At 70.9% G+C, this 57,671-nt stretch carries 50 protein-coding genes (1 of these 50 running past the window's edge); 34 read left to right on the top strand and 16 right to left on the bottom strand.

The features are described 5' to 3' along the window. From EPD65_RS00245 to EPD65_RS00230, 4 genes are all read right to left on the bottom strand, one after another. Positions 1–1,511: the 5' portion of an MFS transporter gene (locus EPD65_RS00245; protein WP_131580753.1), read on the bottom strand. It extends 25 nt beyond the left edge of the window; 1,511 of the gene's 1,536 nt are visible here — the first part of the coding sequence; the start codon lies at positions 1,509–1,511; the stop codon falls past the left edge of the window. 96 nt (positions 1,512–1,607) lie between these two features. Further along, complete coding sequence (locus tag EPD65_RS00240) at positions 1,608–1,844, bottom strand: hypothetical protein (RefSeq protein ID WP_131580750.1); 237 nt, start codon at positions 1,842–1,844, stop codon at positions 1,608–1,610. Positions 1,845–2,009: 165 nt separating this feature from the next. Continuing rightward, a complete protein-coding gene (locus EPD65_RS00235; protein WP_131580748.1) occupies positions 2,010–2,249 on the bottom strand; it encodes a hypothetical protein in 240 nt (79 codons plus the stop codon). A gap of 105 nt (positions 2,250–2,354) precedes the next feature. Next, positions 2,355–3,287: a LysR family transcriptional regulator gene (locus tag EPD65_RS00230; protein WP_131580746.1), complete on the bottom strand. Its 933-nt coding sequence runs from the start codon at positions 3,285–3,287 to the stop codon at positions 2,355–2,357. Positions 3,288–3,443: 156 nt separating this feature from the next. Here EPD65_RS00230 and EPD65_RS00225 point away from each other — a divergent pair, with 156 nt between their 5' ends. From EPD65_RS00225 to EPD65_RS16465, 10 genes are all read left to right on the top strand, one after another. Next, positions 3,444–4,715 (top strand): D-arabinono-1,4-lactone oxidase, encoded by a 1,272-nt coding sequence (locus EPD65_RS00225; protein WP_165872824.1) that lies wholly within the window; start codon positions 3,444–3,446, stop codon positions 4,713–4,715. Continuing rightward, the gene (locus tag EPD65_RS00220; protein ID WP_131580742.1) at positions 4,712–5,923 is read left to right on the top strand and encodes an amino acid deaminase/aldolase; all 1,212 of its coding nucleotides are present in this window, start codon (positions 4,712–4,714) and stop codon (positions 5,921–5,923) included. The genes EPD65_RS00225 and EPD65_RS00220 overlap by 4 nt, the downstream gene beginning before the upstream one ends. Positions 5,924–5,972: 49 nt before the next feature. Further along, the gene (locus tag EPD65_RS00215; RefSeq protein WP_131580740.1) at positions 5,973–7,349 is read left to right on the top strand and encodes a YncE family protein; all 1,377 of its coding nucleotides are present in this window, start codon (positions 5,973–5,975) and stop codon (positions 7,347–7,349) included. 41 nt (positions 7,350–7,390) lie between these two features. Continuing rightward, entirely contained in the window at positions 7,391–7,909 is a 519-nt protein-coding gene (locus tag EPD65_RS00210; RefSeq protein ID WP_131580738.1) for an RNA polymerase sigma factor, read from the top strand. Then, the gene (locus EPD65_RS00205; protein WP_131580736.1) at positions 7,909–8,853 is read left to right on the top strand and encodes a CU044_5270 family protein; all 945 of its coding nucleotides are present in this window, start codon (positions 7,909–7,911) and stop codon (positions 8,851–8,853) included. Before EPD65_RS00210 ends, EPD65_RS00205 begins: the two co-directional genes overlap by 1 nt. Before the next feature lie 183 nt (positions 8,854–9,036). Then, on the top strand, positions 9,037–9,327 hold the full coding sequence (locus EPD65_RS00200; RefSeq protein WP_131580734.1) for a hypothetical protein: 291 nt from the start codon (positions 9,037–9,039) through the stop codon (positions 9,325–9,327). A 134-nt stretch (positions 9,328–9,461) separates the two neighbouring features. Continuing rightward, positions 9,462–10,877, top strand: a complete 1,416-nt coding sequence (locus EPD65_RS16625) for a fatty acid desaturase (protein ID WP_131580732.1) — start codon at positions 9,462–9,464, stop codon at positions 10,875–10,877. 4 nt (positions 10,878–10,881) lie between these two features. Then, entirely contained in the window at positions 10,882–11,073 is a 192-nt protein-coding gene (locus EPD65_RS00190; protein WP_131580730.1) for a ferredoxin, read from the top strand. Between the two features lies 1 nt (position 11,074). Further along, positions 11,075–11,941: an NAD(P)/FAD-dependent oxidoreductase gene (locus EPD65_RS00185; RefSeq protein ID WP_243640355.1), complete on the top strand. Its 867-nt coding sequence runs from the start codon at positions 11,075–11,077 to the stop codon at positions 11,939–11,941. After that, on the top strand, positions 11,941–12,294 hold the full coding sequence (locus EPD65_RS16465) for an oxidoreductase C-terminal domain-containing protein (protein WP_243640354.1): 354 nt from the start codon (positions 11,941–11,943) through the stop codon (positions 12,292–12,294). Before EPD65_RS00185 ends, EPD65_RS16465 begins: the two co-directional genes overlap by 1 nt. A 16-nt stretch (positions 12,295–12,310) precedes the next feature. Here the strand turns inward: EPD65_RS16465 and EPD65_RS00180 are convergent, their stop codons facing one another. After that, positions 12,311–13,543 (bottom strand): PucR family transcriptional regulator, encoded by a 1,233-nt coding sequence (locus EPD65_RS00180; RefSeq protein ID WP_131580728.1) that lies wholly within the window; start codon positions 13,541–13,543, stop codon positions 12,311–12,313. A 147-nt stretch (positions 13,544–13,690) separates the two neighbouring features. On the opposite strand from EPD65_RS00180, the gene EPD65_RS00175 reads away from it, so the two are divergent. The 12 genes from EPD65_RS00175 to EPD65_RS00120 are packed head-to-tail and all read left to right on the top strand — an operon-like array spanning position 13,691 to position 25,328. After that, positions 13,691–15,445, top strand: coding sequence for an FAD-dependent oxidoreductase (locus EPD65_RS00175; protein WP_131580726.1), 1,755 nt, complete (start codon positions 13,691–13,693; stop codon positions 15,443–15,445). Further along, on the top strand, positions 15,442–16,281 hold the full coding sequence (locus EPD65_RS00170) for an MlaE family ABC transporter permease (RefSeq protein WP_243640353.1): 840 nt from the start codon (positions 15,442–15,444) through the stop codon (positions 16,279–16,281). The genes EPD65_RS00175 and EPD65_RS00170 overlap by 4 nt, the downstream gene beginning before the upstream one ends. Further along, positions 16,282–17,127, top strand: coding sequence for an MlaE family ABC transporter permease (locus EPD65_RS00165; RefSeq protein WP_131580724.1), 846 nt, complete (start codon positions 16,282–16,284; stop codon positions 17,125–17,127). Between the two features lie 38 nt (positions 17,128–17,165). Beyond that, positions 17,166–18,299 carry an MCE family protein gene (locus EPD65_RS00160; RefSeq protein WP_207891354.1) on the top strand — a complete coding sequence of 378 codons (1,134 nt, stop codon included), beginning with the start codon at positions 17,166–17,168 and terminating at the stop codon, positions 18,297–18,299. Beyond that, a complete protein-coding gene (locus EPD65_RS00155; RefSeq protein WP_131580720.1) occupies positions 18,296–19,324 on the top strand; it encodes an MCE family protein in 1,029 nt (342 codons plus the stop codon). Before EPD65_RS00160 ends, EPD65_RS00155 begins: the two co-directional genes overlap by 4 nt. After that, positions 19,321–20,292 (top strand): MCE family protein, encoded by a 972-nt coding sequence (locus EPD65_RS00150; protein ID WP_131580718.1) that lies wholly within the window; start codon positions 19,321–19,323, stop codon positions 20,290–20,292. The genes EPD65_RS00155 and EPD65_RS00150 overlap by 4 nt, the downstream gene beginning before the upstream one ends. Next, positions 20,292–21,467, top strand: a complete 1,176-nt coding sequence (locus EPD65_RS00145) for an MCE family protein (protein ID WP_131580716.1) — start codon at positions 20,292–20,294, stop codon at positions 21,465–21,467. Before EPD65_RS00150 ends, EPD65_RS00145 begins: the two co-directional genes overlap by 1 nt. Next, positions 21,464–22,678, top strand: a complete 1,215-nt coding sequence (locus tag EPD65_RS00140) for an MCE family protein (RefSeq protein ID WP_131580714.1) — start codon at positions 21,464–21,466, stop codon at positions 22,676–22,678. Before EPD65_RS00145 ends, EPD65_RS00140 begins: the two co-directional genes overlap by 4 nt. Continuing rightward, positions 22,675–24,009, top strand: coding sequence for an MCE family protein (locus tag EPD65_RS00135; RefSeq protein ID WP_131580712.1), 1,335 nt, complete (start codon positions 22,675–22,677; stop codon positions 24,007–24,009). Before EPD65_RS00140 ends, EPD65_RS00135 begins: the two co-directional genes overlap by 4 nt. Next, positions 24,006–24,509 (top strand): hypothetical protein, encoded by a 504-nt coding sequence (locus tag EPD65_RS00130; RefSeq protein ID WP_131580710.1) that lies wholly within the window; start codon positions 24,006–24,008, stop codon positions 24,507–24,509. Before EPD65_RS00135 ends, EPD65_RS00130 begins: the two co-directional genes overlap by 4 nt. Then, positions 24,506–25,057, top strand: a complete 552-nt coding sequence (locus EPD65_RS00125) for a hypothetical protein (protein WP_131580708.1) — start codon at positions 24,506–24,508, stop codon at positions 25,055–25,057. Before EPD65_RS00130 ends, EPD65_RS00125 begins: the two co-directional genes overlap by 4 nt. A gap of 10 nt (positions 25,058–25,067) precedes the next feature. Next, positions 25,068–25,328 carry a hypothetical protein gene (locus tag EPD65_RS00120; protein WP_131580706.1) on the top strand — a complete coding sequence of 87 codons (261 nt, stop codon included), beginning with the start codon at positions 25,068–25,070 and terminating at the stop codon, positions 25,326–25,328. Here the strand turns inward: EPD65_RS00120 and fdhD are convergent. Next, the gene (gene fdhD / locus EPD65_RS00115; RefSeq protein ID WP_131580704.1) at positions 25,318–26,142 is read right to left on the bottom strand and encodes a formate dehydrogenase accessory sulfurtransferase FdhD; all 825 of its coding nucleotides are present in this window, start codon (positions 26,140–26,142) and stop codon (positions 25,318–25,320) included. The genes EPD65_RS00120 and fdhD overlap by 11 nt on opposite strands. Before the next feature lie 202 nt (positions 26,143–26,344). Here fdhD and EPD65_RS00110 point away from each other — a divergent pair, with 202 nt between their 5' ends. The 3 genes from EPD65_RS00110 (at position 26,345) to EPD65_RS00100 (ending at position 31,069) form a co-directional block, all read left to right on the top strand. Further along, the gene (locus EPD65_RS00110; RefSeq protein ID WP_207891353.1) at positions 26,345–28,714 is read left to right on the top strand and encodes an FdhF/YdeP family oxidoreductase; all 2,370 of its coding nucleotides are present in this window, start codon (positions 26,345–26,347) and stop codon (positions 28,712–28,714) included. Between the two features lie 98 nt (positions 28,715–28,812). Further along, positions 28,813–30,021, top strand: a complete 1,209-nt coding sequence (locus tag EPD65_RS00105; protein ID WP_207891352.1) for a PucR family transcriptional regulator — start codon at positions 28,813–28,815, stop codon at positions 30,019–30,021. A 1-nt stretch (position 30,022) separates the two neighbouring features. Continuing rightward, positions 30,023–31,069, top strand: coding sequence for an FUSC family protein (locus EPD65_RS00100; protein ID WP_131580702.1), 1,047 nt, complete (start codon positions 30,023–30,025; stop codon positions 31,067–31,069). A 9-nt stretch (positions 31,070–31,078) separates the two neighbouring features. Here the strand turns inward: EPD65_RS00100 and EPD65_RS00095 are convergent, their stop codons facing one another. Both EPD65_RS00095 and EPD65_RS00090 read right to left on the bottom strand, forming a co-directional pair. Next, positions 31,079–31,741 (bottom strand): response regulator transcription factor, encoded by a 663-nt coding sequence (locus EPD65_RS00095; protein WP_131580700.1) that lies wholly within the window; start codon positions 31,739–31,741, stop codon positions 31,079–31,081. Next, positions 31,731–32,786, bottom strand: a complete 1,056-nt coding sequence (locus EPD65_RS00090) for a sensor histidine kinase (RefSeq protein ID WP_131580698.1) — start codon at positions 32,784–32,786, stop codon at positions 31,731–31,733. Before EPD65_RS00090 ends, EPD65_RS00095 begins: the two co-directional genes overlap by 11 nt. A 298-nt stretch (positions 32,787–33,084) precedes the next feature. On the opposite strand from EPD65_RS00090, the gene EPD65_RS00085 reads away from it, so the two are divergent. The 6 genes from EPD65_RS00085 (at position 33,085) to EPD65_RS00060 (ending at position 41,058) form a co-directional block, all read left to right on the top strand. Then, complete coding sequence (locus EPD65_RS00085) at positions 33,085–33,375, top strand: hypothetical protein (RefSeq protein ID WP_131580696.1); 291 nt, start codon at positions 33,085–33,087, stop codon at positions 33,373–33,375. Between the two features lie 58 nt (positions 33,376–33,433). Next, positions 33,434–34,726: a COG4705 family protein gene (locus tag EPD65_RS00080; RefSeq protein ID WP_243640352.1), complete on the top strand. Its 1,293-nt coding sequence runs from the start codon at positions 33,434–33,436 to the stop codon at positions 34,724–34,726. A 136-nt stretch (positions 34,727–34,862) separates the two neighbouring features. Continuing rightward, on the top strand, positions 34,863–35,903 hold the full coding sequence (locus EPD65_RS00075) for an MCE family protein (RefSeq protein ID WP_131580694.1): 1,041 nt from the start codon (positions 34,863–34,865) through the stop codon (positions 35,901–35,903). 53 nt (positions 35,904–35,956) lie between these two features. After that, positions 35,957–37,909, top strand: coding sequence for an acetoacetate--CoA ligase (locus EPD65_RS00070; RefSeq protein WP_131580692.1), 1,953 nt, complete (start codon positions 35,957–35,959; stop codon positions 37,907–37,909). Positions 37,910–38,060: 151 nt separating this feature from the next. Continuing rightward, a complete protein-coding gene (locus tag EPD65_RS00065) occupies positions 38,061–39,968 on the top strand; it encodes an ABC transporter permease (protein ID WP_131580690.1) in 1,908 nt (635 codons plus the stop codon). Between the two features lie 25 nt (positions 39,969–39,993). Further along, entirely contained in the window at positions 39,994–41,058 is a 1,065-nt protein-coding gene (locus EPD65_RS00060; protein ID WP_131580688.1) for a hypothetical protein, read from the top strand. A 3-nt stretch (positions 41,059–41,061) separates the two neighbouring features. On the opposite strand, the gene EPD65_RS00055 is transcribed toward EPD65_RS00060, so the two are convergent. Further along, the gene (locus EPD65_RS00055) at positions 41,062–42,444 is read right to left on the bottom strand and encodes a sensor histidine kinase (RefSeq protein ID WP_131580686.1); all 1,383 of its coding nucleotides are present in this window, start codon (positions 42,442–42,444) and stop codon (positions 41,062–41,064) included. Beyond that, complete coding sequence (locus EPD65_RS00050) at positions 42,441–43,121, bottom strand: response regulator transcription factor (protein WP_131580684.1); 681 nt, start codon at positions 43,119–43,121, stop codon at positions 42,441–42,443. The genes EPD65_RS00055 and EPD65_RS00050 overlap by 4 nt, the downstream gene beginning before the upstream one ends. 68 nt (positions 43,122–43,189) lie before the next feature. Here EPD65_RS00050 and EPD65_RS00045 point away from each other — a divergent pair, with 68 nt between their 5' ends. Further along, on the top strand, positions 43,190–45,442 hold the full coding sequence (locus EPD65_RS00045) for a polyprenol monophosphomannose synthase (protein WP_131580682.1): 2,253 nt from the start codon (positions 43,190–43,192) through the stop codon (positions 45,440–45,442). A gap of 1 nt (position 45,443) precedes the next feature. Here the strand turns inward: EPD65_RS00045 and EPD65_RS00040 are convergent, their stop codons facing one another. From EPD65_RS00040 to EPD65_RS00020, 5 genes are read right to left on the bottom strand one after another with little or no spacing between them, the layout of a single operon-like run. Continuing rightward, positions 45,444–45,833, bottom strand: coding sequence for an OsmC family protein (locus EPD65_RS00040; RefSeq protein WP_131580680.1), 390 nt, complete (start codon positions 45,831–45,833; stop codon positions 45,444–45,446). A gap of 16 nt (positions 45,834–45,849) precedes the next feature. Beyond that, positions 45,850–48,072, bottom strand: a complete 2,223-nt coding sequence (locus EPD65_RS00035; protein ID WP_165872822.1) for a fibronectin type III domain-containing protein — start codon at positions 48,070–48,072, stop codon at positions 45,850–45,852. Between the two features lie 56 nt (positions 48,073–48,128). Further along, positions 48,129–51,515, bottom strand: coding sequence for an error-prone DNA polymerase (locus tag EPD65_RS00030; RefSeq protein ID WP_131580676.1), 3,387 nt, complete (start codon positions 51,513–51,515; stop codon positions 48,129–48,131). Between the two features lie 14 nt (positions 51,516–51,529). Beyond that, complete coding sequence (locus tag EPD65_RS00025; protein ID WP_131580674.1) at positions 51,530–53,167, bottom strand: DNA polymerase Y family protein; 1,638 nt, start codon at positions 53,165–53,167, stop codon at positions 51,530–51,532. Beyond that, on the bottom strand, positions 53,164–53,811 hold the full coding sequence (locus tag EPD65_RS00020) for a hypothetical protein (RefSeq protein WP_131580672.1): 648 nt from the start codon (positions 53,809–53,811) through the stop codon (positions 53,164–53,166). The genes EPD65_RS00025 and EPD65_RS00020 overlap by 4 nt, the downstream gene beginning before the upstream one ends. A 148-nt stretch (positions 53,812–53,959) precedes the next feature. Here EPD65_RS00020 and EPD65_RS00015 point away from each other — a divergent pair, with 148 nt between their 5' ends. Together EPD65_RS00015 and EPD65_RS00010 are read left to right on the top strand one after the other, a co-directional pair. Next, positions 53,960–54,547: a TetR/AcrR family transcriptional regulator gene (locus tag EPD65_RS00015; RefSeq protein WP_165872821.1), complete on the top strand. Its 588-nt coding sequence runs from the start codon at positions 53,960–53,962 to the stop codon at positions 54,545–54,547. 43 nt (positions 54,548–54,590) lie between these two features. After that, positions 54,591–55,424 (top strand): SDR family oxidoreductase, encoded by an 834-nt coding sequence (locus tag EPD65_RS00010; RefSeq protein ID WP_131580668.1) that lies wholly within the window; start codon positions 54,591–54,593, stop codon positions 55,422–55,424. A gap of 68 nt (positions 55,425–55,492) precedes the next feature. Here EPD65_RS00010 and EPD65_RS00005 read toward each other — a convergent pair. Continuing rightward, positions 55,493–57,671: choice-of-anchor G family protein (locus EPD65_RS00005; protein ID WP_131580666.1), on the bottom strand; the 2,179-nt coding region annotated here is incomplete at its 5' end.

Below are 57,671 nucleotides of genomic sequence, written 5' to 3'. Positions count from 1 at the left end.
TCATGGGCCTGCGCGGTTTCGTCCGCGAGCGGGTCGTAGCGGTCGGCCGGCAGGGCGAACCATGCCGCAGCGGCACCGACGAGGCAGATCACGCCGACGGTTACGCAGGCGAGGTTGAAGCCGTCGAGGAAGGCGGTGTCGACCAGGTCCCGCAGCGCCGGGGCCTGTGCGGCAACGGCATGGGCGTAGCCGACGGACTCGGACGCCTTGGCTGCGGTCGCCGGGTACAGGTGCTGGCCGATCAGTTCGATCAGCCGGTCGGCGTACTGAGAGGAGAAGAGCGCGCCGACGACGGCGACGCCCAGGGTCCCGCCGAGCTCCCGGGTCGCGTCGTTGACCGCGGACCCGACGCCGGCGCGGGCCGGCGGCAGGACCCGCATGATCGACTCGGTGGCCGGCGCCGTGACGAGGCCGATGCCCGTGCCGAGCAGGATCATCTGCGGAATGACGACCGTGGCGTAGGTGACGCCGACAGGGACGGTCGAGATCCAGAGGAACGCCGCACCCATGAGGGCCATGCCGGGAGCGACGATCGCCCGGGTGCCGAGGCGCGGCGCGAGCTGGCTCCCGATGACCGACGACGCGGCGATGGAGAAGGCGACGGGCAGGAAGCGCAGGCCGGTCTCGAGCGGGGTGTACTCCCGGACGAACTGGAAGAACTGCGTGATCAGGAAGATGAAGCCGAAGAGCGCGAAGAACGCGATGGTGACGGCCGCGCAGGCAGCGCTGAAGCGACGGTCGAGGAAGAGCGTCACGTCGATCATCGGGTTGCGCACGGCGCGCTCGATCTGGATGAAGACCAGGATCAGGACCGCAGCGACGCCGAAGCCGGTCAGCGTCTCGGCGCTGCCCCAGCCGCGGCCGGGGGCCTCGATGATCGTCCAGGTCAGGACGGCGAGCGCGGCGACGGACACCACGAAGCCCGGACGGTCGATGCGCGGGACGTCGGGGTCGCGCGACTCGGGGACGAACGCGAGGGTCAGGCCCAGCGCGACCACGGCGATCGGGACGAGCGCCCAGAAGATGCTGTGCCAGCTGTAGTGCGCGAGCAGGAAGCCGCCCATGACGGGGCCGACCGCGACCCCCACGCCCGACGACGCGCCCCACAGGCCGATGGCCGAGGCGCGCTCGCGACGTCCGGTGAAGGTGTTCGAGATGATCGACAGCGTCGTGGGGAAGATGAGCGCGGCGAAGACACCCATGACGACGCGTGCTGCGATGAGTGCCGCGCTCCCGTCCGCGAGTGCCGCTGCGGCGCTGCTTGCAGCAAACCCGGCAAGGCCGATCACCAGCGCGGGGCGCCGGCCGAAGCGGTCCGACAGGCTGCCCATCGCGAGCACGAGGGCGGCGAACGCCAGGTTGTAGCCGTCGACGATCCACAGCAGGTCCTTGGTGCTGGCGTCGAGCTGGTCGGCCATCGAGGGGAGGGCGACGTTGACGACCATCGTGCCGATGTTGATGGTCAGCGTGGCCAGACAGACGGTGAGGAGTACGAGCGGTTTGCGGACCATGGGAGTCCCTTCGAAATGGACAGTGTCAAGATGATGGTCAGCGATTAAATTGACACTGTCAAGATGGCGAGTCGGACGAGCGCCGAGGGCGCCTGGTCACGGCGTCGGCTCGGCCCCTTCGAGACCACGCGTCTCGAGCGACCGCACGAGGTCGGTCTCGCGGTCACGCACGGCACAGACGATGTCGACGAAGCTCGCGACGACGCGCGAACGCTCGCCCGCGTGCCAGGCGAGCGCTACGCGGGAGCCCGGCCAGTCGGTGAGGGACAGGTGGCGGACGCCAGGCATGGGCGGGGAGTAGTCGGCCAGGCCCGGCGTCGCCCCAGCGGTCACGGCCGGCGCCCATCACCGTCGGTCGAGGCGCCGTCACGATCTCCGGGGCTGCCCCGAAGTCTCACCGCCCTGCCTGGTTGCGGTCGTCAGTAGTCACGGTCGGCGTCGCATCTCAAGGCCCGTGGGTGGCAGCACGGAGTGGCAGCAACACTGTCGTTGTGCGGGTCAGTCCGCCGAGGGCTGCCGCTGGGCCGGTACGGCGATGGCGCCGGTGTGGCGCTGGACGTAGGCCACGAAGCCTTCGCCGAACGCGGTGTCCGACCAGACCGACGAACCGCTGGCGATCTCGTGCGCCAGGCGACGCAGCTGCTCGCGGCGGTCGGCTGCTGTGCCGGTCGCGTCGCACACCAGTTGTCGCGCTGCGCGAGCGCCGGCGCGGTAGTCACTGACAGTCGGTGACTGCATGACGATCCTCCTCCGAGAGTCTCGACCCCTCCAGATCGATCCGCTGCCAGTGTGCCTCGGCGGTGTGGCCCGTGTCACGCATGCACCATGCACGCGTTGCTGCAGTCAGGCCTCGGGAAGGCCTCGGCGTTCGAGGGTCTGCACCAGCTCGGTCTCCCGGTCGCGGACGGCGCAGACGGTGTCGACGAAGTGGGCGACGATGCGGGACCGCTCGCCGGCGTGCCAGCCGAGAGCGACCCGGGAGCCCGGCCAGTCCTCGATCGGGAGGTAGCGCACACCGGGCATCGGGGTGAAGGACTGGACGGCGGAGCTGGTCACCGAGATCGCCATGCCGGTCGCGACCAGGGCGACCTCCTCGGTCACGGAGCTGACCGGGTGCAGCTTCGGCGGGGGAGAGGTGCGTGCGTCGCGCAGGCTCCAGAACGCCTTGTAGACCTCGTCGGCCGTGTCGCTCAGCGTCAGCGGCTCGTCGAGGAGGTCGGCCACGGTCACCGTCGTGCGGTCAGCGAGCGGGTGGCCTGCGGAGACAGCGGCGATGCACGGGTCGATGAAGAGGTCCTCGGTCTCGATCGCCGCGGTGCCCTGCGGCAGCCGGATGAACGCCACGTCGCTGACGCCGGTCGCGAGCCCGGCGGACGGGTCGTTCGCCGGGAACTCCCGCAGGTCGAGCTCGACGTCGGGGAACGCCGACCGGAAGTCGCCCAGGATCGGCGTGGTCAGCTCGAGGGCGGCGCCGGGGCAGAAGCCGATCCGGAGCCGCCCGGACATCGCCCGGTCGGTGCGGCGTGCGGCCTCGACTGCGTCGTCGAGGCCGGTCAGCAGCTGTGCCGTCGCCTCACGAAAGGCCTCACCGGCCGGGGTCAGCGCGACCCGTCGGGTGGTCCGCTCGAAGAGCGCGACACCGAGCTCCTCCTCGAGCTCACGGATCTGTCGGCTCAGCGCCTGCTGGGTGAGGAAGACCCGCGCTGCGGCGCGGCTGAAGTGCAGCTCCTCGGCGACGACGAGGAAGCAGCGCAGCTTGCGGGTGTGGACGTCCATGAGGCCCCCACTATGCACCGTCGCGGCCCCGCCGTGGGCCGGACTGACAACGCGATCGTGTGAATGGGGAGGTCAATTGGCGCTTCCCCCGCAGGTCCCGCGAGCGGCAGGCTGGAGCCTCCGGCCGGAGTGGCCGGACATGGAGAGGGAGCTTTGATGTGGCGCAACTGGACCGGTGACCAGAGCTGCGCGCCGCAGCACCGGGCGACGCCGACGTCCGTCGACGAGGTCGCCACGACCGTTGTCGCAGCAGCCGCACGCGGTGACGTGGTCCGCGTGGTCGGTGGAGGCCACGCCTTCGGCGACAACGTCCTCACCAACGGCACCCTGATCTCGCTCGACGGCCTGACCGGCCTGCAGCACGTCGATCCGGCGACCGGCCTGGTCCGGATCGCTGCCGGCACGCGTCTGTACGAGGTCAACGAGCTGCTCGACGCCCACGGCCTGGCCCTTGCCAACCTCGGTGACATCAACGTCCAGAGCGCCGCGGGCGCCATCTCGACGGCCACCCACGGCACGGGGGCGGCGTTCGGCAACCTCGCGACGTTCGTGGAGTCGATGGAGGTCGTCACGGCCGCGGGCGACGTGCTGGAGCTGGCCGGTGATGACCTGCGGGCAGGGCGGGTCAGTGTCGGTGCGCTCGGCGTCGTGACCGCGTACACGCTGCGGACCGTGCCGGCGTTCCGCCTGAGGGAGAAGCGCGACCGCATGCCGCTCGCGACGGTGCTGCGCGACTTCGACGCGCTGGCCGACGGCAGCGACCACTTCGAGTTCTTCGTCTTTCCGTACGCCGACCGCGCGCTCACCAAGCAGCTCGAGCGCACGCAGGACCCGGCGCAGCCCGGCAGCGAACGACGTGCCTACTTCGACGAGGTGATCCTCGAGAACAAGGTGCTCGACCTGATCTGCCGGACCGGACGCCGGTTCCCCAGCCAGATCCCGCGGCTCAACCGGCTGGTCACGACGGTCGCCGGCCCGTCGGAGAAGGTCAACGTCGGACACCGCGTCTTCTCGAGCCCGCGCGAGGTGCGGTTCACCGAGTCCGAGCTGGCCTTCCCGCGCGAGGTGCTGCCCGAGGTGCTGCCGCGGATCCTGCGGGTCGCCGAGCAGCACACCGTCAACTTCCCGATCGAGGTGCGCGTCGTCGCAGCCGACACCGAGTCGATGCTCAGCCCGTCCTACGGCCGCCCGACGGCGTACGTCGCGGTGCATGCCTACCAGGGCATGGCCTGGCAGGAGTACTTCGCCGCGGTCCAGGCGATCGGTGCGGAGTACGCGGCCCGTCCGCACTGGGGCAAGCGGCACACGCTCGATGCCGCAGCGCTGAGCGAGCGCTACCCGGAATGGGACGCCTTCCAGGACGTGCGCCGCCGCCTCGATCCAGACGGCGTCTTCGCCAACGCACACATCCGGAGGATCTTCGGATGATCGACCTCGCCCGGCTGGCACCGGAGCCGACCGGCTTCGCTGCACTCGAGGAGGCCACGGCACACCTCGACGCTCCGTATGCGGTCGTCGACCTGGGGGCCTTCGCTGCCAACGCGCGCTCGCTCGTGACCCGCGCTGCGGGCAAGCCCGTGCGACTCGCCTCGAAGTCCGTGCGCTGCCGGGCCCTCACCTCGGCCGTCCTGGCCACGGACGGCTTCGCCGGCATCCTCGCGCTGACCCTGGCCGAGGCGCTCTGGCTGGCCGAGGACCACGAGGACGTCGTCGTCGGCTACCCGACGGCCGACCGCGAAGCGCTGTGCCGCCTCGCCTCCAGCCCGCAGCTCCTCGAACGGGTGACGCTGATGGTCGACGACGTCGCCCAGCTCGACCTCGTGTCGCAGTGCGCGCCGGAGGGACCGGCCCCGATCAGGGTGTGCCTCGACCTCGACGCGTCCCTGAGGCTGCTCGACGGCCGCGTCCACCTCGGCGTACGACGCTCGCCGGTGCACTCGGTCGACCAGGCCGTCGCGCTCGCTCGCGCGGTGACCGCCCGGCCGCGCTTCCGCCTGGTCGGGCTGATGGCCTACGAGGGGCAGGTCGCCGGGCTGGGGGACAGGACCGGATCGCTCGCCCGCCGGCTGCAGATCCGCGCCATCCAGTCCGCGTCGATCGCGGAGCTCGCCCGGCGACGCGGTGCCGTCGTGGACGCGGTGCGGGAGGTCGCCGACCTCGAGTTCGTCAACGGCGGCGGCACGGGGAGCATCGAGTCCACCGTCGCGGAGGACGCCGTCACGGAGGTGGCGGCCGGCTCCGGGCTCTACGTGCCGACGCTCTTCGACGGCTACCAGCGCTTCCGGCCGCTGCCGTCGGCGTACTTCGTGACCACGGTCGTACGCCGTCCCGTCGCGGGCATCGCGACCGTCTCCGGCGGCGGGTGGGTCGCGAGCGGAGTCCCGGCCGCCGATCGCCTGCCGCGGCCGGTCTGGCCGGAGGGGCTCCGGCTCACGTCGCTCGAGGGCGCCGGCGAGGCCCAGACGCCGCTGGCCGGTGCGGGCGCCGATGCGCTCGGCGTCGGCGACCGGGTCTGGTTCCGCCATGCCAAGGCCGGCGAGCTCTGCGAGCGCGTCAACGAGCTGCACCTGGTCCACGACGGGCAGCTCGTCGCGACCGTCCCCACCTACCGCGGCGAGGGTCGCGCGTTCCTGTGACGCCTCCGCGTCGTTGAACCAGAAGCACCACCACCCCCGAGGAGTACCCATGCGTCGTTCGTTCCGTGTCGCCACTGCCGTGGCCGTGGCCGGCCTCTCGCTCGCGCCGCTGTCGGCCTCGGGGCCAGCTGCCGGCGCGACCGCCAAGCGCAGCGTCATGTTCGTCGGCAACAACTGGGCAGGCACGGCGTCCATGGTCGACGCGAGCACGCTGAAGACCCTGAAGTCCGGCATCAACCTCGTGCCGGACAAGGCGCAGGAGCTTGCCGCCATCTACGCGAACCCCGCGAAGCTCGCCGAGTTCCTGCTGATCCGCTACGGCCCGGGTGAGGGGCACGACCAGTTCGTCGACGACATGTTCACCACGCCCGACGGCAAGTACCTCGCGGTCTCGCGCCCGAGCTTTGCGGACGTGGTCTGGATCGACATCGCGAAGGCGATCGCGAAGGCGCCGGGAGCGATCGTGCACGAGGAGCAGATGGACGGCTTCCGCACCGACCACATGGGCCTCTCGCCCAACGGCCAGCGCCTCCTGGTCTCCGACTCGACCTCGCGCACGGTCCACGAGTACTCGATGGTGAACCAGACCCTCGCCAACGGCACGAAGATCACGATGGGCCAGCGGCTGCGGACCTTCGAGTCGGGGGAGACGCCGCACGAGAGCAACTACTCCAAGGACGGGTCGCGGATCTTCCACGCCTCGATCGGCCGGGTCTACACCCCGGGTGACGACGTCTACGCGGGCCCGGTGAAGATCGGCCCGGTCAACGACGCGATCAAGGGCGACCGCTGGTTCGAGATCGTGCGCAACGCCGACTTCTCGATCCTGAAGCGCTGGGACATGGGCAAGGAGCTCGCCGAGGCCGGGTACCCGGGGATGAGTTCGGCGGTGCGGCCGATGGCGATCGCACCGGGGGAGCGGTTCATCTACTTCCAGGTCTCCTACTTCCACGGCATCGTCGAGTTCGACACCCAGGCTCCGGACATCGACGGCAAGGTCGGCTACAAGGCCGGCACGGTCGCCGAGCCGCGCACCGGTGCGGTGACCCGTCTGATCACCCTGCCCAACAAGGTGCCGACCATGCCGCTGGAGAACTACGTCAACGACTCTGCGCACCACGGCCTGTCGATCGACACCACGGGCAAGACGCTCTGCGCGGCCGGCACGATGGACGACTACGTCGCGATGGTCAACCGGGCCACCGGCTCCTACAAGCTGTACGACACGAGCACCACCGGCCACTCGTACGAGAAGCCGTACTGGACCACCGAGGGCCCGGGCAACCGTTGCTGGGTCTCGCTCAGTGGCGCGGACTCGGTGGCCGTCATCGACTTCGCCACGGGCAAGGAGCTCGCCTACTTCCCGGTCGGCGACCACCCGCAGCGGATCCGCCACGGGTGGGTACTGGAGTCGATCCTCGGCTGACAACGGCCGCGGTCGGGGCCCGGCGTCGCTAGGCTCCGGCCGTGGAGAGGGACGAGTTCGCAGCACTCATGCGTGAGCTCCAGTCGCTCGTCTTCAACGTCGCACTCGCCAAGCTCCCGCCCGAGGACGCGCGGGACGTCGTCTCCGAGACGTTCCTCGTGGTGTGGCAGAAGCGGGCAAGCGCGCCCGCCGATCCGTCCGAACGCCGCCGCTGGGTCTGGGGCGTCGCGCACCGGAAGATCCAGCACGCGCAGCAGCAGCGGCGGCGCAAGCACCACGACGCCCGCTTCGCGCACGACCACGCGGCGCCCGACCCGGTGGCGTACGACGACCCGGCGGCCGTCGTGACCGAGGCGGAGTCCGCGCGCCGGGCGTTCGATGCGCTGCCCGCCGGGGAACGCGAAGCGGTCATTGCCGCACTCGCGAGTGATCTCTCCGGTGCGGAGATCGCGGCACTGCTCGGGGTCACGCCCTCGGCGTTCGCCTCGCGTCTCTCCCGGGGCCGGGAGAAGATTGCCAGGTTCCTGTACGACAGCGCGCCGCTCGGAGAGGGGGAGTGATGGCCGACGACCGCATGCCCGACGTCGAGGTCCAGCGCCTCCGCGACGAGCTCGCTCCCGCACGTGCCGGTCTCGTGGCGGCTCCCGAGGACTTCGGACTCACCTTCGCCAGCCCGGACGAGCTGATCGCCCGTGCCGGCCTCGACGAGGTCGCGAAGCGCCGGCGGCGCCGCACGCGGCTGGCGGCATTCGGAGCGGGACTTGCGGCTGCTGCGACCGTGACGACTGCCGTCGTTCTGCCGCGCCTCGACGACGGTGCCCGGCCGGCCGCCGCGCTCCCGGTGCCGACGGCCACCCATTCGACGACGGACGTCACCTATGGCACAGCGCGTGACGTGCTGCTCGCCGCGGCCAGGGTCGCCGGGCCGCAGACCAAGGACATCCGCTACTGGCACGTGAAGTCGTTCCAGACCTTCGGTCACCGGCGGGAGCCGCGCGAGCTGTGGATCGGCAACGGCCGTCCGGGCGTCCTGCGCCAGGAGGGTGCCACGTGGCGGTTCCCGTCACGGTTCCCGTTCGGGGGTCGTCGAGGCGGCAACAGCTGGGCGGAGATGCTCAAGCTGCCCACGGACACCGCGAAGTTGCGTGAGCTTCTCGTGGCAGGCGGCGGGCCGGACTGGCTCGACGACCGGTGGAAGATCTTCAGCGACGCTGGCTTCCTCCTGGGTGAGGCGCCTCTTCCGCCCCGGGTGCGCAGCGCTATGTGGCGCGTCCTGGCGTCCGTCCCCGGCACACGACTGGCGAAGGCGACGGACTCGGTCGGGCGGAAGGGCTGGTCGGTCTCGCTGCGCATTCCGGTCGAGGGACTCATGACCTACATCGTGGACCCCGCGACGGGACAACTGCTCGAGCAACGAGAGAAACGCGACGGCTTCAAGCAGTGGCGGATCACCTACGTCGAGAGAGGACCGGCCGACACCGCGCCGGCACTCGGCCGCACCTGACGCATCCGCCTGGACCGCCGCGGAAGTTTTTCTGTCCGCCGACGTGAACATCGGCTCCCTCGTGTGATGAGGAGGTGAGCGCATGCGGTGTTGCCGGCCCGGGAACGGGGGTTCCGGGCGGGCACTCCGCAGCTCCGCCCGGGCAGGTCTTGCCCGGGCGCACGGACGCTGACGAGGACGGTCATGGGTGCACCATTCGAACTGACAGCACGGGAGACCCGCGCGGTCCGCGTCGCGGTGACGGTGGCGCGTTCCGCCGGTGTGGTCGGGGTGTCCGACGTGATCGCCGTCCCGGTGCAGGGGCGCTTCGTCGTCGACACGCAGGCGCTCGCGCCGATCTGTCGTTCCCTCACTCACGTGGCCCGCGAGATCCCGCCGCAGGAGACGCGGGCGCGCCTGGGCATCGCGCGCCCCGAGCTCGACGCGTTGTTCGCGCGGGTCGTCGCGCGCTGGGCGTACGTCGCGGGGCTCTGACGTGCTGTCACAGGCAATTGGTCGATAGTCCAATGGCGCCCCGCTGATTCGGTGCGCTCTTCCCTAGAGCGACGGAAAATCGTTGTGCGATCGTCTCAACATCGCCAGATTTTCCGATCACCTTGGAGGACGACATGTCCACTGCCTCGTACGACGCAGGTGCGGTCTCCGCACCTGTCTGGAAGGACAAGAAGCGCTACCTGTGGGTGCTGGGTCTCGTCATCCCGGTGATGCCGCTGATCGGGCTGGCGCTGCAGCACGAGACCGGCTGGTCGGGGTGGCTGTGGCTCACGCCGCTCATGTTCTTCGCGGTCATCCCGTCGCTGGACCTGATCGCCGGCTACGACGACACCAACCCGCCCGAGGAGATCATCGAGGCCCTCGAGAACGACCGCTACTACCGCTGGGTGACCTACCTCTACCTCCCCGTGCAGTACGCCGGCTTCGTGCTGGCCATCTGGTACCTCGCCACCGCCGACCTGAGCGTCGCCGACAAGATCGGTCTCGCCATCTCCATCGGCGTCGTGGCCGGCGTCGCGATCAACACCGCGCACGAGCTGGGGCACAAGAAGGAAAGCCACGAGCGCTGGTTCTCCAAGATCGCGCTGGCGCAGTCGTTCTACGGCCACTTCTACATCGAGCACAACCGCGGTCACCACGTCCGCGTCGCCACGCCCGACGACCCGGCCTCGAGCCGCCTCGGCGAGAGCGTCTACCGGTTCTGGCCGCGCACCGTGCTCGGGTCGCTGCGCAGCTCGTGGCACCTCGAGGCCAAGCGCTACCAGCGCAAGGGCACGCACCCGTTCCACCTCGGCAACGACGTCCTCAACGCCTGGCTGATGACCGTCGTCCTCTGGGGCGCGCTGACGCTCTGGCTCGGCGTCGGGATCCTGCCGTACCTCGCCCTGCAGGCGGTCGTCGGCTTCTCCCTGCTGGAGGTCGTCAACTACATGGAGCACTACGGCATGCTCCGCCAGATGGTCGGTACGCCGGAGCGTCAGCGCTATGAGCGGGTCGACCCGAGCCACAGCTGGAACTCCAACAACATCGCGACGAACGTGCTGCTCTACCACCTGCAGCGGCACAGCGACCACCACGCCAACCCGACCCGTCGCTACCAGACGCTGCGCGACTTCCGGGAGGCTCCGGTCCTCCCGACGGGCTACACCGGCATGATCGTCGTGGCCCTCTTCCCGCCGCTCTTCCGCCGGCTGATGGACAAGCGCGTGGTGGCGCACTACGACGGCGACATCCGTCTCGCCAACGTGCACCCGGCCAAGCGGGAGAAGCTGCTCCGCCGCTACCCGGCTCCCGCCGCGGTCAGCGTCGACGTCCTGCACGAGGACACCTCCGCGCACACGTTCGCCAACGAGGTCCTCGCGGCGCGCTGCCCTGGTTGCAGCTACACCTACGAGGTCTCCGCAGGCAACGAGCTCGAGGGCTTCGCGGCCGGTACGGCGTGGGCGGACATCCCCGACACGTGGTGCTGCCCCGACTGCGGCGTACGCGAGAAGGTCGACTTCGTTCCCGTCGAGACGGCGGGGGTGTGAGGTCATGCGCATTGACGTCGACCGCGGTCGCTGCGAGGGCCTGGGCATGTGCGAGGCGATGGCCCACGAGTTCTTCGAGGTGGGTGACGACGGGTTCGTCGTCGTCCTCGACGATGCACCGGACGAGGGTCAGCGGGCCTTCATCCGGGCGGCCATCGACTCCTGCCCGGTGTCGGCCCTCTCGCTGAGGGACTGACATGAGCCTCGTCATCGTCGGTGCCTCGCTGGCCGGCCTGCTTGCGGCGGAGTCCGCCCGCAGGACCGGCTGGGGCGGCCAGATCACGCTCATCGGCGCGGAGGAGCACCTGCCCTACGACCGGCCGCCGCTGTCGAAGGCGCAGCTCGACCAGGGCACGGCGGACGACCTGGTCCCGCTCCGCACGCAGGCCGAGCTGGACGAGCTCGGCGTGACGACGCTCCTCGGGACGCCGGCCACCGGCCTCGACACGGCCGGTCGACGGGTGATCGTCGGTGACACGTCGGTCGCGTACGACGCGCTCGTGATCGCCACCGGAGCCACGCCGTACCGGCTTCCCGGTACGGACAACATCGCCGGCGTGACGGGTCTGCGGACCCACGCCGAGGCTGTCGCCGTACGACGGGCGCTGGATGCCGGTGCGCGCACCGTCGTGATCGGTGCCGGGTTCATCGGCTCCGAGATCGCCTCGGCGGCCCGCAAGCGGGGACTGCCGGCGACGATCGTCGAGCGCCTCGACGTACCGCTGAGCAGGTCGCTCGGCCCGGAGCCCGGCGCGATCTGCGCCGACCTGCACCGCGCCGCCGGCACCGACCTGCGGCTCGGCGTCGGCGTCTCCGGTCTGGAGAGTACGGGCGGCCGGGTCACCGGCGTCGTGCTGGACGACGGCACGACCGTGCCGGCGGACCTGGTCGTCGTCGGCATCGGTGTCCGACCTGCGACGGCGTGGCTCGAGGAGAGCGCGATCGCCTCCACGACGGCGACCGCGGCGTCCTCTGTGACGCCTCGCTGGCCACCTCGGCACCGGGTGTCTGGGCAGCCGGCGACGTCGCCCACTTCCCGAACAGCCGCTTCGACGGTGACCTGATGCGCCTCGAGCACTGGACCAACGCCGCCGAGCAGGGCGCGCTGGCCGCGCGCAACGCCCTCGCCGCACCCGGCACGGAGCTCGCAGAGCTCGACACCATTCCGTACTTCTGGTCGGACTGGTACGGCCACCGGCTCCAGTTCGTCGGCACCCCGCGCGCCGACGAGGAGGTCACGGTCGGTCCGCGTGGGCCGGGCGCGATCGTCCTCTACCGTCGCGGCACCCAGCTTGCTGGCGTCCTCACGATCGACAGGCCGCGCGACATCATGAAGTTCCGCCGCCTGGTGATGGAGCCGGGCAGCTGGGACGAGGCTCTGTTCCAGGCGAACGAGCGGGTCGAGGCGACCGTCTGAACCCCCGGGCTGGCCGTCAGCGGGCCGTGCCGAAAGCCTCCAGGTAGCGCAGCGCCAGCTCGACCTCGGTCCGCCCGGATGCGAGCGGAGCCCCGAGGAGCGCTTCGGCCTGGGCCACGCGGTACCTGACCGTGTTCTTGTGCACGGTCAGGTGCCGCGCTGCTGCATCGACACTTCCCGTCGTCAGCAGCGCGTGCAACGTCTCGCGCAGGCGGGCGTTGGCTTCGGTGTCCTGGGCCAGCTCGCCGAGCGTGCGCTGCACGAACCGGTCGGCGGCGGCGCCTGCGCTCGAGATGATCGACAGCACCTCGACGTCGGCGAACAGCGTGATCGGCCGGACGGCGGGGGAGCGCAGCGAGATCCGGAGAGCCTCCTGGGCCTCGATGTGGCTGAGCCGGAAGCCGTCGGTGCCGGGCAGGGCCGTGCCCGCGGCAGCACGGATGCCGCGTTCGCCGAGCCAGGTCGAGCTGGCCAGCAGCGCCTCGCGGTGGGGAGCTGCGTTCGTGGCGAGCCAGCACCACAGGTCGCGCCCACCGGGGCTGACCAGCAGCGGGTTGCGGCTGCCGACGCTGCGGGCCAGCTGCATGGCGGCGTCTCGCAGGTCGCTCACGCGCTCGGGCGAATCCGCGCGGAGCAGCAGCGCCGTGTGGCGTGAGGACAGCGGATAGCCGCCGAGGGCGGCGGACAGCTCGCGCGGATCGGCCGTCGTGCCGGTCGCGGCGTCGAGGATGCCCCGCACCGTCACCAGCGCCTGGGCCGCTGCGCCCTGACGGAGGCGGTCCTGCTCGTCCTGGAAGATCTCGACCGACGCCACGATGGAGGCGTTGAGCCAGTCGCTGGCGCGGTTCCAGATGAAGATGATGAACCCTGCCTCGTCCCCGGTGTTGCCGGGGAAGGCGCGGGCGGCGGTGGTCAGGTAGTCCCAGACCGCCTTCTGGGCGACGCGATAGGTCTGGAAGAGCTCCGTCAGCGGACGCCCGCGCAGCGCCATGTCGGCCGCGAAGTCGGCAGCCGCCTGCACAAGCTGGACCTCGCGCGCCGGCTCCCGGAGGCTGGCCAGGAACGACAGCCAGTGGGCGCGCACGGACGTCTGCAGACTGTCGGCCAGGACCGCGTCGCCGGCGATCGCGGGGATCTCGCTGAGGGTCGGCCCGGCGATCCGCTCGACCCAGGTGTCGAGGGCAGCCGGCTCGCTCTCGGCCGTGACGAAGGCCGCGACGAGCGACTCCAGGGCGACGTCCTTGCTCATGCTCAGACCGTATCGCGCAGCGATTGGTCAGATGTACAAGACCGGGGGCGGATCTTGGCGATCGGGGCCGAGAAGGCACTCCCGGGATTGTGAAAACGTCCTGTTCTGGTTGTGGCGACCGCCACAGAGAGCAGGGAGAAGGTCACCGTGGGTGCAGCGCCCGTCGACTACGACGTCCTCGTGGTGGGATCCGGTTTCGGTGGGTCGGTGACCGCGCTGCGGCTGACCGAGAAGGGCTACCGCGTCGGCGTACTCGAGGCCGGTCGCCGGTTCGCCGACGACGACTTCGCGAAGACCAACTGGGACGTGAAGCGCTTCTACTGGGCGCCGCGCCTGGGCTGCTACGGCATCCAGCGGATCCGGGTTCTCAAGAACGTCGTCGTGCTCGCCGGTGCGGGCGTCGGCGGTGGATCGCTGGTCTACGCCAACACCCTCTACGAGCCGCAGACCGACGCGTTCTTCCAGGACCAGCAGTGGGCCGGCATCGCGGACTGGAAGCAGGAGCTGGCGCCGCACTACGACCAGGCGAAGCGGATGCTCGGCGTCACCCTCAACCCGACCGTGACCGCCGCCGACGAGGTGCTGCAGAAGGTCGCCACGAAGATGGGCGTGGGGGAGAGCTACCACGCCGCTCCGGTGGGCGTCTTCTTCGGCCGCGACGGTGCGAAGGAGCCCGGCGCCCTCGTCCCGGACCCGTTCTTCGGTGGTGAAGGGCCGGACCGCAACGGCTGCCTGGAGTGCGGCGAGTGCATGGTCGGCTGCCGCCACAACGCCAAGAACACCCTGGTGAAGAACTACCTCCACCTCGCCGAGAAGGCCGGCGCCGAGGTGCTGCCGCTGACCACGGTCACCCGGGTCGCGCCTCGACCCGAGGGTGGGTACGCCGTCGAGGTCCGCCCGACCGGACGTCGCGGACAGCGCCACCACCGCACCCTCACCGCCCAGCACGTCGTGATGGCAGCCGGCACCTGGGGCACCCAGGAGCTGCTGCACCAGATGAAGGCCTCGGGGGCGCTCCCTCACCTCTCCGACCGCCTCGGCCACCTCACGCGCACCAACTCGGAGTCGATCTGCAGCGCCAGCCTGAAGCTGAGCAAGCGCAAGGACGCCGACTTCCACCACGGCGTCGCGATCACCTCCTCGATCCACCCGGACGAGCGGACCCACATCGAGCCGGTCCGCTACGGCCAGGGCTCGAACTCGATGTCCTTCCTGCAGACGGTCATGACCAACGGCGGCGGCCGGCTGCCGCGACCGCTGCGCTGGCTGCTCGCGGTGCTGCGCCACCCGCTGAACTTCCTGGCGCTCTACCTCGGCATCAAGGACTGGTCGAACCGCACGATCATCGCGCTGGTCATGCAGACCCACGACAACTCGATCACGGTCTTCGGCAAGAAGACCTGGCGGGGTCGGCTCAAGCTCTCCTCCCGCCAGGGCCACGGCGAGCCCAACCCCACCTGGATCCCGGCCGCCAACGAGGCGACCCGGCTGATGGCCGAGGAGATCGGGGGAGCGGCGTACGGCAGCACGGGGGAGATCTTCGACATCCCGATGACGGCGCACTTCCTCGGCGGCGCGGTCATCGGCGCGACGCCGGAGGACGGCGTCATCGACGCCTACCACCGGGTCTTCGGCCACCCCGACCTGTACGTCGTCGACGGTGCCGCCATCTCGGCGAACCTCGGCGTGAACCCGTCGCTGACCATCACCGCCCAGGCCGAGCGCGCCGCATCGATGTGGCCCAACAAGGGCGAGGTCGACCAGCGCCCGGCGCCCGGCACGACGTACGTCCGCGTGCCCGCCGTGGCGCCGCGCGCTCCCGTCGTACCTCCCACGGCGCCGGCGGCGCTGCGCCTGCCGATCGTCGAGATCCGCAGCACCGACCGCGAGGTCCGTGCGTGAAGACCGACGCGAAGCCCGGGCTGACCGGGATGTCGCCGGCGAGCCAGAAGGTCGCCCGGGAAGCGCTCGAGAGCAGCGTGCCCTTCGTGGCGCTCAGCGCCATCGGCAGCTTCTACGCCTTCGTGGTCGACACGTTCCGGAAGATGTTCACGACGCGCTTCCGGTTCCGCGAGTTCGTCTCGCAGGCGTGGTTCGTGATCACGGTGTCGTTCGGGCCGGCGCTGCTGGTCTCGATCCCGTTCTGCGTGATCATCATCTTCCAGGTCAACCAGCTGCTCATCCAGATCGGCGCGGTCGACCTCGCCGGCGCCGGCGCAGCGGTCGCCGTCGTGCGTGAGATCGGCCCGATCGTCAGCGTGCTGGTCGTCGCGGGCGCGGGCGCCACGGCGATCTGTGCCGACCTCGGCTCGCGGACGATCCGCGAGGAGATCGACGCGATGAAGACCCTCGGCATCGACCCGATTCAGCGCCTCGTCGTGCCCCGCGTGGTGGCCTCGACGCTCGTTGGAGTCGCCCTCAACGGCGTGGTCACCGTGGTCGGCCTGGTCGGTGGCTACTTCTTCTCGGTCGTGCTCCAGCACGCGACGCCGGGGCTCTACGTCTCCAATCTGACGCTCCTTGTCGGCCTGCCCGACTTCCTCGCCTCCGAGCTCAAGGCCGGCGTCTTCGGCATGCTCGCCGGGCTCACCGCCTGCTACCTCGGCCTCAACGCCAAGGGCGGCCCGAAGGGCGTCGGCGACGCGGTGAACCAGACCGTCGTCTTCGCCTTCATGTTGCTCTTCGCGGCCAACAGCGTCATCTCCACCGTCTTCCTCACGATCAAGCTGGGAGCCTGAGTGAGCACCACCGAACGCACGCCGTCGGCGCTGGCCCGCGCCGCCGCTGTGCCCGGCACCCGGCTGCGTGAGCTGGGCCGGCAGCTGGCCTTCCACCTCGAGGCGTTCAGCCACTTCCCGCGGACGCTGCACCGCTACCGGGGAGAGATCGTGCGCCTGCTCGCCGAGGTCAGCCTCGGCTCGGGTGCTCTGGCGCTGATCGGCGGCACCGTCCTGGTCATCGGCTTCCTCACCGCGGCCTCCGGGATCGAGGTCGGGCTGCAGGCGTACACGTCCTTCGACAACATCGGTGTCGGCGCGTTGTCGGGCTTCTTCTCGGCGTACTTCAACACCCGTGAGGTGGCCCCGATCATCGCCGGCATCGCGCTCACCGCGACGGTCGGTGCGGGCTTCACCGCGCAGATCGGTGCGATGCGCGTCAGCGAGGAGATCGACGCCCTCGAGGTCATGGCCGTGCACCCGGTGCCGTTCCTGGTGACCACGCGGATCATCGCCGGCCTGATCGCCGTCGTCCCGCTCTTCTGCATCGCGGTGATCATGTGCTGGCTAGCGACCCGGCTCGTCGTGACCGTCGGCTACGGCCAGCCGAGCGGCAACTACCAGCACTACTTCGACACCTTCCTGATCCCCGGAGACCTCTTCCTGGCGATGGTGAAGGTGCTCGTGATGGCGCTCGTCGTCGTCTCGGTCTGCTGCTTCCACGGCTTCCACGCGAGCGGTGGTCCGGCCGGTGTCGGCAGGGCCGTCGGCGCGGCCGTGCGTACGGCGCTGATCGCCACCATGTTCGTCGACCTGATCTTCGGCATCGCCATCTGGGGCGGTCCGTCGGTCCACATCTCGGGGTGACCTCAGTGCGTCTCATCGACCGTCAGCTCCGTCTCGGAGTGACCTTCATCCTCCTGCTCGGCCTCGTGATCACGGCTGCCGTGCTCCAGTACCGCGGCGCCTTCCGCGACACCATCCCGGTCACGGTGGCGGCCGACCGCGCCGGCCTGACGATGGACACCGGTGCTCCGGTGAAGTACCGCGGCGTCCAGGTGGGCACCGTCCGCTCCATCACGGCCCGCGACGGCGACGTCGAGATCGGACTCGCCATCGACAAGGACGCCGTCGCCAAGGTGCCGCGCGGCCTGACCGCCCAGCTCGTCCCGCCGACGGCGTTCGGTGCGCGCTACGTGCAGCTCACCCCCACGGGTCACGGCACGGGCACGATCGCGCCGTCGCAGCAGATCGCCGCCGACCACGTGACCGTCGAGGTCGACGAGGCGTTCACCCACCTGACCGACGTCCTCGATGCGGCCCAGCCCGACCAGGTCAACAACGCGCTGACCGCGGTCGCGGGTGCGGTCGACCAGCGCGGCCAGCGGATCGGCATGCTCATCGACCAGTCCGACCGCTACCTGTCCTCGCTGCGGCCCTCGCTCGACACCCTGGCCTCCGACGTACGCCGCGGCGACGACGTGATCGCCGGCTACGACAAGGCGACACCCGACTTCCTGCGGGTCTTCCGCAACCTGACGCGGACGAGCGACACCCTCGTCGCGAAGCAGGGCGCCCTCCATGCCTCGACCCGCGAGCTGCGCGCCTTCAGTGACGCCACGCGACTGCTGGTCCGCGGGGCGGAGTCCGGACTGCGCTCCAGCCTGATGCTGCTCGCGCCGGTGACTGCGCTGCTCGACCGCTACTCACCCGAGCTGCCCTGCCTCGTCGGCGGCCTCGCCGGCGCCAACAAGCTCGCCGAGAACGCTGTCGGCGGCACCAACCCGGGCGTCACCACGATCACCCGGATCCAGCCCGGCGCCGAGCCGTACCGCTACCCGCGGAACCTCCCGGTCGTCGGCGATCACCGCGGCCCCGGCTGCTACGGCCTGCCGTGGGTCGACGGCGACGAAGCCCGTCAGCCGAGCCCGACGTTCGTCTCGGGTGCCAACCCGCACGCCGGACCGGCGACCACGCCGCAGCAGGACGTCTCGACCACGCTCTTCGGAGCCCTTGCAGGACTGGTGACCGGACGATGAGTGTGCGCAAGCAGGAGGCCCGCGACCTCACCAAGCTCGCGGTGTTCATGGCGTTCGCCGTGTTCGTCACCGTCTGGCTCGCGGCTGTCACCGGTGACATGCAGGCGGGGGAGAAGGCGGACTACCAGGCGCGCTTTGCTGACGTGTCCGGGCTGCAGGTCGGGGACCAGGTCCGCGTCGCCGGCGTCTCGGTCGGCCGGGTCACGGCGATCGACGTCCAGAAGGACGCGACCGTCCTGGTGGGATTCGACGTCGACCACGCGCTGCGGCTCAGCATGGCGACCTCGGCCGTCGTGCGCTACCGCAACCTGATCGGTGACCGGCTGCTCGAGCTCGACCGCGGTGCGGCGTCCGCGCCACCGCTCGCCCCCGGCGGCACGATCGCTCTCGCCCGGACCGCCCCCGCGGTCGACCTGGACGCACTGCTCAACGGCTTCAAGCCACTCTTCGCCGGGCTCGACCCGGCACAGATCAACCAGCTCTCCGGCCAGCTCGTCGACGTCCTCCAGGGGCAGCAGAGCGCGGTCGACCACCTCGTCTCGTCGGTCGGCTCCTTCACCTCGACGCTCGGCGACCGGTCGGTCCTGATCACCCAGGTGGTCACCAACCTGAACTCCGTGCTCGGCGAGGTCGCTGACCGCAAGGACGGCCTGGGCCAGCTCGTGACCCAGCTGAGCGACCTCGTCGGGGGACTGGAGAAGCAGGACAGCCAGGTCCTCGACGCCGCCGGCCAGATCAGCACGATGGCCCGCTCGGGCGCCGATCTGCTGGCCCGGTCACGCGGCGACCTCACGCCGACGCTCGACGGTCTGCGGGCCTCCGCCCACGGTCTCAACCAGCACGCCAACGCGCTCCAGGCGCTGCTCACCCAGTGGCCGAAGCACTACGCGAAGATCCAGGACACCGCCTCCTACGGCGCGTTCTTCAACTTCTTCCTGTGCGGGATCCGGCTGCAGTTCACCCGTGACGGCGGCGCGTCGTCCGGGCCGTACATCCGTAGCCAGGCGGCGAGGTGCCAGCGATGAAGAACGCCCTGCGCGGCGTGGTGGGCACGCTGCTGATCGCCGGCGTCGTCCTCTCGACGCTGACCTACCGGAACTGGCCGCTGGTGCGGAACACCGACACCCTCCGGATCGAGTTCGCCGAGGCCGGCGGCCTCAAGGAGAACGACGAGGTCGTCCTGTCCGGTGCCAGCGTCGGCAAGGTCTCCGACATCCGCCTCGACGGGGCCAGGGTCGTCGTCACCGTCAAGCTCTCCGACCACGACCTGGTGCTCGGCGACGACACCCGCGCCGACATCGTGACGGTCACGCTCCTGGGCCGTGCCGCCGTGCGGCTCGAGCCGCGGGGCCGCGGCGATCTCGCCGAGGGCTCGACCATTCCGATCAGCCGCACCGGCTCGCCGTACGACGTCACGCAGGCGCTCAGCCAGCTCACCGGCGAGGCGCAGCAGATCGACACCGACCAGCTGTCGACGGCGCTTCGTCAGGTCTCCACGACGTTCGCGGGCACGCCCACGGAGCTCGGCCCGGCGCTGAGCGGCATCCGCAAGGTCTCCTCGACGATTGCCTCCAACGACCAGGCACTCCAGGACCTGCTCGCCCACGCCAGCGACGTCACCGGGGTGCTCGCCTCGCGCGACCGCGACATCGCCCGTCTGCTCACCTCGGGCAACGACCTGCTCTCCGAGCTCGACGCCCGCCAGCAGGTGATCACCGGGCTGCTCTCGAGTGCCCGGTCGCTGTCACAGCAGCTGACCGCCGTCGCTCGCGAGAACGGCGCCGTCCTGCCGGCGACGCTGACCGAGGTCAACCGGGTCGTCGCCCTCCTCAACCGCAACAAGCAGAACCTCCAGATGACCATCACCGGCCTGCGCAACTACGCGACGGCGTTCGGTGAGGCGATCTCCAGTGGACCGTTCTTCGACGCCTACATCCAGAACCTCACCTCGCCCGGGACGCTCGCTCCCGTCATCTCAGGACTGAACAAGTGATGGCCTCCCTCTCTGCTGCCCAGCGTCGCCCGCGGCTCCTGGTCGGCATCGTGCTCGCCCTCGTCGTCGGCACGGTCCTGGTGCTCCGCTCGACCGGCGACAGCACCGTCCTCGCCCGCTTCGACACCGCACCCGGCCTGTACGCCGGCGACGACGTCCGCGTCCTCGGCGTCAAGGTCGGCACCGTGAAATCGGTGAAGTCGCGCGACGGTGGTGTCGACGTGCGGTTCACGCTCGACGGCTCCGAGAAGGTGCCCGCCTCTGCGCATGCCGCGATCGTGGCCCCGAGCCTGGTCAGTGGGCGGTTCGTCCAGCTCGCGCCGGCCTGGACCGGAGGCCCGGAGCTCGGGGACGGGGCAACGATCCCGGCTGACCGCACCGCGGTGCCGATCTCGTTCGACGAGGTCAAGAAGGAGCTCACCGACCTGAGCACCGCTCTGGGACCGCAGGCCGGGAAGCGCGGGTCGCTCAACGCGGCGATCTCGACGATCGAGGCCAACCTCGCCGACGGCAACAGCACGCAGCTGCGCGCCTCCGTGGCCGCGCTGCACGACGCGGCGGCCTCGCTGGCGTCGGGTCGATCCGACCTCTTCGCCACGATCCACGACCTCGACGTGTTCACCAAGAACCTCGCGGTCCACGACGCCGCCGTCGGTGGGTTCACCACCGAGCTCGACCATGTCTCGACGGTGCTGAGCGACAACCGCACCCAGGTCACCGGCGCCGTCCGCGACCTGCGCACCGCGCTCCATGCGTCTGCTGGCGTCCTCGGGTCCAACCAGGCCGAGCTGACGCGGGCGCTCCGGTCGACGACGACCCTCACGGGCACGGTCGCCTCCCGTGCTGACGAACTTGCCGGGGTGCTCCACGTGGCGCCGCACTCGCTGATGGGGCTCTACAACATCGTGGACCGGCAGGCGATCACCGGCCGCGCCGTCCTCGCGAACGTCGACAGCGTCGCCGCGCTGCTCTGTTCGGCCGTCCTCGGTGCCGGCGGTACGGCGGAGGCCTGCCGCACCGCCCTGCTTCCGCTCGTCAACCTGCTCGGCCTCGACCGGGCAGGCACCGCGATCCCGGGTGGCGCAGGTGCCCTGACCGGCGGGACGTCGCCCGTCTCGCCCGACACCACGAAGGCCGTCACCGGCCTCCTCGAGCAGCTCGGCGGTGGCCTGTGAGGCGCCGGGCCGCTGTCGTCGCAGCAGGCGCCATCCTGCTGGCCGGCGCGACGACGGGCTGCGACCTGCAGCCCAACTCCTACACGTTCCCCGGGCAGAAGGCAGTCGGCGACGACGGCTACACGCTCACGGTGACCTTCGACAAGGTGGAGAACCTCGTCCCCAACTCCAACGTCCAGCGGGACAACGTCACCATCGGCACGGTCACGAAGATCGCGGTCGACGACGACTGGCACGCCCGCGTGACGCTGCGGCTGGCCGACGACCAGCAGCTGCCCAAGGACTCGCGGTTCGCGATCGGGCAGAAGACGCTGCTCGGCGCGCAGTACGTCGAGGTCTCGGCGCCCGCCGCCCGCAGCGGTGCCCGGACGGCGTACCTCGCGGAGGGGGCGTCGGTGCCGCTCGCCCAGACCGGCACCTACCCCTCGACCGAGCACGTCCTCGGTGCGGCCTCGCTGCTGCTCAACAACGGCGGCCTGTCGCAGATCAGCACGATCACCGGTCAGCTGAGCACCGCACTCGACGGCCGGGTCCAGCAGACCCGTGACCTCGTCGACCAGCTCGACCAGCTCCTGGAGGTGCTCGACTCCAACCGGGGCGACATCGTCCACGCGCTCGACGCGCTGGCCTCGCTCTCGCAGGACCTGCGTGCCGACCAGGCGACGATCGGACGCGCGATCGACCGGATCACTCCCGGCCTGCGTGCCCTCAACGCCGAACGCGGCCAGCTCGTCGACGCGATCCGCGCGACCGGCCGCCTCGGTGTCGACGCCGGCCGCGTGATCGAGGTCAACGAGCGGGCGCTCCTAGCCAACCTGGCGTCGCTGCGTCCGGTGCTCGGCCGCGTCGGCGCCTCCTCCGACCAGCTCGTCGATGCGCTGAAGATCGGCTTCACCATCCCGTTCCCGGCGATGACGACGACCAACGCCATCCGGGGCGACTACGCCAACCTCTTCGCCACACTCGACCTGAGCACCTCCTCGCTCGCGCAGATGTGGCTCGGCGGGGGAGCGGCGTTCCAGTCCGGTGATCCCGTCACCGCACCGCTCGCGACGCCGCGGACCGCACCCTCCCCGACAGGTACGCCGACCGGTGTCCCGGCCCCGTCGGCCGGCGGCACCACGGCGCCTGACCCGGGCACGACATCGCCGTCGCCCAGCCCGTCGCACAGCTCGTGCCCGCTCCTGAAGATCCTGGTGGGTTGCTCATGATCCTCACGCCCCTGGTCCGGCGACAGCTGCGGATCTTCGTGGTCCTCACCGTCGCCTGCGTCGGTCTCACCACCGTCGTCTACGCACGCGTCCCGCAGATGCTCGGCATCGGTGTCTACGACGTCTCTGCGGACTTCACCGACGCGAGCGGCCTCTATCCCCGGGCGATGGTCACCTATCGCGGGGTCGAGGTCGGCACCGTGTCGGCGCTGAAGCTCGACGGCGACCGGGCCCGCGCGGTCCTGCAGCTGACGTCCGGCACGGCCATCCCCGCGGACGCCGTCGCCGAGCTGCACAGCACGTCCGCGATCGGCGAGCAGTTCGTCGACCTGGTCCCGGGCACGTCCTCGGCGGACCTCCACGACGGATCGGTGATCCCGGCCGAACGGACCCGCTCGATGCCGCAGATCACCCCGGTCCTCGACAAGCTCAACGGCCTGTTGAAGTCCGTGCCGACGGAGAAGACGCGTCGCGTCCTGAAGGAGCTCGACGAGGGCCTCGGCGGCTCCGGCGACGACCTCGGCGGCACGATCGACAGCACCAGCGAGATCGTGGCGGCCGCGAGCAAGGAGCTCGACTCGACCCGCTCGCTGATCTCGACGCTCCAGCCGGTGCTGGCCACGCAAGAGCAGCAGATGGGCCACACCCAGGCGTACGCCGCGTCGCTCGCCCGCTTCACCAGCGAGCTCGCCGCGCGCGACGGCGACCTGCGCGCCCTCCTGACCAGCAGTCCTCGCGACCTGCGCACCCTCCGCGGCGTCGTCGACGACGTCCGCCCGACGCTGCCGAAGCTGCTCCGGAACACCACGGCAGACGCCCGCCCGCTCAACACCTACCTGGCCAACCTCGAGCAGATCCTGGTCGTCTACCCGGCGACGGTCGCGCGCCTGCAGTCGACGGTGAACCCGCGCGCCCGCCAGGGCGACGTCCAGCTCGACCTGCGCGCCAACCTCGACACGCCCCGCCACTGCACGACCGGGTACGTCGGCACGGCCGCCCGCCGCTCGCCCTCCGACGGATCGGTGCGTGCGGTCGACGGCACCGCGCACTGCGCCGTGGCCCCCGCGGATCCCTCGAGCGTGCGCGGCGCCCGCAACCTGCCGTGCCCCAACAACCCGTCGCTGCGCGCCCCACTGCCCGCGGGCTGCGGACTCTTCTTCGGCAGCACCGACATCACGGGCACGGGACAGCCGGTGATGTCCGACCTGGCTGCGCTGATGCTCGGTGCCCGCGGACTCGACGGGGCACACGGCGTACCGCTGGCGGGGTCGCCGCCGGCTGACGGACAGGGCTGGCAGTCGCTGGTCCTCGGACCTCTGGGAGTGTCATGACGACCGCACTGCTCACGCGCCTGCGCCCATCCGCGTGGAGCGTCCTGATCGGGCTGGTTGCCGCTGCGGCCGTCGCCTCGGGTGTCCACAGCGGGCTGGTCCTGCGCGACCAGCACCGTGAGACGTCCGGCCGGGCTGCCGCCGTCGCCGCCGCCTCGACCGAGGTGGCCGGGCTGATCTCGGTCAGCCAGAAGACGACGGCCGCAGAGATCAACCAGCTCAAGGCCGGTGCGACCGCTGACTTCGCCTCCGAGCTGGGGGAGCAGTCGGTGGCGCTGCGCCGTGCGTTGCAGGCCCAGAAGGTCACCTCGACCGGGTCCGTCGCCTCTGCCGGCGTGGTCGCATGGGAGCCGTCCCGGGCCCGCGTCCTCGTCGCAGCGGTCGGCGAGGTCGCCAACCGGCGCTCGACGACCACCACCCCGCGTGCATACCGGCTGCGGGTCGACCTGCGCCACGTCGACGGACGCTGGCTCGTGAGCGACATGGAGTTCGTGGCATGACCGTCCTCGACGAAGAGACCCCGGCGGCGCGCTCGCTCACCCTGCCCGCACTGCGCCCGACGTTCCTGCGTCGCGGTCCTGCCGGCTCGCGGCGCGCGTGGCTCGTGGCGGCAGCGGTCCTCGTGGTCGCTGCCGTGGTCCTCGCCGTCCTGGTCCATCGGGGCCAGGCGCTCGACACGGCGCGGGCGGAGGCCGCCTCCAGTGCCCGGACCCGGATCCCCGCCCTGCTGAGCTACCGGCACGACGACCTCGGCCACGACCTGGCCCATGCCGTCGACCAGACGACCGGGTCCTTCCGATCGGACTACGAGGCCCTGGTCGCGAAGACCGTCCGTCCGACCGCGGAACGCCGCAAGGTGGACACGACCGCCACGGTGAGTGGACTCGGCGTGGTCCGGGCGAGTGCTTCGCGGGTCGTCGTCCTCGCCTTCCTGACCCAGTCCACCGCGCGGGCCGGTGGCGCACCGGTCGTCAGCGGCAGTCGCGTCGAGGTGACGATGGTCCGGGTCGGCGACCGCTGGCTCATCGGCGACCTGAAGCCGGTGTGACGTGGTGAGCGTGAAGCCCTTCGTCGTCCCCGAGCAGTCCCGCCGTGCGTGGGTCGTGACCGCACCGCACCAGCAGCCCCGCTTCGTCGGGGGAGAGCGCGCTCCCTGGGGGACGCGTCACGTCCGCGAGGACGGCGCGGCCACGACGGCGTGCGGGCTCCCGACGACGTCATGGTTCTCGTTCTGGACCCTCGGTTTCGTCGCGTACGACAAGGAGTCGTGCCCGGCCTGCGCCCAGGCGTACGCGCGGCGAACGCCGGTCAGCCGGTGATGCGCTCGGGGTGCGCGTAGACGTTCATCGACGTCCCGCGGACGAAGCCGGCGATGGTCAGCCCGACCTCCTCGGCCAGCGACACCGCGAGCGACGACGGCGCCGACACCGCGACGAGGAGCGGCACACCGGCCATCGTCGCCTTCTGAGCGAGCTCGAACGACGCCCGTCCGCTCACGCACAGCGCCACGCCGCCGAGCGGGAGCCGGTCGTGCTCGAGGGCCCAGCCGAGCACCTTGTCGACCGCGTTGTGCCGGCCGACGTCCTCGCGGATTACGAGCGGCTCGCCATCGGCCGTGAACAGGCCCGCCGCGTGCAGGCCGCCGGTGAGGTCGAAGACCTTCTGGGCGGTGCGCAGCCGATCGGGGAGCGAGGCGACCACAGACCGGTCGAACGCCGTGGCGTCGGCAGCCGGGCTGTGGCTCGTCGTCGTGACGACCGCCTCCAGCGAGGCCTTGCCACAGATGCCGCACGACGAGGTCGTGTAGGTCTGCCGCTTCATCGCGTCCAGCGCTGCGAGGTTGCCGCCGCGCACGGCGACGTCGAGGACGTTGTAGGTGTTCTCGTCGTCGTCGTTCTTGCCGGCGCAGTAGCGGATCGCGCCGATCTGGTCGCGCCGGGAGATCACGCCCTCGCTGAGCAGGAAGCCCTGGGCCAGCTCGAAGTCCGAACCCGGCGTGCGCATGGTCACCGAGAACTGCTGGCCGTTGACGCGGAGCTCCATCGGTTCCTCGACGGCCAGGCTGTCGTGGCGCTGGCTGCGCGTGTCGGCGTCGTAGCGGACGACGGAACGGCGGGCGGTCACACGTCCCACGTGGCTCTCCTGGTGAACTGTCGCGAGGGGCTCCCGCGAGGTCTCCATCGAACCGTAGTCCGGCCGCGAAGGACATCGCGGGGTCCCGGTTTTGTGTCGGCTGACGCTGGTCGTTGTCGGGCTGGACAAAGATCCAGAGGACACGGCCCCGGATGTCCTGCCACCCATGGTCGGGGTCACTGATCCGTGCCATTCTCGAAGCGTGACCAGCGAAGTGAACGACGACGCGACCCGCACCCACGACGCCCCGGCTCCGGTCCCCGGCCTGATGGCCGTGACGCCCCGCCAGGGCGGCTACGGACCGCTGACGACCAAGAAGTGGTCCCAGAAGGACTACCACCACCCGGCGGCAGGCTGGGGTGCCTCGATGTCGGTGATGAACGTGCTCACCCGCGAGCGCGAGATGATCCGCGGCACCCGCGCCATCTTCAAGATGAACCAGGAAGAGGTCGGCTACGACTGTCCTGGCTGCGCGTGGCCCGACGACCAGCACGGCCTCAAGCTGGACGTCTGCGAGAACGGCATCAAGCACACCACCTGGGAGATGACGCCCAAGCGGGTCGACGCGAACTTCTTCGCCCGTCACACCGTCACCGAGCTCGCCGCGTGGACCGACTTCGACCTCGAGGACCAGGGCCGCCTCACCCAGCCCCTGTCGTACGACGCGTCGACCGACCGCTACGTGCCGATCAGCTGGCAGGACGCCTTCGCCCTCGTCGGCGAGGAGCTGCGCAAGCTGGAGAGCGCGGACCAGGCGTCGTTCTACACCTCGGGTCGGCTGAGCAACGAGGCGACGTTCCTCTACCAGCTCTTCGCCCGCGAGCTCGGCACCAACAACCTGCCCGACTGCTCCAACATGTGCCACGAGGCGTCCGGTCGCGCGCTCACCGCGTCGATCGGCACCGGCAAGGGCACCGCGGACCTCGAGGACTGGGAGCACGCCGACGCGCTCTTCGTCCTCGGCGTCAACGTCGCCTCCAACGCGCCTCGCATGCTGACCACGCTGTCGGAGGCCTTCAAGCGCGGCGCGCAGATCGTGCACGTCAACCCGCTCCACGAGGTCGGCGCGACCCGCACGATCGTCCCGCACGACTTCGTCGACATGGCGATCTTCCGGACGACGGAGACGAGCACGCTCAACGTCCAGGTCCGCCCCGGTGGCGACCTGGCCCTGATGCGCGGCATCGCCAAGGCCGTCTTCGAGGCCGAGGCCGCGACCGGTGGCGTCATCGACCACGCCTTCCTCGCCGAGTTCACCCACGGCTTCGCGGAGTACCAGGCGCTCGTCGAGGGCACCTCGTGGGAGGAGCTGGCGCGGCAGTCCCAGCTCACCGAGGCCCAGATCCGCGAGGTCGCGGACATCTACCTCAAGGCCGACAACTCGATCATCAGCTGGTGCCTCGGCGTGACCCAGCACGAGCACGGCGTCGACACGCCGCGCGAGTTCGTCAACCTTCTCGCGCTCAAGGGCAACCTCGGTCGCCCCGGTGCTGGTCCGTCGCCCGTGCGTGGCCACAGCAATGTGCAGGGCAACCGCACCTGCGGCATCGACCACCGTCCGTCCGATGCCTTCCTCGACCGCCTCGGCGAGGTCTGCGGGATCACGCCGCCGCGCCATCACGGTCTCGACACGATCGCGACCATCGAGGGCATGCACGACGGCTCGGTCAAGGTCTTCGTCGGCATGGGCGGCAACTTCGTCATGGCGGCCCCCGACACGCCGTACACCGCGGCTGGTCTGGCCAAGACCGAGCTGACCGTCCAGGTGAGCACGAAGCTCAACCGCAGCCACCTGGTGCACGGCAAGAAGGCGCTGATCCTTCCCTGCCTGGGCCGCACGGAGCGCGACGAGCAGAAGGCCGGTCTCCAGTCGGTCTCCGTCGAGGACGCGATGAGCATGGTGCACCTCTCGAAGGGCTCGCGGAAGCCGGCGTCGCCCCACCTGCTCTCCGAGCCGGCGATCATCGCCGGCATCGCCAAGGCAGCGCTGCCCGACACGACGTCCCCGTGGGACGCCTGGGTCGAGGACTACGACCGGATCCGCGACACGATGGCCGACGTCTTCCCGGGCTTCGAGGACTTCAACACGGTGGTCCGCCAGACCAACGGCTTCCGGATCGCCCAGCCGGCCCGTGAGCGCACGTTCCTCACGCCGTCGGGGAAGATGGAGTTCTCCCACGCGCCGCTGCCGGACGTCATCCCGGCCGACGCCGAGACGCTGGTCCTGCAGACGATGCGCTCGCACGACCAGTGGAACACCACCATCTACTCCAACAACGACCGCTACCGCGGGGTGAAGAACCTCCGCGAGCTGATCTTCATGAACGCTGCGGACATGAAGGCGCGCGGCCTCAAGCAGGGCGACTTCGTCGACATCACCTCGACCTCGCGTGACGGCTCGCAGCGCCACCTGAAGCGCTACCTGGCGCTGGAGTACAACCTCCCGCAGGGGAGTGCCGCGGGCTACATGCCCGAGATGAACGTTCTCATCGGCATCGCTGACTACAGCACCCAGAGCGACCAGCCGTTGATGAAGAACGTCCAGGTCACGGTTACCCCGGCAGCGGGCTGAACCGGCCTGCAGCCAGGCCGTGGCTGGCCAGGCAGGTCGCCGCCGGGCGTGTGAAACTGACCCGGTGGTCCCTCGACCGCCGACCCGAGAGGAATGCGTTGCCGACCGACCCGTCACTCCAGCGACTCATGGACTGGGCGTTCTCCCGTATCCCTGCGCTGACGGTGAAGGCACACGACGCGATCCTCGAGCGGGTCGACGCGTACGCCCGAGAGGACCCGGTGCCGGCAGCCGAGCTGCGGCGGTCAGTGGAGGAGAACCTGCGGTTCCTCATCACCGCGATGGGCAGCGGCGACGGCGCGGAGCTCGACATGCGTACGCCCGCCGACACCGGACGTCGGCGGGCCCGCGCGGCGATGCCCCTGCCGGAGGTGCTCCGTGCCTACCGCCTCGTGTTCAGCACGCTGTGGGACGCGCTCCTCGCACACGCACGGACCTCTGCCGACCCGGCTCTGGCCGAGGCCCTCTTCTCGGCCGCAAGCCGTCTCTGGTGGCTCGCCGACGAGCATGCCGTCGCGCTGACCGAGGCCTATCGCGCGACCACCTCGGAGATGCTCGTGCGCGACCAGCGGCGACGCTCCGCCCTGGTCGAGGCGCTCTTCCTCGGCACCGGGGGTACGAGCAGCTTCTGGGAGGCAGCGAGCCTGCTCGGCCTGCCGCCGGATGCCGGGTTCGTGGTCGTTGCCGCCGAGACGACCGGACTCGCGGAGGAGAGCCTCCCCGATATCGAGCGCCTGCTGGCCGACCACGGGTTCGCCTCCGCCTGGCGGCTCATGCCCGCGATGCAGGTGGGCATCGTCGCGGTCCCCGACGGTCGCGACGTCGCGCTCGTCGAGCTCGTCACCGGAGCGTGCCGCTCCCGCACGGGCATCAGCCCGCGCTACGGCCCGATCACGGATACGCCGCGGGCACTCCAGCTGGCCCGCGCCGCGATCGCCATCCAGCCCGCCGGCCGGGTCGGCGTACACGTGTTCAGCAGCAGCCCGCTGGCCGCGCTGATGGCCTGCGACGCCGCGGCCGCGGAGCGGCTGAGCGCCGACGTCCTGGGCGCGGTCCTCGCCATGGCCGCCGAGGACCGCGACGTCCTGCTCGAGACGCTGCACGCCTACCTCGACCACCAGGCGTCGGCCGAGCTGGCCGGGCGGGCGCTCCACTGCCACGCCAACACGGTCCGCTACCGGCTCCGGCGGATCACCGAGGTCACAGGTCGGTCGCTGCAGGATCCGTACGCCGTCGCGGAGCTCGCGGCTGCGTCGTACGCCGTGCGGATGCGGCCGGACCGCAGTCGTACGACGGGCGGCAGCTGACATGGCAGGGGCGACCGGCATGGTGGCCGCCGGTCAGCGGGCCGCCGCCGACTGGGGGCACGCCGCGCGCGTGAGCCTCGGCCTCGTGCTGCCGGGTGCGGCACTGGTCCTGGCCGATCGGCCCGAGCTGATCATCTACGCGGTCTTCGGTTCGTTCGCCGGCATGTACGGCCGCGCGGACTCGCGGACCCTGCGGCTGCTGCACCAGAGCCAGGGGGCGCTGCTGCTGCTGACGGGCACGGTCGTGGGCATCACCCTGGCCCAGCTCGATGCGGACAGCACCACGATCATGGTGGCCGCCGTCGTCTTCGCGGTGCTGGGCTCCCTGCTGGCCGACTTCTTCAGCCTGCGACCCGAAGGGCCCTTCTACGGGATCTTCGCGCTCGGCGCCCTCGCGGGTATGCCGGCCGACCTCGGGTCGCCCGTCCGGCTGGTGCTGATCGCGCTCGGCTCGGCTGTGCTCGCGGTCGTGATCGGACTGGTCAGCGGTGGCCGGGGCGACCCGGTGCGCGCCCTCGTGGACACCCTGCGCGCGCAGCGGATGCGGTCACGCAGGGGTGCCGTCGTCCATGCCCTCAGGTACGCCGTCGCGGTCGCCCTCGCCGGCTCAGCGGCGCTCGCCTGCGGCCTCAACCACGTCAACTGGGCGATCGCGGGAGCGGCCGTAACGCTGGCCGCTGCCGATTCGCGCGGCCGCGTTCGCCGCGGCATTCACCGCGTGGTCGGCACGGTCGCGGGGCTCGGCGTCACCGCCCTCGTCCTGGCGCCCGGCTTCTCGCCGCGCACGCTGGCCATCGTGGTGATCTGTCTGCTCTTCCCAACGGAGCTCTTCATGGCGGTCAACTACGCCGTCGCGCTGAGTTTCTTCACCCCGATGATCATGCTCATGACCGAGCTCGCGGAGCCGATCGGCACGGGCGAGCTGCTGAAGGACCGTGCCCTGGGCACGATGATCGGCGTCCTCATCGCGCTCGTCGTGAGCTGGGCCGTGCGCGATGCGGAGTCGCGGTCAGCGACACCCGCGAGGTCGCCCGCGCCATCGGTGTGAGGCCCCGCCTCAGCCGACCTTGATGAGACGCAGCTCCCGGGCGCGGACCAGAGCCTCCAGACGGCTTGAGACCTCGAGCTTCTGGTAGATCGTCGCGAGATGCCGCTTCACCGTCGCTTCGGACAGGTGCAGCTCGGCCGCGATGGAGCGGTTCGACCCGCCCGCGGCCAGGCACGCCAGGACGGCGTTCTCGCGCGGTGTGAGAAGACCCGTGCCGCTCGCCACAGGGTGGGAGAGCTCGAGGACGGTGCCCCGCGGGAGGCTGACGGTCGCTGAGCCGCTTTGACCCGCGGCAGCGCGGACAGCGTTGATCAGCTCGTCGCGGCTCGCGCTCTTCACCAGATAGCCGGCAGCTCCGGCCTGGAGCAGCGTGCGTACGAGGTGCGCCTCGTCGTGCATCGTGAGGATGACGACGCTCGTGGCAGGGCTGGCCGCACGGATCCGCCGGGTGGTGTCGGCAGGACGTTGCGCGCCCGGGCCCACGGTGTCCGGCATGTCGAGATCGAGGAGCACGACATCTGGCTGCGTGGCGATCACCGTGGTGAGGGCGTCAGCCGCGGTCCCGGCCTGACCGACGACCTCGATGTCCCCTGCGGTGCCGAGCAGCTCGACGATTCCCTCGCGGAAGAGCTGGTGATCGTCGACCACCGCGACTCGGACGCTACTGGTCATGCGGTGCTCCTGAGGGCAGAGGGACCGTCAGGGTGACGGCGGTGCCGGACGGCGTGCTGACGATGTCGAGATCGGCGCCGATCAGGTCCGCGCGCTCCTGCATCGATGCCCGACCGGTGCCATGGGACGCAGACGTGGCATCGAAGCCGTGCCCATCGTCGATGACGGATCCGGTCAACGTCGTGCCGGCGACCGAGATGTCCACGGTCACGGTGCTGGGGGAGCCGTGCGTCGCGGCGTTGCGTACGGCCTCGCGGAGGATCAGGAAGATCTCGCTGCCGTAGTGAGGGGCGAGGTCAGCCAGCGTGGTGTTGCTGGTGTAGCGCGTCGTGATCGTCTTCGGCAGCGTGGCGAGGTGTCGGCGCAGCGCATCACCGGTTCCCGCTGGCTCCACCGCCACGCGGGTCTCGGCGGCGAGTGCCCGGACGAGGCCCATGGCGTCGTGGAGCTGCTGCCTGCCGGTCTGGATCCGGGCGCGTGCTGCGTCGATGTCGCGCTCGCTCCAGTACTCGATCATGTCGAGATTCTGCAGCCCGACCGCGATCGCGGGGCCGACGGTGTCGTGGAGCTCGCGCGACAGGCGGAGCGCCTCGTCGCGGTGAGCGGTGCCCGCCTTCTCGAGGAGGAACCCCACGTAGTTCGCTGCCGCGTCCGCCATGCGCTGCAGGATGGCCTTGTTGAGGCGGAGCGACGCCGCATGCAGGGGATCCGGCACCGCGTCCGATCTCAGATGCTCCGCGACGTCATCCAGCGAGGCGGCGAAGATCAGGTTGGCGGCCGCGAGCGACGCCGACGGATGGACGCCGGTCGACGCGCGGTCCCTGCCGATCGTCGCCGACAGCCCGGATGTCTCTGCAGACGGCGGGGGAATGAAGTCAACGGCTTCGTCGACGATGGCCAGCAGCTGCGAGCGGAGCTGCTGCTGGATCGCTTCTCCGGCGCCGAGGAGCGGGCTGTCGTCCGCCGCGAGCAGGTCGAAGTACCGGTCGGCGATCCGGTCACGGGTGATGAGCCAGGTGCTGCGCGAAGGGTTCTCGTCGGTCACGGTGCAGTGCATCCAGAAGTCGTGTCGGGCGAGCGCGAGGATGCGCCGCGCGCCGGGGTAGTCCGCAGCGTATTGACTGCGGACTCGCTTCGCAGCCGACCGTCCGTGATCGATGAGCCGAAAGGTGCAGGCCGTTGCACCCTTCGGATCGAGGTGGCGGTCCGTTCGGGTCGTTCCCTTCGCTCGCGGCTGATCCGGGGTCGATCTGCGCCTACGTTTCAGCCTGCAGGGGATCGCACCCGGACCAGACGGGGGGACCGGGCGCGAGCACCGGCCGTCAACGGAGGGATGGGACAGAGTGGCAACGAGGGAGCTCGAGCTCAGCCTGCGCGAGACGCGTGCATTAAAGGCCGCGTTCGTGGTGGCGGGGACACCGGAGCCACGCATCGACGAGGTGGCCATCAGGCCGGGCCGACGACGCCTGGTCATGGAGTCGACGTCCCTGTCACCGATCTGCCGCTCGCTCATCCACGTCGCGCGTGAGGTCCCCGACGAGGAGCTGCGTGCGCGGGTCGGCATCGCCCGCCCCGAGCTCGACGCCTTGTACACGCGCGTTGTCGCGCACTGGGCGATGGTGGCTGGCTTCTGAGGCCCGGTGCTTCAGCCAGTCAGGAAGTTGTCAGGTCCGCCGCAGCAGGCTGACCACCATGACGACAACGACGACCACCGGAGCACGGCGCGCCACCGCGGGCCAGATGCTCAACAAGGTCCCCGAGGTCACGATCTGGTTCTGGATCATCAAGATCCTCTGCACCACGGTCGGTGAGAGCTTTGCGGACTACATCAACGAGACCCTCGGCTTCGGACTCCTCAACACGATGCTGCTCTTCACCGCGATCTTCGTGGCGGTGCTGACCTGGCAGATGAAGACGCGGCGCTACGTCCCGACGCCGTACTGGCTGACGGTCGTGGTGGTCAGCGTCGCGGGCACGCTCTACACGGACATGGGCACCGACCAGCTCCACATCCCGCTGTGGAAGTCCACGGCGGTCTTCTCCGTGCTGCTCGCCGTCGTCTTCAGCATCTGGTGGCTGCGCGAGCGGTCGCTCTCGATCCACAGCATCGACACCCGCTCGCGCGAGTCCTGGTACTGGCTGACCGTCCTGGTCACCTTCGCCCTCGGTACGGCGACCGGCGACTGGACCCTCCAGCTGACGAGCTGGGCGCCGGCCCAGTCGGTCTTCCTGCCGCTCGGCCTGATCGTCGGCATCGCGGCGCTCTGGAAGTTCGGCGCCAACCCGGTGCTCTCGTTCTGGCTCGCCTACATCCTGACCCGCCCGCTCGGCGCCAACATCGGCGACTGGCTGGCCTCGCCGAAGAACGCGACGCCGCCGGAGCCGGTCGGCCTGGGCCTCGGCACGCTGATCACGTCGCTGATCTTCCTGGGTGCCATCACGGCCACCGTCATCTACCTGAGCATCAGCCGCAGCGACGTCATCGAGACGTACGACGCGACGCACGTCCCGGTCGTCACGACCAACCGGACGAAGGAGAAGATCGGTCTGGTCGGGTTCATCGCGCTCGCCGTTGCCACCGTCGGGATCATGACCTGGGCGCACAACCAGCCGCACTCGACCTGCGACCCGACGGGTGCCAGCGAGACCATGCCGGCGTGCCCGAAGGCCGCGATGACTCCGGCCGAGACCAAGGCCGCCGTGGCGAAGTACCAGGGTCTGGCCCGCAAGGCGATCGCCCAGGACAAGGCCGGTGACACCGCCGGTTCGCACGCCACCGTGCAGACGATGCGGGACGACTGGGACGCCGACGCCCCGGCCCTCACACCGGTCAACGGGACGACCTGGCACGCGCTCGACGACCAGATGGACGCGGTCCTCAAGACCTACGCCATCGACCACGGCTCGATCCAGCCGGCTCCTGCTGCCGAGCAGGAGAAGGCGCTGCAGGTGCTGCTCTCCGACTTCACGTCGCAGAGCTTCTGACCTCGCCGAGGCATCGCGAGGAAAGGCAGGAGGCCGGTCCCGCACGGGGCCGGCCTCCTGCTGTGTCGTGACCTCCGTCACGTACGGGCGTTACCTCTGACAACGCGTCCAACACACGTCTCGGAGGCAGTGCGACATGACCGGGTTCCGCTCGACGATGCTCAAGGTCGTCACCTTCGCCGTGATCTGCGCAGTCTTCTTCGTGATGCTCTACAACACGATGGCGAACGTCGTCGAGGGCGACCGCCGGACCTGGACCGCGGACTTCACCTCCGCGTCGGGGCTGCGTCCCGGCGACGACGTCCGGGTCGCGGGCGTGAAGGTCGGTCGGGTCGAGAGCATCAAGGTCGTGCAGGGCAACGTCGCCCAGGTCACCTTCCAGCTCGTCAGTGACCAGAAGATCTATGCCTCGACGCTGCTGAAGCTCCGCTACCAGAACCTTCTCGGGCAGCGGTACCTGTCGCTGACCGCCGGCGCCGAGCGCGGCCCGGAGCTGTCGCCCGACCGCACGCTGGGCACCGGCATGACCGACCCGGGCTTCGACCTGACGGCGCTCTTCAACGGCTTCAAGCCGCTCTTCGACACGCTGCAGCCGCAGGACGTCAACCAGTTCGCGCAGAACATCATCGACGTCCTGCAGGGTCAGGGACCGGCGGTCGAGTCGCTGCTCCAGTCGACAGCGACGACGGCCCGGACCCTGGCCGCACGCGACCAGGCATTCAGCGAGGTACTCGACAACCTCACGCCGGTCCTGAAGAACCTCGCCGCGCACTCCGACGACCTCGACGCCACCGTGCAGCAGCTGCGGGTGCTGATGTCCGGCCTGGCGAAGGAGCGCGGCACCTTCGCGACGTCGGTCGACACTCTCGGACCGTTGCTGGACTCCACCTCCGGCCTGCTCCGGCAGATCCGCCCGGACCTGCGCGCCGACGTGCAGCAGCTGCGTACGACGAGCGGGACCCTGGCCCGCAACCGCGGCGACGTGGTCGAGGGGGTGCGTGCCCTCGGATCGATCACGAGCAACCTTGCGCAGTTCATGTCGTACTACTCGGCCGCCAACATCTACTTCTGCAACATCGGCTTCATCGTGAATGCGCCCGACGGTCGGCCGCTCAACAAGACCTCGTGGGTCGGCGGCCCGGGTGGTCCGTACTCGGAGGTCTGCCGGCCGCACTGAGCGCCGCGAGAACTGGGCGCCGTTTAAGAACGGGGCGCCGCTAGATTGGTGGGGTGGATCGGGAAGCGCAGTGGACCCCGCCCGCGGACGCCTGGGAGACCAGTCGCCTCGGTGCCTTCGCCCGGCTCGCGCAGGAGCGCTCGGGCCTCGATCTGGTCGGCGACTACGCCGCCCTGTGGCGGTGGTCGGTCGACGACCTCGACGCCTTCTGGTCGACGGCCTGGGAGTTCTTCGGCCTGCCCACGCTGGCGACCGCCCAGCCGATCCTCGCCGAGGAGCGGATGCCCGGCGCGTCCTGGTTCCCCGGTGTGCGGCTCAACTTCGCCGGGGAGGTCTTCCGCGGCCGGGATCCGGAGGCAGAGGCGCTGGTCGAGCTGGCCGAGGACGGCACCTCGACCTCGCTGACCTGGGCCGAACTCTCACGTCGCGTCGCCGCGGTCGCCGCCGGCCTGCGCGACCTCGGCGTGGGGGAGGGCGACCGGGTCGTCGGCTACCTGCCCAACCGCTCCGAGGCCGTGGTCGCGTTGCTGGCGACGGCGAGCGTCGGCGCGGTGTGGGCCGTCTGCGGCCTCGACTACGCGCCGGCGGCGGCCGAGGCGCGCCTGGGCCAGCTCGCGCCGACGGTGCTGATCGGTGCGACGTCCCAGCTCCTCGGAGGTCGGGTCCGGGACACCGGGGACGCGCTGGCTGCCCTGGCGGCATCGATGCCGGGCGTCTCGACGGTGGTCGTCGGCGATGCCGCAGCCGTCCCGGGCGGACTCCCGTGGGACGACCTGGTCAGCGCGCCGGGTGCCTGCCTCGAGCCGGTCGACATCGCCTTCGACCACCCGCTGTGGGTGCTCTTCTCCTCCGGCACGACGGGCCGCCCGAAGGGCATCGTGCACGGCCACGGCGGCACCACGCTCGAGCAGCTGAAGATGGCCGCACTCCACCTCGACCTCGGACCGGGCTCGCGCTTCCTCTGGTACACCTCGCCCAGCTGGATGATGTGGAACGTGCAGGTCGGCGCCCTGCTTGCCGGGGCGACGGTCATCCTCGTCGAGGGCAGCCCCGCCCATCCGCGCGCCGACGAGCTGTGGCGGCACGCCGCGGACCAGCGCGTGACGGTGCTCGGCACCTCTCCGGCGTACGTCGGGGCGTGTCTGAAGGCGGGCGCGGACCTGGGTGCGCTCGAGCTGGGTGCGCTCCGGACGGTGGGGATCACCGGGTCGACGTTCTCCCCGCAGGCGCACGAGCGGCTCGCCGCGCAGCTAGGCGACCGGGTGCAGATCGGTTCGCTCAGCGGCGGGACGGACGTCGCGACGGCCGTCGTCGGGTGCGCTCCGGTGCTCCCGGTCTGGCCGGGCGAGCTCTCGGCGCCCTGGCTCGGCGCGCCCGTGGACGTGTGGTCGGACGCGGGGGAGCCGGTGCGTGGCGTGCAGGGCGAGCTGGTGCTCACCCGGCCGATGCCGTCGATGCCGGTCTCGTTCTGGGACGACCCGGACGGCTCGCGGTTGCGCGCGGCGTACTTCGAGTACTTCCCGGGCGTTTGGCGCCACGGCGACGCGATGACGCTGACCGACCACGGGTCGGTGGTCATCCACGGCCGGTCGGATGCGACGCTCAACCGCAAGGGTGTCCGCATCGGCAGCGGTGACCTGTACGCCGTCGTGGAGTCGCTCCCGGAGGTGGCCGAGGCGATGGTGATCGGGCTCGAGGAGGGTGACGACTACTGGATGCCGCTCTTCGTGGTGACCGCCGAGGGTCGCTCGCTCGACGAGCCGATGGCCGAGCGGATCCGGAGCGCGATCGCCACCGGTCTCTCGCCGCGCCACGTCCCCGATGAGCTGATCCAGGTCGAGGCGATCCCGCACACGCGGACCGGCAAGAAGCTCGAGGTGCCGGTGAAGCGGATCCTCGGTGGCCGTCGCCCCGGGGACGTCGCCGACCCCAACAGCGTCGACCGACCCGACCTCCTCACCTGGTACGCCGACCTGGCAGTACGGCGGGCGGCTGGCCGCCGCTGACATGGCAGCTCCCCATGCCTGCAAGGGGAAACCTGTGACGCGACGTCACGGAGATCACACCGCCAGGAACTGACTGGTACGTCGCGTAGCGGATACCTTCTGCGAGGCCGTGGACAACGGCCATCGGTTTGTACAACTGCAGGAGGTCCGGGTGTCCCTCACCCTGGAAGCAACGACGGCCGCACCGGTCGGTGGCGCAGCAGCGAGCGAGATCTTCATCGCCGTCGGCATCGCAGCGGTCTACTTCGGGATCACCGGCTGGGTGCTCCTCCGTGAGCGCACGGGCCACCCGACGCTGATCGGCCGCGGTGCCGGCTGGCTCGGCGACAAGGTCGGCCTGCCGGTTTGGGCGGTCATCCCGGCGTTCGGCCTGCTTCCGGTCTGGCTGCTGGCCGGCTTCGGCGTCTACTGGGACGTCCCGATCCACATGCAGAAGGGCCGCGACGCGGGCCCGCTGGCCAACCCGAGCCACTACCCGATCTTCCTGGTGCTGCTCTTCCTCGCCTGCATGGGCATCGGCATCATGGCCCTCGCCCGCACCCCGCTGCCGAAGCACACGCTCAAGCTGGCGCCCGGCTGGAAGGTGCCGTTCAGCGCGGTGCTGCTGACCATCGCCGGCTTCATCGCGGTCTGTGGCTTCCCGGCTGACGACGCCTGGCACCGGATGTTCGGCCAGGACGTCACCGAGTGGGGCCCCACGCACGTGATGATGATCGGCGGCGCGATCTGCTCGCCGTTCTGCCTGCCGCTGCTCTTCGCGGAGGCCCGTCAGGTCGGCGCCCGGTTCCTGTCCGGCGCCAAGGGCCGCTGGCTCTTCGGCTACGCCTTCTCGATCTGCATGCTGCCGTTCGCGTTCCTCATGGAGTTCGACCTCGGCCTGCCCCAGTTCCCGGCATCGACAGAGTTCATCATCTTCGGCTTCCTGATGACCTGGGTGACGGTCGCGACGCGCATCTGGTTCGGCCGCGGCGGCGCGCTCTACACGCTCTTCTGGTGGTGGTTCGCGCACGTCTTCCTCGTGCTGATCATCATGCCGCTGCCCGGCATCCTCACCATCCGCTTCCTCTCCGCCATCCCGGTCGCCGTCATCGTCGAGCTCGTCGCGCTGGCCTTCGGCGTACGCCGGGGCGGCGCGCGTCTGCTGCCCTTCGCGGTCGTCTCCGGCCTGCTCGCGGGCTCGGTGGGCCTCTACCTCGAGTGGCTGTGGGCCGAGAAGTTCATGACCATCAAGATCAACGGCGACGCGCTGCCGTTCCTGCTCGCCGTGGGCACGATCGCCTCCGTGGGCGGTGGCCTCTTCGCCCTGTGGCACGTCCGGCGCACGCTCGACGTCGCCGGTGACGACCAGATGGAGGCGGCCGGCTTCACGATCGCCCCGACGTACCGCCGCTTCGGTCTTGCGGGCTTCGGCATCTTCGTCGTCCTGATGGCGATCTTCTCCCAGCCGAAGGCAGGGGAGCCGGTCCCGGTGAAGGTCACCTTCGACCACGTCACCGCCGGCCAGAAGGAGTGCCCTGGCACGGCTGAACGCTGCGAGGGCTACGTGACCGTCACGTTCCAGGGCAAGGACCGGGCCAAGGACGCTGTCTGGTTCACGGGCTACGCCTGGCAGGGCTGGCGCAAGGGCCTCGACGCAGCCGACGTTCCGAAGGACCCGATCGAGGGTGTGCCTGGTGTGGTCCGCACGACGATGGTCCCGACCGGCAAGCCCGGTCAGTACCGCACGGCTGACCCGATGCCGATGTACGGCGGCTGGAAGTCGATGATCCGCTTCCACCAGGCGCCGCGGACGATGATGACCTGGGTGCTTTACATGCCCGACGACCCTGCGCTGAAGAGCGCGCGCGGTCGGATGATCCACACGACCGACGGCCAGGTCGTCAGCAGCTCGTTCGAGCCCAAGATGCTCCAGCGCGAGCGCAAGGACAACATCCCGGACTCGGTCTACGGCATCGCCAACAACGTGGTGCTGAGCAGCTGGCTGCTGATCCTGCTGCTGTTCGGCTGGTGCTACAACCGCGCGGCGGGCCAGCGTCGCGGCGGCAAGCGCTCCGCCTGACGGTGGGGGCGGTTAGGGTCGCCGGATGAAGGCACGTCTGGTCCTCGCCCTCGCTGTTCTGGGTCTCGTCGGTGGCGTGGCCAGCGGCTGCGGTGCCGAGGACACCACCCCGGCGCCCGCGACGCAGAAGGCGCTGGCCGCGGTCGCCGTCGACGACCTCGGCATCACGCCGTCGTCGTACGGGCTGGCGCCGGACTGGTACCACCCCGGGCCGCTCAAGGTGGAGCTCCGCTGGCATCCCGGCGGGAGCCACGACACACACCGGTTGGCGCTCGACGCCCGCCCCGACCAGGACCCGCCCGGCTGCCCACCCCGGTCGGCCCCCGGCCATTGTGAGTACGTCGAGGCAGGCACGGCGACAGCGGTGCTCCGCTGGGAGGAGGAGGCACCCGAGGAGGATCCGGGCTTCGTCAGCCTCGACTGGTGGCGCAAGGGGGAGCGGCACACTGCGTCGTACTCCGGCGAGCAGATCACCGGTGACCCGCGCACCCAGAAGAACCTCCCCGTCTCCGTCGATGACCTGCTGCACCTGCTCGCCGACAAGCGCTTCGGGACAACGAGCACGCGCGCCATGGTCGACGCCGATCTGGCGAAGTGGCCGAAGGACACCAGCGAGGGAGACATGGTCCCGGCGACCGCGGCGACGGTCGCGCGCCGTGTGCAGGACGCTGGTGCGGCCACGCCCCGGAGCGGTGCCCCGGCCGACGTGTCGATGTGGGGCGCGGGTGCGGTCGGGGTCGTCCTCGAGTACCCCGGTCGTGAGCTGACGGTGGTGCAGGTGCCGGTCTCGGCGCCGCGTCGCCCGCAGTTCCTCGCTGCCTGGCACACCAGCAATCTGAGGGATGACCCCGCCGTGGAAGTCGGCTGGAAGACGGGTGCCGCCAAGGCGATCTGGCGTGACGAGGCGGGCGGCGTCTGGGTCGTCGCCTCCGTCCGCGACGCCAGGATCACCCGGGATCCGCGTCCGCGCTGGGTCCGACCCGGCCGTCCGGGCCACGACGTGCAGGCGATCGCGGGCTGGCACTCGTCGTTCTCGACGTACGAGCTGACGGCAGAGGCGAGCCAGACGCCGTCGTGGTTCCGCGACTGACCCTCACCCGGCCGGCAGCAGCACGGTCACGCGCATGCGCTCCCCGTGCTCGCACGGGACCTCCGCGGCCGTCCCGTACGACGCGTGCTCGCCGTCGCAGCACAACCGCAGCTCACCTCCGGCCGCGCTGACCACGTGCTCGACGAGCGCCAGGCCGAGCCCCGAGCCACGGCGTCCCCGGGCCTCGGGAGCGCGCGTGAACCGACCGGTCACGGCCCCGAGCATCTCGGCCGTCAGACCGGCGCCGGCGTCCTCGACGGAGAGCCGGACGTGGTCGCCGATCGTGTCGACCGCGACAGTGATCGGCGGAGCACCGTGCAAGGCCGCGTTGTCGAGCAGGTTGGTGAGGAGACGTCGCAGGGCGCGCTCGTCGAGGCCGGCGGCCGTGGCGGGCGCGGCGGCGTCCACCTGCACGCCGCGTCGCTGCGCAGCGACCTCGCGCGTGACCGCGGCGACGTCGACCGGGTCGAGGGATCCGGCCGGGGTGGCCTGCTCGAGGAGGTCCTCGCTGAGCTGGGCGAGCCGTTCGACGTCGGCCCCCAGCTCGTCCAGGGCCCGCTCGTAGGCCTCGCGGTCGCGGGGCCGGCTGCGGGTCATCTGGATCCGTGCCTTGAGCAGCGTCAGCGGCGTGCGCAGCTCGTGGCTGGCGTCCTGGACGAAGCGGCGTTCGCGCTCGAGGGCCTGTTCCTGTGCGGTCAGCATGGCGTTGAGCGTGTGGCCCAGCCGGGTCACCTCGTCGTCCCGTCCGGTCGGGACATCGAGCCGGAGGCCTTGTTGGCCCTCGGCGATCTCCGCGGCGCGGGCGCGGTAGCGCTCGACCGGCCGCAGGGCGGAGCGGGCGAGCAGGCCTCCGATCAGCGTGGTCACAGCGAGGGAGCCAAGGCCCGCCAGCAGCAGTTGGACGAACAGCTCGCGGAGTGCCTCGTCGCGGTGCTTGCGGCGTACGGCGACCAGCAGCACGGGTCCCTCAGGGCTCAGCCGATAGACGCGGACCCGCATCGCCGGGGAGTCGCCACCGGGCAGGATCGAGCCGATGTCGAACGTCCGCGCGCCGCTCGCCGGCAGGTGCGAGCCGCCGATCAGCGAGAGCACCGGCGCGGCACCGCCGGCGTCGTCGACGATCGGTACGGCGCTGGGCGTCAGGCCTGGGCGCAGCACCTGCCAGTCCGCGCCGGTCGCAGCGGCCTCGGCGCGGTCGAGCACGCGGCCGTCCGCGTCGACGAGGGGGCGGATTGCGCTCGTGGCCTGCTCGAGCTCGACGTCGAGACCGCGGTCGAGCGCGTCCTCCACCCGCTCGTAGACGAAGGCACCGGCCGCGGCGAGCAGGACGAACATCGCGGCTGTGAAGCCAGCGACGAGCCGGAGGTGCAGGGGGAGTCGCCTCATGACGGCAGCTCCGCGCGGAAACCAGCACCCCGCACCGTCGTGATCGTGTCGGTGCCGAAGGGCTTGTCGATCTTGGCGCGGATCCGGGCCAGGTGGACGTCCATGACGTTGCTCGCGATGTCGGTCTCGCCGTCCCACACCCGGTCGAAGAGGTCATAGCGCGAGACCACCTTGCCGGCGTTCGCGAGGAGCACGCGGAGGATGTCGAACTCGCGCACGGAGAGCTCGATCGGGGTGTCGCCCCGGCTGACCGAACGACCCTCTACGTCGAGCACGAGGTCGCCGACCCGGATCACCTCCGGCTCCGCGATCGTGCTCCGGCGGTGCAGCGCACGAAGGCGCGCGAGGAGCTCGCCGAGGTCGAACGGCTTGGCGAGATAGTCATCCGCACCGCCGTCCAGCCCGTCGATCCGGTCGGCGACAGCGCCCCGCGCGGTGAGCAGCAGGACCGGCGTCGTCACCCCGAGCTCACGCAGGCGCCGGCAGACCGTGACGCCGTCCATCCCGGGCAGCATCCAGTCGAGCAGCAGAACGTCGTAGGCGAGGCCGCCGGGGAGGGCCCGGCCGAACGCCGCGCGCCCGTCCGCGACGAGCTCGGCCTCCCAGCCCGCCTCGGTCAGCGCCTCCACGAGAAGGGGGCCGAGGCGCGGGTCGTCCTCCGCGATCAGGATCTGCATGGGGCCACTCTGCCGGGTTCGCGGGCTGTTCATGCTCCTGACAGGTGGCGGTTCCTACGTTCGGCTACATGACCACGACGTCCGCCCACTTCTCCGGCTCCGTCACTCGGCCCGCGACCCACCCCGCGGGCACCCCGCAGCGCGCCGTCGTGGTGGTCCCCACCTACAACGAGATCGACTCGCTGCCGGTCCTGCTGGCGGGGATCGAGGGGGTCCGGTCGGTGATGCCCGTGGGCGTCACGCTCGACGTGCTCGTCGTCGACGACGGCAGCCCCGACGGCACCGCCGACCTAGTGCGCAACCACCCGGCGTACGGCGTCTGGCTCGGGTTGCTCCCACGCACGGCGAAGGACGGCCTCGGTGCGGCGTACCGCGCGGGCTTCGCGCGTGCCCTCGAGGACGGCTACGACCTCGTGGTCCAGATGGATGCCGACGGATCGCACCCCGTGGACGCGCTGCCGGCGATGGTCAGCGGCCTCGCCACCAACGATCTCGTCATCGGCTCGCGCTACGTCCGCGGCGGCCGCACGGAGAACTGGCCGCTGCGCCGGAAGGTGCTGTCCGCGGGCGCCAACACGTACGCACGCTCCATGCTCTGGCTGCGTACGCGGGACTCCACTGCGGGGTTCCGCGCCTGGCGGGCCGACGCGCTGCGGACCGCTGGTGTCCTGCACAGCGACGCGGACGGATACGGCTTCCAGGTCGAGAACACGTGGCGGTCCGAGCGCGCCGGGCTGAGCGTCGCCGAGCACCCGATCACCTTCGTGGAGCGGGTCGCGGGCGCGTCGAAGATGAGCCCCGGCGTTGCCGGCGAGGCGGTCGCGCTGATCGCCCGCTGGAGGTTGGCGGAGATCGTCGGGTGGCTCCACCGCCACCTGCTAGTGATCGGGATCGTCCTGCTCGCCGGCCTGCTGCGGGCCCCGTTCGTGCACCATTCGCTGTCCCCGGACGAGGCGGGCTTCCTCACGGTGGCTGGCCAGTGGCACCCCGGGACCTCGCTGTACGGCGACTACTGGGTTGATCGTCCGCCGCTGCTGCTCATGCTGTTCCGGGCCGCCGAGCTGAGCGGCGGCGTGGTGCCGCTGCGGGTGCTGGGCATGGTTGCGGTGATGGCCGCCGTCGCGCTGGCCGGTGTGCTCGGCCGTCAGCTGAGCTCGCGGCGTGCCGCCGCGGCCGTGACGGCGACGACGGCACTCCTGCTGCTCGACGCCCCGTTGTTCGGCGCGCAGCACGTCAACGGTGAGTTGCTCGCCGTCCCCTTCGTGCTGGCCGGCCTCTGCTGCCTCGTGTCGGCGACCCGCACCGGCGCGCCGCTGCGTTGGTGGGTCGGTGCAGGCGTTGCCGCCATGGCGGCCGGGCTGGTCAAGCAGAACGTGCTCGACGTCTTCGTCGTCGCAGGCGTCACCCTGGTGTGGCTCGCTGCTCGTGGTCAGCGCGGCACTGCCCTGCGGGCGGGTGCTGCCTTCGCCGCCGGTGCAGGCGGCCTGCTGGCGATCGTTCTCGGCTTCGCGTGGCTGCACGGCACCTCGCCGCTGGGTGTCTGGGACGCCGTCGTCACGTTCCGCATCCAGGCCGCTTCGGTGATCGCCGCCGAGGCCTCGCCGAATACGGCGCAGCGTGCGCACACGCTGGCCCTCGCGTGGTTGTGGAGCGGTGTGCCGCTGCTCCTGGTGCTCGCGGCGCTCCGACGTACGGGACGCGCGCGCGTGGGCAGCTTCCCCGTGGGCTGGGTCGCGGCCGCGCTGTTCGCGTGGGAGGCGTTCGGCGTGGTCGCCGGTGGCAGCTACTGGCTGCACTACCTGATCGGCAGCGTTCCCGGCACGGTGTTCCTCGTCGCTCGCGGACTCTCCGGTGCCCGGCGAGCGCACCTCTCGGCGTACCTCGCGGTGCTGGCGGTCATGGCGGCGTCCGTGGTCGTGACCACGACCGCCCTCGTGCATCGCGAGGCGAACAACCAGTCGGAGACGGAGGAGGTCTCTGCGTGGCTCGCCGGGCACGACCGGCCGGGCGACACCGGTGTCGTCGCCTACGGACAGTCGCAGATCCTCCGGGACGCGGGTCTGCGCAGCCCGTACAGCGAGCTGTGGAGTCTTCCGGTCCGGGTCCGTGATGCCCAGCTGGCAGGTCTGACGACGGTGCTGTCCGGACCTGACCGGCCGACCTGGGTCATCGCCGGCGCACACCCGCTGCGATCGTGGGGAATCGATGCCTCTCTCGCGGAGCCCGTCCTGCGCGACGGCTACGTCGAGGTCGAGCGGATCGGGGACTGGCGCATCTTCCGGCTGCGTGATCTCGGCGACGCGGTCGGTGGGCCGGTCTGAGTCAGCGCCGCGTGACCGTCGTGGCGGACCGCAGCGCGCGGGGAATTTCGGCCGCCTCGTCGACGACTGCGAGGAGCGCGGCACGCTCCTCTGGCGAGGCAGGCGTGGCCAGCTCGACGCTGTAGGTGATGCCCGTCGACCGCCACTCCTCGTCGAACGCACCGTCGGCCGTCACGGCGACTCCGTCGAGCGTGATGTCGCGCGACCTGGCCTCGCGGAAGGTGTCGTTGAGGACGCACAACGCGACCGCGAGGTGGAGCGCCTGTGCGCCGTTGCTCACCGGCGTCGTGGCGACGCCTGCGTCGGTCCAGACGTGGGGGAGAACGACGCCGCCGTCGGCGCGGCGCAGCGAGCCGGCCGAGACACGTACGCCGAACGGCGAGAGGTCCATCTCCTGATGATGCACCTCAGCGGGTCGGTCGCACCCTGACGGTCGGGCTCGGCGTGCCGACGCCGACATCGTTGGTGGCGCGGACCCGGAACCGGTAGGGCGTGCCGGGCGTGAGGTACTTGATGGTGACCGAGCGCGTCGAGACGCCGACCGTGCGGACGGTGACCCAGCGGGCATCGGAGGCCCGGTAGCGCTGGACGACGAATCCCGTTGGCCGCCCGTAGGACGCCGTGACCGTGCCCGACGTCCAGGAGATCAGCGCTGACTTCGAGCGGGCCGTGCCCTTCACCGACGCGATCGGGGGCGGGACGGCGTCTGGTCGTGCGTAGACGACGGGGGACAGGGCGCCCTGACCGGCAGCGTTCACTGCGCGAACGGCGACGGCGTACAGCCGGCCGTTGACCAGACCGGTGAGCGTGGTGGTGGTGCCGGGCACGCTCTTCGACGTCCAGCTCGATCCGTCGGCTGTCCAGAGCACGGTGTAGGAGCTCACGGGGCCGTCGGGGGCGGTCCACGCGACGGCGAGCGTCTGGTTGCCGCGCGTCGCGGTGACGCCCGTGGGCGCTGCCGGCGTCACTGCGTTGCCGTCACCGGCAACGGTGACGGTGTCGCTCGCCGAGGAGCTGGTGTCGGAGCCGGTCACCGTGACGTGCGTGGTGTAGCTGCCTCCGCGGGCGTAGGAGTGGCTGCGGTCCGTGCCCGACTGATAGGGCGAGGAGACGGTGTGGTGTTCCGGGGAGGTGCCGTCACCCCAGTCGATCGTGACGTCGAGGTCCTCGCTGTGCGGGCTGGAGGTCTCGATCGCGACATCGGCGGTGTCGGGGGCATCGGAGGTCGCATCGATGGTGAGGGGGATGGTCACGGGGTCGACCCGGACCGCCCGCTTGCCGGTGGTGAATGCGTGGCTGGCGCCGGACGGGTCCTGCCAGGTCACCTCGTTGTACAGGTCGTAGTCACCGGCCTCGACGTCGCCGACGGGCCACCGCATCCGCCAGTTGCCGTCGGCGTCGGGGGCGTCGATGTAGCGGGACTGGAGATAGCCGTCGAGTGGTCCTCCACAGCAGGCGGTGCTGAGCAGGACCACCCGGATCCGGGTGACGGTCTCGGTCGGGGCGCTGGCCGGTCGGAACTCGATCGGCACCTCACCCATCAGCACGCTCTCGCCGTCGGTCGGCTGGAGCTGCTCGACCGGGTTGGCGTCGCGCAGGGTCAGCGTCACCGGCGATCCGTCGGTGGTGTTGCCGTAGGCATCGGTAAAGCGCGAGTGCACCGTGTAGGCACCCGGGGGGAGGGCGTGGTCGTCGACGCTGCCGTTCCAGGTGAAGGTGTGCTTCGGCTGCCGCGGCAGGACCTGCTCGGGCAGGACCGTGGTGCCGGCAGCATCGGTCACCCAGGCGACGCCGTCGACGAGTGAGTTGTCGGAGACGGTGTACTCGAGGTTCTTCGTCTCGTACGCCGTCGCGCGGGAGCGGTACGCCGTCACGTCGGCGGGAGCGACCACCGTCGGCGCTCCGCCGTCGACGACCGTGATCGTGATCGGCGGCGGCACGTAGGGCCGGTAGTTGATCGGCGTCCATCGCGAGATGTTCGGCGCGATCGTGTGCTCACCGGCCGGGAGGGCGCTCGCGTCGACGAGGGTGTGGCAGGTGCCGTCGTCCCCGACGGACCCGTCCCACTGCCACTTGTAGTACTTCGTCGACATCGCGCTGCAGTCGCGGAGCTGGACTCCTTCGGGCGGCGTGGCCACGAAGTCGAGGACGTTCGTGGTGCCGGTCGGGACGACCTGCATCGTGGCCGGTGGCACCGCCTCCAGGGTGATCTGCGCGGAGGTGGGAGTGGCGTGGCCGCTGTTGTCGGTCAGCGTCGTGGTGACCGTGTAGGTGCCGCCCGGCACCCACGCGCCGTTGCTGGTGCCGTCCCAGGTGATTCCCCAGCTGCCGGCGATGCCGGTCTGTGCGGAGCGGGCGGTGTGCGTGGGCGTCGCGGTGTGGACCAGGGTGCCGTCGCTGTTGCGGATCTCGAACGGCGTCGCCGTGACGCTGCTCGAGTCGGGGTCGGTGTACGCGAAGGAGATCGGCGCCCAGTGGTAGGTGTCGGGCGAGCGCATCCACAGCGTGACTGCGGTCGGTGCATTCGGGGTCGGCGCCGCGGTGTCGTCCGCCTGGGCGGGTGCGATGCCCGTCATGGCGAGCAGCGTGCCGAGCGTGCCGCCGGCCATGGTGCGAATGAGTCGGTTCACCTGTGTTTCCCCCTGTGTGGTGCGCATTCCGAGGTTAGGTGACGAAACGGACAGTGTCAGCGGAAGTCGCGCGACCTCGGCGATGCGCGCACCATCAGCTGCTCACAGCGGTCGGCGACGAGGTTGAGGACGCCGTCCTGCGTGTGCTGCAGGATCCCGCGTACGACGAGGGCGGCCGAGGTCCGCGCGACGCGGCGGTAGCGGGCCCAGGCGCCGGGGGAGACCACCACGTTGAGCAGGCCGGTCTCGTCCTCGAGGTTGAGGAAGGTGACCCCGCCCGCGGTGCCCGGTCGCTGGCGGTGCGTGACCAGGCCGGCGACCTCGATGCGCCGCCCCGACTCGATGGCGCCGACCCGGTCGATCGGCACGACGCCGCGGCTGTCGAGGCCTGCCCGCAGGTGGCGCAGCGGGTGGTCGCCGGGGGAGAGGCCGGTCGTGGCGAGGTCCTGCACGAGCTGCTCGGCCTCGGTCAGCATCGGCAGCAGCGGTGGCTGGTAGGAGAGCCCGCCCAGGTCGAGCTGGCCGGGAGCGAGCGCCGAGGCCTCGCGGGAGGTCCAGAGGTCCTGGCGGCGGTGCTCCGAGAAGGCGCCCGCCATCGCCAGCGCCTCGAGCTGGGTCGTGGTCAGGTCGACGCGGCGGGCGAGATCCGCCTGGTCGCGGAACGGGCCATCGGCGGCACGCGACGCCACGATCCGCTCCGCCACCTCCGTGCCGATCTGCTGGACGTCGGCCAGCCCGAGCCGCACGCCCCAGCCGAGGTCGCGGTGGTGGCTGGTCGTGGTGTCCGGCGCGTGCCGGTCGAACTCTCCGACGGGTGGCTGCTCGAAGCTCAGGCAGGCGTCGAGGCCGGCCGGTCCGGCGTACGACGGAAGGCGCTCGAGCCCGGCGTGCACGCCGGAGAGGTCGAGCGAGGGGCCCAGCACCGTCACCCCGTGGCGCCGGGCATCGGCAGAGAGCGACTGGGGCGAGTAGAAGCCCATCGGCTGTGCGCGCAGCAGCGAGGCCAGGAACGCCGCCGGGTAGTGCAGCTTCATCCACGAGCTCGCGTAGACAAGCACCGAGAACGAGATCGAGTGCGACTCGGCGAAACCGAAGTTGGCGAAGGCCTGGATCTTCTCGTAGATCTCGGTGGCCTTCTCCTCGCTGAGGCCGTTGTCGCGCATGCCGGCGAAGAGCCGGTCCTTGAGTGCCTCGATGCGGACCACCCCGCGCTTGGAGCCCATCGCCCGGCGCAGCATGTCGGCGTCGGCGTGGTCGCAGCCGCCGACCGCGACGGCCATCTGCATCAGCTGCTCCTGGAAGAGCGGGATGCCGAGGGTCCGCTCGAGGACGGGCTCGAGCAGGGGGTGGTCGTACTCCCACGGCTCACCGGCACGACGTCGCAGGTAGGGGTGGACCGCGCCGCCCTGGATCGGGCCGGGGCGGATCAGGGCGACCTCGATGACCAGGTCGTAGAAGCAGCGTGGCTTGAGCCGGGGGAGCGTGCCCATCTGGGCGCGTGACTCGACCTGGAAGACGCCGATCGAGTCGGCGCGGCAGAGCATGTCGTAGACACCCTGCTCCTCGCGCGGCAGCGTCTCGATCGTCCACTTCTCCCCGAGGTGCTGCTCCACAAGATCGAAGGAGTACTGCAGGGCGGCGAGCATGCCGAGGCCGAGCAGGTCGAACTTCACCAGCCCCATCCACGCGCAGTCGTCCTTGTCCCACTGGAGGACCGTGCGCTTCTCCATGCGGGCCGGCTCGATCGGGCAGACCTCGCCGATCGGGCGGTCGGTCAGCACCATGCCGCCGGAGTGGATGCCGAGGTGGCGGGGGAAGGTGAGCACCTCCTGCGCCATCTCGACGACCTGCCGGGGGATCGAGGCGTCGTCGACCGCGACGGAGCCCCAGGAGTCGATCGACTTCGACCAGGCGTCCTGCTGGCCCGGCGAGAAACCCAGCGCCTTGGCCATGTCGCGCACCGCGTTCTTCGGGCGATAGGTGATCACGTTGGCGACCTGCGCGGCGTTGCGGCGGCCGTACTTGCCGTAGACGTACTGGATCACCTCCTCGCGCCGGTCGGAGTCGAAGTCGACGTCGATGTCGGGCTCCTCGTCGCGCAGGTGCGAGAGGAACCGCTCGAACGGCAGCCCGTAGAAGATCGAGTCGACCGAGGTGATCTCGAGGACGAAGCAGAGCGCGGAGTTGGCCGCCGAGCCGCGCCCCTGGCAGAGGATCCCGCGCCCGCGGGCGTACTGCACGATGTCGTGGACGATCAGGAAGTAGCCGGGGAAGTCCTTGAGCTCGATGACGTCGAGCTCCTTCTCCAGCCGGGCCCGTACGTCGTCGCCGTAGCCGGGGTAGCGCTTCTCCGCGCCGGCCCAGGCGAGCTCGCGCAGCCGCTCCATCGGGGTCTGGCCGCCGGGCAGGTCGAGCTTCGGGAGGCCGGGCTTGGCGGCACGCAGCGGGAAGGCGAGGTCGTCGGCGATCTCCGCCGTGCGCTCGACCGCGCCCGGGTAGCGGCGGAACCGGTGCGCCATCTCGTCACCGCTGCGCAGGTGCGCCCCGTCGCCGCCGGGCAGCCAGCCGTCGAGGTCGTCCAGGCTCCGTCGGGCGCGCACGGCGGCCAGCGCCGTCGCGAGGGGGTGCCGCGACGGCTGGGCGTAGTGGGCGCCGGTGGTCGCGACCGTGGGCAGACCGAGCCGGGCGGCGATGCGGGCCAGGGCGTCGTTGTGCAGGGAGTCCAGCGGCTGCCCGTGGTCGAGCAGCTCGACCGCCACGCCGTCACGACCGAAGAGCTCCCGCAACCGGGCCAGCTCGCGCTCCGCGGCCATCTCGCCCGTCGTGGCGTCGACGGCAGAGGTGAGGGCACGCCGGACGGCTCCCTTGCGGCAGGCGGTGAGTGCCATGACCTGTCCGTGCGTCGACGAGGCCAGGGCAGCCAGGTCGTAGACGGGCCGCCCCTTCTCCGCGCCCATCGCGAGGTGCGCGTCGGTGAGCGCACCCGCCAGCCGGTGGTAGCCCTCCTGTCCGCGCCCGAGCAGGACGAGGTGGTCGCCGACCGGGTCAGCCACGCCCTGTTGCGGAGCAGGCAGACCGAGGGAGACCTCGACGCCGTAGATCGTCTGCAGGGCGGGGTACGCCTCGGCGGCCTCGGCGAAGCGGACCACGCCGTACATCCCGTCGTGGTCGGTGAGTGCGAGCCCGTGCAGCCCCAGCCGCGCTGCCTCGATGACCAGCTCCTCCGGGGAGGAGGCGCCGTCGAGGAAGCTGTAGTGCGAGTGCGCATGCAGCTCGGCGTAGCGGGTCGTCGACACCACCTGCTCGACCGCCGGCGCGCGGAACGGCTGTCGCTTGCGTGAGACCGGTGCTTCGTCGCGCCCGTTGACGGGCGGCTTGGATGGGCGACCACTGTGGATCCGCTCCATCTCCTTCCAGGAGATCGGCGGGTTGCTCCAGCCCATGTCAGCCGGCTCGCTCAGTCATAACGGCCCTCGGCCGACCACGGCTCCTCGTCGTCGGTGCCGAGCTGCTCGTAGAGCAGGAGCCAGGCCTGGTCGTGGTCGTCGACAAGCTGCACGCGGTCGACGCGGCGGGTCTCGGACGGGTCCCACCAGCGTTGCCGGATCGGCCAGGGGCCGGCCCAGGCGGTCACGCGCCGGGGGCCGCCGCCGGTCGGGTCGAGGGCGCCGGGGTCGAGCCAGACCGGGGCACCGGAGAGGTCACCCCGACTGCCGATGCGCACGATCGACCGGACCTCATCCAGCAGGCGCACCGGCACCGGCTCGTCGTAGACCAGGGTCGGTGCGAGCCCGGGCAGGCTGCCCGGCCAGGGCTGGTCGGCCTTGCGGATGGTGGCTGACGGGGCGGCCTCGCCCCACGGTCGCAGCTGGGTGCGCTCGGCGAGCAGCCGACCGCCACCGATGGCCGCGGTCAGCACGCCGTCGTGGCCGAGGCGACCCTGCAGGCGGGTGGCGGTGTGGTGAATCCGGTCGGCCGGACCGTCACGCCACAACCCACCCGCATGGGCGGCGGCATCGTCGAGGGCGAGCGGAGCGATCTCGACCCGGATGACGGCACCCTGGCGGGTCGTCGGCGCCGCCAGCGCCGTGGAGGCGGCTCCCTGGAGCTGCCACCGGATCCGGTCGACGACCTCGGTCGAGCTGAAGTGCCGCGGGTGGGTCCAGACCTGGTCGCTGTGGGCGCGGCCCGTGGTGGTGTCGTCGTCGGTGAAGACAGAGACGAGGACCTGCGAGCAGACCAGCTGGCGCGTGGTCAGGGTGGCGATGAACTCCTCGGCCATCGTGCGACACCCGAACGCGACCTGGTCGATCCGCTCGAGGCCGGGCTCGAAGACGACGTGACGGGTCAGGTCGGACGGGGCTGCTGCGGCACGCACCGGCGCGACCTCACGTCCGCGAGCCAGGTCGTGGGCCTGCATGCCGGGCACCCCGAACCGGGCCCGCACCGAGGATCCGGGGAGGGCCGCGAAGTCGCCCAGCGTGGTCAGCCCGAGACGCTTCAGCAGGGTCACCAGCTCGGGGCCGGCTCCCGGGAGGTCTGCCAGGACGTCGAGCGGCATCGCGGCGAGGAACGCCCGCGACGCACCAGCCGGCACGACCCGCAGCGGTGCGGCGGCGGTCGTCGTCTGCGCTGCCAGCTCGGCGGCGTGGATGCCGTCGGCGATGCCGATGCGGACGTCGACCAGCCCGGCGACACCGCGCACCTGGTCGGCCAGCGCCCGGGCCGCGACCTCCTCGCCCCCGTAGTAGCGGGCAGCGCCGGCGACGTGCACGGCGACCAGGCCGGGACGGCGTACGTCGATGCCGGGGATGACCTCGTCGACGGCGCGGACCACCGGCTCGAAGGCACGCGCGTCGCGCAGCGGATCGTGGGGGAGCAGGGTGATGCCGGGGCACCGCGCCTGCGCCTCGCGCAGGCGCAGCCCGACGGTCACGCCCTCGACGTCGGCGGCAGCCGAGCGGGCCACGACCCGGCCCTTGTCCATCAGGGCCAGGGCGACGTCGGGGTCGAGCCCGTGCTCGGTGCGGGTGGCCAGCAGCGACCAGTCCGGGCACCACAGGGCCAGGGCGCGCTGGATCCCGCCGGGCGTCACGAGACCTCCAGGTGATGGCGCGTGGTGCGACCGGTGCGCTGGCTGACCTGGATGGCGAGCCGACGCTGCAGCAGGCACCCGTGGCCGTCGCCGAGCCCGCGCCAGCCGGCGGGGGAGGCGTGCAAGGTGGCCTGCATCGCCGGCCAGGTGGACGGAGGCTGCTCGGTGAGGAGCAGGGTGCAGCCGCGCTCGCGCAGTCGTGCGGTGAGTCGGGAGGCCTCGGTCGGGACGAGCCGGACCGGCCGGGCCAGCACCACCGGGACGATCTCGGCCAGCGCCGCGACCGCGGTCGCCCACTGGTCGCCCGGCGCCGGCACGAAGAGCGTCCGGTCGAGGTCGAGCCCCATCCGGGTGGCCACCTCGAGGCCGAGCCCCGGCAGCCCGACGACAGCGCTCCACGCCCCCTGGGAGCAGGCCTCGGCGAGCAGCATCAGGGCCAGCGTCAGCGACCCCGTCGCGGCATACGTCGCCCCGGCGCGCAGACCGGTCGGGAACGCCGATCGCAGCGCCTCGGGCACCCCGAAACCGATCACGTCCCCGGGGGACTCGGCCCCCTCGAGGCGCCGGATCCGGGCACGCAACGCGGCCAGGTCGGGGACCGGGGAGGCGCCCGGCTCGGGGGCCAGGTCGAGGGCTGCTGTCACACCTCCATGTTCGAACAAACGTTCGAACATGTCAATCGGAAGGAGGCGAGGTGTGGAGGGCTGACGAATGCGCCCATTCCTCAGCGGAAGGGCGTGTGAGCCCGTTAGATTTTGTCCGACTTCGGGTGATTTCAAGGGGGGTGGATGCATGACCGTTGCGCGCGTCGGCGACCGCCGCACGCACCTGGCGCAGTCGGCGCTGGAGGTGCTCAGTGAGACCGGCTACGCCAACACCGGCGTCCGCGACATCGCCCAGCGCTCGTCGTACTCGCACGGGGTCCTGCACTACTACTTCAAGGACAAGTCGGCGCTCATCCTCGAAGCTGTCCGGCTCTTCAAGACCGGCTGCGTCGAGCGCTACGACGCGGCGATCGACGGTGTCACCACCGCGGCCGGGGTGCTCGCGGCCTTCGAGGAGCGGCTGGTCGACTCGCTCGTGACCGACGGCCGCCTGCACCGCCTCTGGTACGACGTCCGCACGCAGGGCTGGTTCGGCTCCGTCGACGGTGCCGCGCTCGCCGAGATCGATGCCCTCATCGAGGCGATGGTGGTCCGCGTCCTCGACACCTACGCCCGCCTGTCCGGCCTGCGGCTCCGCGTCGAGGCGGCGACGGCGTACGCGCTGGTCGACGGGCTCTTCCAGCGCGCGCTGCAGGAACACTTCCAGGGCGACGAGAACGCCCCGCGTGCCCTGGTCGCCCGCGTACGCGAGGCAATGCCGCTCCTGGTCGGCTGAACGTCGCGCCGGCCGGTCGGTGCTGCGCACTAGAGTCCGCGGCATGCCCACCGTCCTCATCACCGGCGCCTCGCGCGGCATCGGTCGCACCACGTCCCTCCGTCTCGCCGCTGCCGGCTGGGACGTCCTCGCCGGCGTGCGCCGTGAGGAGGACGGCGCCGAGCTCGTCGCCCTCGATGCACGCATCACCCCGGTGCTCCTCGACATCACCGACGCGGAGCAGATCGCCCGTGTGGCCGCGGAGGTGACCACGCTCGACGCGCTGGTCAACAACGCCGGTGTCGCGAAGATCGGTCCGCTCGAGGGGCTGTCCGTCGCGACCCTGCGCGAGCAGATGGAGATCAACCTGATCGGCCAGCTCGCGGTGACCCAGGCCCTGCTCCCGCAGCTGCGCGCCTCCCGTGGCCGGATCGTCTTCACCTCCTCGCTGAGCGGCCGCGTCGCCACCCCGCTGACCGGCGCCTACAACGCCTCGAAGTTTGCGCTCGAAGGTGCTGCCGACGCGCTGCGCATGGAGCTGCGTCCGTGGGGGATCCGCGTCTCCCTGGTCGAGCCCGCGCAGGTGTCGACCGACATCTGGCACAACGCCGACGCCGACCTGGACGAGGTCATCGCCGGCATGTCGCCCGCCGCGCAGGAGCTCTACCGCCCCCACTTGGCCGGCTTCCGGAAGATGATCCCGCTCTCGCAGAAGCTCGCCGTTCCGGCGGACAAGGTCGCCCGTGCGATCGAGAAGGCGATCACCTCGCGCAGCCCCCGCGCCCGGTACGTCGTCGGCTTCGGCCCGAAGGCCCAGGTCGCCCTCAGCGGCACGACGCCCACGCCCGTGCTGGACGCCGTCCTGCGCAAGGCGACCGGCGTACCCGCGAAGGCCTGACGCAGACCGACAGAGAGACGGGGCCGCCTCCTTGGGGGAGGCGGCCCCGCCGTCGTTGCTGCAGCTGTTCAGCAGCCCAGGTGCAGCCTGGTGTTGCCGAAGTTGATCCTCGGCCCGGCCGCCGGCCGGAGGACCGCCACGCTCAGTGCGGAGAGGTCCATCGAACCGGTGCTGCCGTCACCACAGGTGCCCTTCTGCTGGTGGTTGACCTGGATCGAGAAGGCGTTGTCGACGACCTGGAGGACCGGGTCGAGCGCCTTGCGGACGGGGATCGTGATGAGTCCCGTCTTGATGTCGTCGACCGCCAGGGCGAAGACCTGGTGGCCGGCGTCGCTGAGCACGAAGTCCCGCAGCGGGGCGACGAGCTTCGTGACGATCGGGTTGGCCACCACGATGGCCGCTGCGAGCGTCGTGCAGAGCAGCCCGCTGGTGGTCCCGACACCGGTGCACGTCGGGGCGGTGGGCTGGCCCATCAGGTTGACGCTCCACTTCGCCGTCGCGCTCTGGCCCGATAGCGGGTTGAGCGTCGCGGTGAGGTCGACGGTCACGCTGGCGAGGGCACCGTCCACCGCCTTCATCACGACGGTGTAGACCTCCTCCATCAGGTCGTGGACCGTCTCGGCGATCATCGGGTAGATCTCGTCATCGACCAGCTCGGTGTTCGGCTTCTGCGCGTTGAGACCCGTCGGGTCACCCGGGCGGTTGACCTCCGGTGCGAGCAGCGGGCCGTCGACCGTCTCCTCGCCGTGCAGGGCCTGGTCGAGGTGCACCGTGACCTTGCCGGTCGAGAAGTCGACCGTGAGGACGTGGTTCTTCGTGGTCAGCGGCTGGGCCACGATCGCCTTGAAGATCTGGTCCTGCATGTTCGACCGGACCCGTGCCGTGACCTTGGTGCCGCCCGGGAGGGCGTTGGTCAGGTTGGTCAGGCTGAGCAGCGGGTTCAGGGTCTTCTCGACCGCGCGGTCGATCTGCCCGGCACCGTCGTAGATCGTCGGAGCCGCGCCCTGGACGAGCGGCGAGTGCAGGAACAGATCTGCCTGGCCGACGCGGTAGCGACCGAGGCCGCCGACGCCGTCGGGGTCGAGGATCTTGCCCTTGACGGCCTGCAGTTCCGATCCGCTGACGCCGACCTTCAGGAGGAGCTGGTCGACGGCCTGGTCGGTGAGTCCGCTGATGCCCGCCTTGCGCACGATGGACAGCAGGTCGATCGATGCCGGGTTCGACGTGGAGCCGTTGACGTTGTCCAGCGACACCGCTCCGTCAGCACCCGCCAGACCAGTGACGGCACGTGCGTCCTCGGGGGTGGTTGCGGTCGACTCCGAGAGCAGGGTCGCCAGCTGGCCGAAGTCGATGAACTGGTTCAGCGGGACGTCGGCACCACCCAGGTTGACCGTGCGGTTGCCGAGTACGCCGACGTTGGCGCCGCCGCGGTTGGGTCCCGGGTTGCCCGGCGACGTCGCCTCGGAGTAGCCCGCGTCCGCGAGGCTGCGCGGACCCGAGGCGATCTCGACGATGTTCGCCGACGCCTCCGGCGTACAGGCGTCGACCTTGCTGCCGGCGTTGCCGAGGTTGATCGTCGCGACGTGCTGCGAGCGCAGGATCGCCAGGCTCAGCGCGGAGATGCGGAGCCTGCTCACGCCGGTGCTGCCGTCGGGCAGGTGGCAGGCGTCCGACTCCTGGTGGTTTACCTGCAGCGAGACGACCTTGGCGAGGACGTCGAAGAACGGGGCCAGCGCGTTGCGGACGGGGATCGTGATGAGTCCCGTCTTGATGTCGTCGACCGCCAGGGCGAAGACCTGGTGGCCGGCGTCGCTGAGCACGAAGTCCCGCAGCGGGGCGACGAGCTTCGTGACGATCGGGTTGGCCACCACGATGGCCGCTGCGAGCGTCGTGCAGAGCAGCCCGCTGGTGGTCCCGACACCGGTGCACGTCGGGGCGGTGGGCTGGCCCATCAGGTTGACGCTCCACTTCGCCGTCGCGCTCTGGCCCGATAGCGGGTTGAGCGTCGCGGTGAGGTCGACGGTCACGCTGGCGAGGGCACCGTCCACCGCCTTCATCACGACGGTGTAGACCTCCTCCATCAGGTCGTGGACCGTCTCGGCGATCATCGGGTAGATCTCGTCATCGACCAGCTCGGTGTTCGGCTTCTGCGCGTTGAGACCCGTCGGGTCACCCGGGCGGTTGACCTCCGGTGCGAGCAGCGGGCCGTCGACCGTCTCCTCGCCGTGCAGGGCCTGGTCGAGGTGC

The sequence above is a fragment of the Nocardioides jejuensis genome, from assembly GCF_004337475.1.
GTDB classification, from domain to species: Bacteria; Actinomycetota; Actinomycetes; order Propionibacteriales; family Nocardioidaceae; genus Nocardioides; species Nocardioides jejuensis.
The sequence above is the reverse complement of the archived record's forward strand: the minus strand, read 5'-3'. Positions and strand labels throughout refer to the sequence as shown.

Coding starts and splice junctions, on each gene's coding strand:
- EPD65_RS00235 (WP_131580748.1), bottom strand. CDS start 2,249: ATGCAGTCACCGACTGTCAGTGACTACCGCGCCGGCGCTCGCGCAGCG.
- EPD65_RS00230 (WP_131580746.1), bottom strand. CDS start 3,287: ATGGACGTCCACACCCGCAAGCTGCGCTGCTTCCTCGTCGTCGCCGAG.
- EPD65_RS00225 (WP_165872824.1), top strand. CDS start 3,444: ATGTGGCGCAACTGGACCGGTGACCAGAGCTGCGCGCCGCAGCACCGG.
- EPD65_RS00220 (WP_131580742.1), top strand. CDS start 4,712: ATGATCGACCTCGCCCGGCTGGCACCGGAGCCGACCGGCTTCGCTGCA.
- EPD65_RS00215 (WP_131580740.1), top strand. CDS start 5,973: ATGCGTCGTTCGTTCCGTGTCGCCACTGCCGTGGCCGTGGCCGGCCTC.
- EPD65_RS00205 (WP_131580736.1), top strand. CDS start 7,909: ATGGCCGACGACCGCATGCCCGACGTCGAGGTCCAGCGCCTCCGCGAC.
- EPD65_RS00200 (WP_131580734.1), top strand. CDS start 9,037: ATGGGTGCACCATTCGAACTGACAGCACGGGAGACCCGCGCGGTCCGC.
- EPD65_RS16625 (WP_131580732.1), top strand. CDS start 9,462: ATGTCCACTGCCTCGTACGACGCAGGTGCGGTCTCCGCACCTGTCTGG.
- EPD65_RS00190 (WP_131580730.1), top strand. CDS start 10,882: ATGCGCATTGACGTCGACCGCGGTCGCTGCGAGGGCCTGGGCATGTGC.
- EPD65_RS00185 (WP_243640355.1), top strand. CDS start 11,075: ATGAGCCTCGTCATCGTCGGTGCCTCGCTGGCCGGCCTGCTTGCGGCG.
- EPD65_RS16465 (WP_243640354.1), top strand. CDS start 11,941: ATGCGCCTCGAGCACTGGACCAACGCCGCCGAGCAGGGCGCGCTGGCC.
- EPD65_RS00180 (WP_131580728.1), bottom strand. CDS start 13,543: ATGAGCAAGGACGTCGCCCTGGAGTCGCTCGTCGCGGCCTTCGTCACG.
- EPD65_RS00155 (WP_131580720.1), top strand. CDS start 18,296: ATGAGTGTGCGCAAGCAGGAGGCCCGCGACCTCACCAAGCTCGCGGTG.
- EPD65_RS00150 (WP_131580718.1), top strand. CDS start 19,321: ATGAAGAACGCCCTGCGCGGCGTGGTGGGCACGCTGCTGATCGCCGGC.
- EPD65_RS00145 (WP_131580716.1), top strand. CDS start 20,292: ATGGCCTCCCTCTCTGCTGCCCAGCGTCGCCCGCGGCTCCTGGTCGGC.
- EPD65_RS00135 (WP_131580712.1), top strand. CDS start 22,675: ATGATCCTCACGCCCCTGGTCCGGCGACAGCTGCGGATCTTCGTGGTC.
- EPD65_RS00130 (WP_131580710.1), top strand. CDS start 24,006: ATGACGACCGCACTGCTCACGCGCCTGCGCCCATCCGCGTGGAGCGTC.
- EPD65_RS00125 (WP_131580708.1), top strand. CDS start 24,506: ATGACCGTCCTCGACGAAGAGACCCCGGCGGCGCGCTCGCTCACCCTG.
- EPD65_RS00100 (WP_131580702.1), top strand. CDS start 30,023: ATGGCAGGGGCGACCGGCATGGTGGCCGCCGGTCAGCGGGCCGCCGCC.
- EPD65_RS00095 (WP_131580700.1), bottom strand. CDS start 31,741: ATGACCAGTAGCGTCCGAGTCGCGGTGGTCGACGATCACCAGCTCTTC.
- EPD65_RS00080 (WP_243640352.1), top strand. CDS start 33,434: ATGACGACAACGACGACCACCGGAGCACGGCGCGCCACCGCGGGCCAG.
- EPD65_RS00075 (WP_131580694.1), top strand. CDS start 34,863: ATGACCGGGTTCCGCTCGACGATGCTCAAGGTCGTCACCTTCGCCGTG.
- EPD65_RS00060 (WP_131580688.1), top strand. CDS start 39,994: ATGAAGGCACGTCTGGTCCTCGCCCTCGCTGTTCTGGGTCTCGTCGGT.
- EPD65_RS00055 (WP_131580686.1), bottom strand. CDS start 42,444: ATGAGGCGACTCCCCCTGCACCTCCGGCTCGTCGCTGGCTTCACAGCC.
- EPD65_RS00050 (WP_131580684.1), bottom strand. CDS start 43,121: ATGCAGATCCTGATCGCGGAGGACGACCCGCGCCTCGGCCCCCTTCTC.
- EPD65_RS00045 (WP_131580682.1), top strand. CDS start 43,190: ATGACCACGACGTCCGCCCACTTCTCCGGCTCCGTCACTCGGCCCGCG.
- EPD65_RS00040 (WP_131580680.1), bottom strand. CDS start 45,833: ATGGACCTCTCGCCGTTCGGCGTACGTGTCTCGGCCGGCTCGCTGCGC.
- EPD65_RS00030 (WP_131580676.1), bottom strand. CDS start 51,515: ATGGGCTGGAGCAACCCGCCGATCTCCTGGAAGGAGATGGAGCGGATC.
- EPD65_RS00015 (WP_165872821.1), top strand. CDS start 53,960: ATGACCGTTGCGCGCGTCGGCGACCGCCGCACGCACCTGGCGCAGTCG.
- EPD65_RS00010 (WP_131580668.1), top strand. CDS start 54,591: ATGCCCACCGTCCTCATCACCGGCGCCTCGCGCGGCATCGGTCGCACC.